Genomic DNA, 57,671 nt, shown 5'->3' with positions numbered 1-57,671 from the left:
TATCTGCAGAAATTATATGCGATTTATGCCGTAATTTGAATGAGATGGACTATTGTTAATCGATATGTTGATCAATGATTAACTGATTAATGTTTATCTAACCATGTTGGTTTTAGCAAGGCATTCACCAGCATGCTCTTTTGATTGGGTATAACTGACTAAGGAAAGATTATGTCCGAATCGTTAACGGCTCAAATTATCCAATTAGAACTGGATGATGCACTGCCTTTATGGCGCCACACTATTTTTATGCGTTTATTTAAGGTGCTAGCCGTATTGTGTATACCTTTGTATGTCACCAGCGTATATCTGTGCATTGACCAGGGAATTTGGTACATGGCAGTATTTGATACGCTCTGGTATGGCTTGTTGTTATTCATTGTCTTTTCTCACTCGTTAGCAGATAACACCCGATATATATGGGGCTGTTTGTTGGCTTTTTTTGTCGGTGCCGGGTTTTTGATAACAGTAGGGCCTTCAGGTGCGGGTATGTTTTGGTTGTTTACTTTTCCACCGTTAACCAGTGTGCTGCTTGGCGCAAAGCCTGCGGTAATCGCTCAGGTTGTCAATGCTGTTATGTTAATACTCACAGGAATTGCATTTCATTACGATTGGTTACCCTGGCCAGTGATGGAACATTTTTCGACGGTTATTTGGTTCGTGGTCGTTATTAATTTTCTAGTGACCTGCGCCATAGTGACTCAATCGATATCATTTTTGTTGGGGAAATTGACTCATTCATTGCAATCGACATTAGCATCAAGACAAGCGACCGTGATTGGTTTAGCAAAATTAGCAGAGTATCGAGACAATGATACCGGTGCTCACCTTATTAGAATGCAGCAATACGCTAATATGCTTGCAAAGCAAAGGCTCGATGATGAAAACGTGCCGGCAGAGTTAACAGAAGCTTTCATTAAAGAAATTAGCCTGTCATCGATTTTACATGATATCGGCAAGGTAGGTATTGCAGACCATATTTTACTGAAACCAGGTCGATTAACACCCGATGAGTTTGAACATATTAAATCACACCCTGTTATGGGAGCGAAAGTGATTGATAGCTTGTTGAAGTATGCGCCGAAATGTGAATTTTTGTTGATGGGGCGTGATATTGCGGGTGGCCATCATGAAAAATGGGATGGTAGTGGTTACCCTAAAGGGCTTCAAGGTGAATCAATCCCATTATCTGCAAGGATTGTGGCATTAGTTGATGTGTATGATGCGTTAACGTCACCGCGTTGCTACAAGCGTCCATTCACACATGAAGAAGCCAAAGAGATAATAACGGCAGGCAGAGGTCACCACTTTGACCCTGCATTAGTCGATAGCTTTATGGTAATTGAACAACGCTTTGCTGAGTTATCGCAGGCTTCTTTGGCGCACCATTCAGCAAGTTATGAACCATAGATAATCCACTTTTACTGTTGATGAAGTGTGCCGCAGGCAACGTTTTTAACAACATGCCCGCACTCATTTTATCTATGGCCATAAAAAATGCCAGTCTGTGAAGACTGGCATTTTTTGGGTATCAAGTTTATTTGCAAGTATGCTGATGCTTGCAAATAAATGAAACTGGCGTTACTTGGCCAGCAAGTTTATGCGTTCACGAGAAGCTTGTGCTAGTTCACGTAATAACTTTTCAGAATCTGCCCAATGCAAACACGCATCCGTAATACTTTGACCATACGTTAACGGTTCACCTTTAATCACTTTCTGATTGCCTTCAATCATAAAGCTCTCAGCCATAATGCCAGCAATTGCGGTACTACCATTGCGCATTTGCGCCATGATGCTATCTGCAACGTTTAATTGATTTTTGTGCTGCTTTTCGCTATTGCCGTGGCTAAAGTCGACCACCATACGTTGTGTTACACCCACTTGTTCAAGCTGCGCACGTGCCACTTCAATGTCTTCAGCGGCATAATTTGGGGTTTTTCCTCCGCGTAAAATAATGTGACCGAATGGATTACCGTGAGTACGATAAACCGCCATGGCACCATCTTTATCTGGCGAGTAAAAAATATGTGGCACTTGTGCAGCGCGAACAGCATCTACGGCAATATTAATATTACCATCAGTGCCATTTTTAAAACCGACAGGGCAAGACAGTGCAGAGGCCATTTCACGATGAATTTGGCTTTCTGTTGTACGAGCGCCAATAGCTCCCCAGGTGATTAGGTCTGCAATATACTGGCCGTTGACCATGTCTAAGAATTCGGTGGCGATTGGTAATTTAAGTTCAGTGATTTGTTGCAGTAACTGACGCGCCATGCGCAAGCCCTTATTTGGGCTGAAGCTACCGTCTAAATCGGGATCTGAAATAAGACCTTTCCATCCGACAATCGTCCGCGGCTTTTCAAAATACACTCGCATCAAGATACATAAGTCATCTTTAAGCTCGTGATGAAGTGCTGATAACTTCTGTGCATATTCTAAAGCTGCTTTGGTATCGTGTATGGAGCAAGGGCCAATAATCACAAGTAAACGTTGATCTTCGCCCGCAATAATGGCTTCTACTTCGCGACGTTGAGCAACCAGGTAATCCGCTGCATCTTGAGTTAAAGGATATTCTGAAGCCAACTGAGCAGGAGAAATAACTTTGCTTAATAAGGTTGTTCTGAGTTCATCTGTTTTAATAGTCATGCATATTACCGAGAAATCGTGAGATGCATCTGCATCATATTGCTCGGGATTATATACCCAAAGAAGTTAAAGATGCGAGGCTTAGCCTAGGATTGTAACGACTAAAAAACAGATTGCCTTAAAAGCCAAAGGCGAATTAACCTCGGTTAACATCGCCATTTGATGCTTTTGTCTGCGATTTAATGCCTAAATAGATTGTTTATTTATCAGAACATATGACGTTCAAGGCCGGTGATATCGAGAATTTTAGTGGCAATTTCTTCAACCGAGTGATTAGTCGTATTCACAAATGGGATGCGTTCTTTTTTGTACATCATTTCCACTTCTTTCACTTCAAGACGGCATTGTCTTAATGATGAATAACGGCTGTTTTCCATGCGGCTTTGTCTTATTTCGTGCAAGCGTTGTGGATCGATAGTTAAGCCAAATAATTTCGATTTATTGCGTTTTAGTGCTTCAGGTAACTTGAGGTTATCCATGTCATCTTCGGTAAATGGGTAGTTTGCCGCCTTGATACCAAACTGCATTGACAGATATAAGCTTGAGGGGGTTTTACCACAACGTGATACGCCTAATAGAATAATGTCAGCTTTATCCATATGTTTCATGGTTTGGCCGTCATCGTTTTCCATGGTGTAGTTAATAGCATCAATACGGGTGTCATAACTGTGATTACTTTTACCATGAGTACGATGCAAAATAGGCTTTGCTTGCACACCTAAGTGTTGTTCGAGTGGCGCAACAAAGGTATTCAAAAAGTCATAATCGACACATTCGCTCGAAAAAATCACATTACGAATTTCAGGATTAATGATTGAGTGGAACACAAGTGGTCTTTCGCCTGTTGTAATAAAACAATCATTTATTTGTTGCTTAACTTTTTGCGCGCGTTGGACTGTTTCAACAAACGGAATCGTAAGTGCTTCAAATTCTATAGGAAATTGCGAAAGTACAGCATGACCAAAAACCTCTGCTGTGATCGCGGTCCCATCTGAAATATAGAATACTTTTGGTGTCATTCTGACCTCTTGTAGTAATAAAATTACAAATAAAATTATAGATTTACGCGTGTTGTATGGGAGTGTAAGATGCTATTGCCCTCGTGTGAAGTGGCCACTGAAATAAAAAACTTGCGGAGATAAAACTGTGCAGCAATACGTACTCTGGTATCAAGAATTAGGCATGGGTGATGTAAACAAGGTTGGCGGAAAAAACGCATCCCTTGGTGAGATGATCAGCAATCTGGCTAATGCAGGGGTTCAAGTTCCTGGCGGTTTTGCAACGACCTCTCATGCGTTCAATGAGTTCCTTGAACAAAGTGGAGTTAACCAGAAGATTTTTGACATTCTGGCTACATTGGATGTGGATGATGTCAATGAACTGGCAAAAGTAGGTGCACAGATCAGACAATGGGTAATCGAAACCCCATTTCAACCTGCGCTTGAAGATGCGATTCGTGAAGCTTATGAGCAATTGTCGAGCGAAACCAAAGACGCCTCATTTGCGGTACGTTCATCAGCAACAGCTGAAGACATGCCCGACGCGTCATTTGCAGGCCAACAAGAAACATTCTTAAACGTTAAAGGTTTTGATGCTGTCATGCTGGCAATTAAGCATGTATACGCCTCACTCTTTAATGACCGTGCAATCTCTTATCGTGTTCACCAAGGTTACGAACATCAAGGTGTTGCTTTATCTGCTGGCGTACAGCGTATGGTGCGTTCAGACAAAGCGGCGTCTGGTGTGATGTTTACCATGGACACTGAATCAGGCAACAACGACGTTGTATTTATCACTTCATCATTTGGTTTAGGTGAAATGGTAGTACAGGGCGCGGTTAACCCTGATGAATTCTATGTGCACAAGCCAATTTTATCCCAAGGTCACGATGCGGTAGTGCGTCGTAACATTGGCAGTAAGTTGATTCAGATGGTTTACTCTGATGATGCTTCTCATGGCAAGCAAGTTAAAATTGAAGACGTTGCTGCTGAGCAGCGCCGTGTATTCTCTATCAATGATGCTGAAGTGATGGAGCTTGCTAAGCAGGCGATGATCATTGAGCAACACTATGGCCGTGCGATGGACATCGAATGGGCAAAAGACGGTAATGACGGCAAATTGTATATTGTACAAGCGCGTCCTGAAACTGTTCGCAGCCGTGAAGATGTGCAGCTAATTGAACGTTACCATTTAAAAACCAAAGGCGATGTGATCTGTGAAGGTCGTGCTATTGGTCATAAAATTGGAACTGGCGTGGCCAAAGTATTGGCGTCTATCGAAGACATGGACCAAATCCAACCTGGTGATGTATTAGTGACCGACATGACAGATCCTGATTGGGAACCTATCATGAAACGTGCCAGCGCCATCGTCACCAACCGTGGTGGGCGTACTTGTCATGCTGCAATTATTGCACGTGAATTAGGCGTGCCAGCGGTGGTAGGTTGTGGTGATGTGACCGACCGTATTAAGAGCGGTGACATTGTTACCGTATCATGTGCAGAAGGTGATACCGGCATGATTTACTCAGGCGAACAAAAGTTTGAGATTATCACTAACCGTGTAGATACGTTACCGTCATTGCCAATGAAAATCATGATGAACGTGGGTAACCCCGATCGCGCTTTTGACTTTGCTCGTTTACCAAACGAAGGTGTGGGTTTGGCGCGTTTAGAGTTCATTATTAACCGCATGATTGGCATTCATCCTAAAGCGTTACTTGAGTTCAACGACCAAACCGCAGAGTTACAATCAGAAATCAATGACATGATTGCTGGTTACGACTCGCCAGTTGAGTTTTATGTTGCACGCCTAGTTGAAGGTATTGCGACTATCGCTTCTGCGTTTTATCCGAAAAAAGTTATCGTACGTATGTCTGACTTTAAGTCTAACGAATACGCAAACTTAGTCGGCGGTGACCGTTATGAGCCTGAAGAAGAAAACCCAATGTTGGGCTTCCGTGGTGCTAGCCGTTATATTTCTGAATCATTCCGCGATTGTTTCGCACTTGAATGTGAAGCAATTAAACGCGTTCGTAATCAAATGGGCTTAACCAACGTTGAAGTGATGATCCCATTTGTGCGCACCGTAAGCGAAGCGTCTCAAGTTATAGAGCTACTAAAAGAGCAAGGGCTAGAACGTGGTAAAGATGGTTTACGCGTAATCATGATGTGTGAATTACCGTCTAACGCCTTATTAGCTGACCAATTCCTTGAGCATTTCGATGGTTTCTCTATCGGCTCAAACGATTTGACTCAGTTAACATTAGGACTAGATCGCGACTCAGGGATTATCAGTCACTTGTTCGATGAGCGTAATGATGCTGTTAAAGCACTATTGTCAATGGCTATTAAAGCAGCTAAAGCGAAAGGTGCTTACGTCGGTATTTGTGGTCAAGGCCCATCAGATCACTCTGACTTTGCAGCCTGGTTAGTAGAGCAAGGCATCGACACTGTGTCATTAAATCCAGACACCGTGATTGATACCTGGCTATATCTGGCCGAAGCTCATGGCTAATTTAGCCTAAATAGCGTTAAAAATTGCAGCTCAACCTGCAATTTTATCAAGTTGTCATAAAAGCCGCTTTTTAGCGGCTTTTTTTTGTTTATAATGAACTCAATATACCCATAATAAATAAGCCCTCTATGTTACCTTTGCTATCACATAAACAAACATTAGAACCTATATATCTAGAATATCTCGACGCGCTTGAACAAAGTGAGTTTGAAGGTGAAATAGACAAGCGTTACAGTGCGCGGCTTATTCAAGCAACCGATAACTCGGTATATCAATTTTTGCCTCAAGCCGTCATTTACCCATTGCATCAGCAAGATGTTGAGCTTGTGTTGGCATTAGCCTCACAACCTCAATACAAGCAAGTGACATTTAGTGCTCGCGGTGGCGGCACCGGCACCAATGGTCAATCACTGACCCACGGACTCATTTTAGATGTGTCTCGCCATCTAAACCAGGTACTCGAAATTAATGCCGAACAAGGTTGGGCGAGGGTACAAGCGGGCGTAGTAAAAGATGCATTAAATGATGCATTACGTCCACATGGGTTCTTTTTTAGTCCAGATTTATCAACGTCAAACCGAGCCACAATTGGCGGTATGGTCAATACAGATGCCTCTGGCGCAGGTTCCTTGGTTTACGGTAAAACATCCGATCATGTATTGGGTGTGACGAGCGTACTCATTGATGGCAGCGTTATGAGTACAACGCCTGTGAGCCGCCAACAACTTGAGCAACAACCCTATGGCGATAATCAATTTGCCAACACCATTGCTAAGCAAATTGCCGATATTTGCCATGAAAAGCGCGGCACTATTATTGAGCGTTTTCCAAAGCTAAATCGTTTTCTAACCGGTTATGATTTAAAGCATGTGTGGAATGATGATCTTACAGAGTTTGATCTGTCACGTATCCTAGCGGGCTCAGAAGGTACGCTCGCGGTGATAACCGAAACTAAACTTAACCTCACGCCGTTACCCAAAACACGCATGATGGTGAACATAAAATATGACTCATTTGAATCGGCACTGCGTCATGCTCCATCATTAGTTAAAGCCAAAGCGACCGTGGTTGAAACCGTCGACTCAAAAGTGCTCAACCTTGCCCGCGAAGACATTATTTGGCACTCTGTGGCAGACCAAATTAAAGCGGTGCCTAATAAGATCATTGAAGGTCTTAACATGGTTGAGTTTGCTGGTGAAGATGATGACGTGATCCAAAAAATTGCCCAGCTTGAACAAATGCTTTCAGAACAACTGAGTCATGAGCAATATGGTTTAGTGGGTTTTCAAATCATTAAAGACCGCAGTGATATAGACAATATTTACGCCATGCGCAAAAAAGCCGTAGGGCTACTTGGCGCCACAAAAGGCAGTCGTAAACCACTTGCGTTTGCTGAAGACACCGCGGTCCCCCCCGAAAACCTAGCCGACTATATTATGGAGTTTCGTGCGCTACTCGATAGCCATAATTTGCAATATGGCATGTTTGGTCATGTGGATGCAGGTGTGTTGCATGTGCGCCCCGCATTAGATATGTGCGATCAAGCCGATGAGAAACTATTAAAAGTCATCTCCGATCAAGTGGCTGCGTTAACCCTTAAATATGGCGGGTTAATGTGGGGTGAACACGGTAAAGGGGTACGCGGCGAATATGGCCCCGCGGTATTTGGCGATGAGCTTTATGCTGTGCTGGAGCAAATTAAAGGCTGGTTTGACCCAGACAATCGGTTAAATCCAGGTAAATTAGTCGCACCGCCACAATCTGGCCCGTTAATGTTTAATGTCGACAGCGCCAAACGTGGCAGTTTCGACAGACAAATCCCGGTGCAAACACGTAACGCATTCCCAGATGTCATGAACTGTAATGGTAATGGCTTATGTTTTAACTACAGCAGCTATTCGCCTATGTGTCCGTCATTTAAAGCCACCGGCGACAGAGTGCAGTCACCTAAAGGCCGTGCAGGTCTTATGCGTGAATGGCTACGTTTATTAGAGGCGGAAGGTGTCGATGTCGACGCATTAGCAAAGTCAAAACCATTAGGCTGGATGCAACGCACCCAAAATACTCTTAATAACCAACGTGATTACGATTACTCACACGAGGTGATGGAGTCACTTAAAGGTTGTCTGGCCTGTAAGGCCTGTTCGGGTCAATGTCCGGTAAAAGTAGATGTGCCTAAATTTAGGGCGCAATTCTTTAATATTTACTACAAACGTTATTTGCGCCCAGCCAAAGACTATTTAGTCGCTGGCATTGAAGATTCATTGCCACTGATGGCAGCAATGCCCAAATTAACTAACCTTGCTTCGCAAAATCCACTGAGCCAGTGGGTCATTAAAAAAGCCATTGGTTATGTCGATGCGCCTAAACTGTCGGTGCCGACATTAAAGCAACGCTTGGATGGTCATGCAAGCCGCGGCTATGATTTAGATGCTTTATGCGCCATACCAGAAGCTGAACGCAGCCAATATGTTTTAGTGGTACAAGATCCATTTAACAGTTTTTATGATGCAGGTTTAGTGTATCGATTCATTCAATTAATTGAAAAATTGGGATTAAAACCGGTATTACTGCCGTTTAAACCCAATGGTAAACCCACTCATATTAAAGGTTTTTTAGACAAGTTTGCCAAAACAGCGCAAAACAGTTCCGATTTTTTAAACCGTGTTCATGCGCTGGGCATGCCTATGGTCGGCCTCGATCCTGCTCTAGTGTTATGCTATCGAGACGAATACAAAGAGGCATTAGGCCAACGTCGTGGCCCGTTTGAAGTTAAGCTTGCTAATGAATGGTTAAGTACGGTCGTTGCAGCGCGTAACGAATCAGTACCGTTAACAACTGATGCACCAGAGTTTACCTGGTTTAGCCACTGCACAGAGTCTACTGCCAAGCCTAATACCGCTAACGAGTGGAAAGCCATATTCAGTCACTTTGGTGCTAAGCTCAACAGTGTCAATTTAGGCTGTTGTGGTATGGCGGGGACTTATGGCCATGAGTTAGAAAACCTTGAGCGCTCAGAGCAGTTGTTTGACATGTCATGGCAACCAACTCTTGCCAAAATAGCCACGCACAGCCAAGTGTTAGTGTCTGGGTATTCTTGCCGTAGCCAGGTTAAACGCTTTGCTGGCTTTAAACCTCAGCATCCGATAGAAGCATTGCTTAAATTAATCAACTAAATGCATTAACGGCATTAAACAAGGTAACAATATGGCAGATGAAACAACGGCATTAAACGCATTTACTCACCCTGAAGGGGCAGCGTTGTGCAGTGAAGATGTGTTGTTTCATATCCAAGCAAATGGAGATTGGTTGTATTTAAATAGTCCATTACCGCCTAAGTTTGCTGCACTTTTTAGCAGTATTTTGCATTGTATCGACAACGAATACTACCTTATTACCCCAGTGGAAAAGGTGAAGGTCAGTGTCGACAGTTACCCGTTGAGCTTGGTTGATTATGAGTCGAGTTCAACAATAGAACCGCCTTATGATACTCAATTATCCTTTACCAGCAGCATTGGCACCCAGCTGCAAGCGGTTAATTTTACTGATGTTATTGTTACCGATGATGGCATTTATGCTCCTTTGGTTAGAGGCTTAGTCGGCCAACTAAATCGTGCTTGTTATTATCGGTACATTAATGAGTATTTATCTTGTGACTAAAAATGCTTCTTATCACGTATAGAAATGGTAATCTGAAAGAGTTCAAGCGAGTTTAGTTGCTTAGCATAGTGATGCAAACTGAACATGCCAATGACGGTGTTGGAGGTATCATTTGAAACGATTTGAAAGTTTAAGTTACCTGATTTCCCATCTTAATATTGCTTTACAGCAAGAACTCGACACGCGCTTAAAGCGTTATGAGTTAGACAGTAAACTGTGGCCTGTGTTATTTGCTTTATGGCAAGAAGAGGGCTTAAGCCAAACCGAGCTATCAAAACGTTGTGATGTGGCCAATTACACTATGACTCGCCTGCTCGATAACCTGCAAGTGCAGGGATTTATCACCCGACATCAAGAAGCCGACAATCGTCGTGCTTTTCAAATATTTTTAACCGACAGCGGTAAAGCACTCGAACAAGACTTAGTGCACGAAGCTGAGTGGGTTAATGAACGCTTTTTAGCGGTGCTCACCGAAGCTGAGCAAGGTGAATTTATGCGCCTGTTGAATAAAGTGAATCAGTTTAGTCTGTAAAGGTTAAATTTCAGCGTTGCTTTTGTTTCTTCTTAGTCAGTGTGTGTGGCTATTTTTTGTTCGATTGTACTGGTTAAGTGTTATGACTTGGACACTTTTGAGTGTATTAAACAGGCAGATAAAATCATATCTTTCTTCCAGAAAATAATTAAAATCCCACTCATAATTGTTGATATATAAAGTTATTTCCTTTTGTACTTTATTCATTAATTGGTATAAATTATAAATCCATTAAATAGAAATAGTTAGTTATAAGTATCAAGGAAGAAAAATGTTAAAAGGACTGACACAGCCAATTACTAAGCTTGCAATAACTTTACTTACACTTTTGTGCAGCGCTTCAGTCGCTGCAAGCCCTGAAAGTTGCCACGTCAGAATTACTGGCACTGTACCTGGCGGAATCCCGTTAGATGGTTTATTTATATCTGCTTCCTATACACACCAATTCCCTATAACTACGAGAACTTTTTCTGTGTGCGCAAGCAAGCAAGATCTGAATATTAATGGCACTTTTATCCCTAATACTCGGCTTTCGCTAACCCGTAAAGTTGATGGTATGCCAAAAGGAATATTCGATGCGTCTTTATTTGTGCAAACAAAAGAAGTTGAACTAAGTGATATATCAGGCATGGCGCTTACTGCGTGCGACAACAGGTGTAATTATTACCAATACCAAAAAATGTTGTCATCAGAGTTGGTTGCTAACGCTGTCATAGAAAAAGCCTCTGCATTAGCTAAAGTTTCCGATGATGATATTCAAGCTAAAATCGCAATAAATTCGGCAATTCAATCAGGATTAAATAAAGCCTTCAAAGGTGAAAGACCTGTCCAATCGATTATCGTAAAAGAAGATCCTTCAGAGACTCCTGGTCCTTACAACGGTTCAAGTTATGGATTACTAAAACCTGACAATGTCAAAATGGGACAATTTGATGAGCTGTTTGCAGCTGGCGTTAAAGAGTCAAATTTTGATGAGCTTAAATTGAAAAATTTTGGTAAAGAGTATAAACGTGAGTTCACACCATTACGCCGCGGTGCTTTCAAAAGCTGGGATAAAAAAGTTAATGCTGTCGAACAGTTAGTTGGTACTCTCAATAAATCTAGATCTGAAATAGCGACAAAAATGGCATTGCTGTTAACGCAAGCTTTAACAGATGCAGAGCAGTATTATCAAGGATATGTTTCTAACAAAGGTGATACACCTTTTGAAAGCTTAACGCGCGCTAAGCAATCATTTGACCTATTACTCGCGAATTGGACCATTTCAGCTTATTTGAATTACAAGGATGAGCAAACATTCTCTGCGTTATTTACTGAACGTTTCAAACGTGAAGACGTGCCGAATATGAGTAGAGAGTCTGACAAGGCTTTAAGCCAATTAATTTTTATGCCAGGTTATTTCGCGATGATGGATATCGAGAAAGGTTATGAAAATATCCAGCGTAACTATTACGGCTTATTAAACGATTCAGCAACAGAATACCATTTTAAAGATGCACTACATTCAGTAAGCTTTATATATGAAGAGGGAGCATGGCGTCTTGATCGTGTATCGCAAATTCCAATCAACCATTATGAGATGCTTTAAATATTCCGCTAAACGTTTTAGTATTTATGCGTTGCGCGGTTTGCAAGGCATAAATCGCTTGTTGGACTTGGCCGATGCCACATCCAAATTAATCGGTATGTTTTATGCTATAGGAATTTGCTTTTTTGCGGTAGTGGTATTTTGTACAACCTTTCGGCTAATTGTTTGTTCTGATTACACCTTTTAAGGTAGGTTTTGTCATTCTTCATCTTTTATCATTGCTCTTTCATCGTCCTATTTTCTGATTTGTCCACTTGAGGGTGTGTTTGGCTTCCTCACCCAACTGAATGTTAGCTAAGTTTACTTTTATAACTGACAGCCCGACTGTCTCTGATTAACCTGACAACTTCAGCTTCGCCTCTCGCGCTAACATGGTTAGCAGTGGTACCAGCCCCATAAACATTAATCGTCCATTGGCACATTGTGGACAACTCCAGCATCCTAACGGCTCAGTGACCTTGATGCCTTTAAGGGCTTTGGTTGGCATTTGTTGTTGAATTAGGCTTAACTTTTTACGTCGACAACTGTTAGCCAAAAAACCAAAATGCCTTATCCGCATCACGCCTTTGGGCAGCACATGTAATAGGTAGCGCCGGATAAACTCATCGGGTGCCAGTTGCATGATTTTGCGTTGATTATCGTGGTAATCAACGTAGCTTATATCGATGGCATTAGCGGTAACCTGCTTTAACCGTGATTCGTGCATCATGCCTTTGCGGGTGTAACGCCCGAGATATTCCACCACCGTTTCTGCTTTATACAAACACGCTTTGCTATATACGCACCATGTTTTATTGATGAGGTTATTGGCATCGGTAATGATGAGTTCACGCTGGCGCAGAGCAGCCAACATCTTGGCTTTAAACACGGTTGAGACCGCCTTAACAGGAAATAAATAGTCTGATTTAACGCCACGCCATTGACCTTGCTCAGTGACCACCCCGCCTGGGATTAAACAGTGTAAGTGGATATGCTGGGTTAACGTTTGCCCCCATGTATGCAGTACAGCGGTGCACCCTAACTGACCTTGTAAGTGTTTACGGGTCATGCCAAAGCGGCTTAACGTTTGCCACACCGCTTCGAACAAGGCGCTGTACACTTGCTTTGCCTGTTCATCGGTATGTGTGAGCCCATTGAGCTCATGGGGCAAGGTAAACACCAAATGAAAGTAGCGACAGTGAAGCACTTGCTGTTGCTGTTTCTCTATCCATGCTTGGGTTTGCTTACCCTGGCAGCGTGGACAATGTCTGTCTCGGCATGAGCAGAACACGCTTTGCTGATAGTGACATTGATTACATTGCCATTGCTGTTGACCGAGCGCCGCTGTACGACAAGCTAAAATATGCTGACACACCAAGCGCTGTTGCTGACTCAATTTGTGATGTTGTTGGTAGTTACCGTAATGGGTTTGCAGTATGTCACTCAAGTGATAGTGCGCCATATCATCACCCTAATTCCGCCAGTAAATCGCCCCCTTTATGTCCAAGCTCTGGCGACCAATGCAGGTACCGCTCTGTGGTTTTGATACTTTGATGACCAAGCTGATGTTGCAACTGATTAAGTAGCATGCCTGCGGCTAGTTGATGGGTAGCATAAGCATGACGCAAGCTGTGCGGGCTGCAAGGTTTGGTAATGCCAGCGGCTAACGCCGCTTTTTTGAGGGCTTTACGCACGCTTGAGATATCTAACGGGTAGGTATTCCCATGAGAATACGCACCAAATAGCCACATATCTGGATGATACTTAAGCCAGTAATGGCGCAATAAGTTAAGCAGTGAGGGTGAGATAACAACGAAACGGTCTTTAGCACCTTTTCCCTGACACACTTTAAGTAACTGCCGCTGACCATCAATATCACTGACTTTAATATTGACCAGCTCACTGACGCGTAATCCACAGCCATAGCACAGCGCTATCATGGTGTAATATTTTTGATTAGGGCAGTGCTGCAATAACTGACTAATATCTTGCTTGCTGAGCACTTGCGGCAGTTTTTGGCTAGGACGAGGTAAACACACATCAATCCTAAATTGACGCTTTAAAATGTATTCGAAGTAAAAGTGAATACCATTCAGCTGAAGCTGAATAGACGCTCTTGAGAGTTGCCTTTCAAGGTTTAAATAGCGGAAATAATCACTTAATTGCGTATCGGTAATCGTTTCAACTGATTGATGATAATGCTCTACCAGTTTAGTAATGGCATACAGATAGGCTTTGCGGGTTCGCTCAGAGTAATGTCTAAGCGTAATTTCTTCATGGAATAATTGAGTTTGTACTAACATGACTTACCTCCTTGATAGTGGGAAATCCACTGAGGTAAGTGTGGTTCAAATCACGGGGCTTTGGGCTCCGCGCAGCGGCTTAGTTCAACAGTAATTTAATTGGTGAGTGGTAAACCTTGAGCCGATTTTGCATGACCAGTAAATATTTGAAGGTGAACTTGGGTATATTGTCAGGGCTACCGCATCTTGATCGTGTCAGCTTTACAGTCAAACCAAGGTAAAGTAATGACTTGTACACGTTGTATAAAAAGGATTGTTATGTCTAAATTTGTAACCGAAGTCTGGTTTTGGTATGGGTTAATCATTTGCCCCATTCTGATTATTTTAACGACGTTTGGTCTCGGTGTTCAGGTAGGTAGAACTGTTTATTCAGAGCAACCATTTAGCTTAGATGTGTGGCAGATTGTGCTGATGAGTGTTTTGTTGTTATCTATGAGCGAATTCCGCCGGGCTGTTATGGCTGCAAAAGTGAGATTTAAGTAATGTGCTAACAACCTCAACGGTAAGGTTAATAATCTTTATAAAGGCCTTACATGCTAAATCAACACGCTTGTATAAGAGAATGTATTTGCTAACGTTCAGTGTAATAAAACTCAATTTAATCAATGTATTCCATGCTGCTAAGTTAAAGCTTAACATGGCTGCATATTAGAATGATCATCTAGGTGATAATGTGGTTATCACTCAATTTATAAGGATGTAAAATGGAAGTCGATGTATTTAACAGAACCCATACCAATGACAAAATTATCAGCGGGTCTACTTACAATTTTATCATTGGCTTAACGCTGTTATGGGGTTTTGCCATCAATTGGCTTATGGTGCTGAACATTTCGGTTGAATCAATCAGCAGCATTAATCCTATTATTTTCTTTATTGGTTATTTTGCTTCGTGTTTCTTTGGTATTTACCTTTTTAGCAAATCAGATAAGCCTATTGTGAGCTTTATTGGCTATAACTTTGTGGTGGTACCGTTTGGACTGATTATTAATCTTGTGGTGAGCCAATATAATCCCGATATTGTGCAAGAGGCCATTAGGGTTACCGGTATGGTAACGTTTGTGATGATGCTGTTAGGCTCAATGTATCCAGCCTTTTTTAATAAGATAGCGGGTGGGTTAACCATTGCGTTGATCTGTGTGATTGTAGTGGAACTCATTGAAATATTTATTTTTAATACCCATCACGGCATTTTAGATTGGATTGTCGCGCTGATTTTTTGTGGTTATATTGGTTATGATTGGGCTCGTGCTAATGCAATCCCTAAAACATTTGATAACGCCGTTGATAGCGCTGCGGCCTTGTATATGGACATCATCAATTTGTTTTTACGAGTGCTCAGAATTCTAGGGCGAAAATAGTCTTTAAAGAACGATTCTAATCAGCTTTTTAATAAACCAGGTTAGCCCCTAGAACAGTCGTCAATTCGTATTGGTACCATTGCAGTTAGGTTCTGTTTACACCATCTGCAGTGGTATTTCCTGGCGTTAACTTGTTTCTGTAAGATTGTGCAGTTCAACTTCAGTCCCGCTTTTAGCCACTGAATTTTAGGTACCAACATCATGGCCTTTAACGATTTATTTAGACTCAGTTCCCATGCCGTAATCACTAATGACGATGATCAAGTGCTGTTATTAAAAGCCAATTATGGTGACAAGCATTGGGGCTTACCCGGTGGCGGGCTTGACCCTAATGAAACCATTCATCAGGCATTGCTCCGAGAATGCCAGGAAGAATTAGGTTGTGAGGTAACAATTAATTATCTATCTGGGGTATATTTTCACAGTGCGTATCAATCGCAAGCGTTTATCTTTCGCTGTGAATTACCTGAGTCAGCTCAAATAATGTTAAGTGATGAACACAGTGAGTATGCATTCTTCGCTGTTGCTGACTTATCTTTAGTGCAGCAACAACGGATAAACGATTGCCTAGCGTTTAACGGTCAGGTTTTCAGCGCTGCTTTTTAAAGCCGCTTGATGCCAAGTGGTTAACATGCTCATGATATCGTGTGAGTCTTGCAGTTGTGCTAATGGTCTTGGCACTGTGTATTGCTTACTGTCTAGCGCCGCTAATACCGCTTCTACCTGGTAGTAAAAACCATTGCCTTTGGCTTCAACATTAACAATGTCAGCATCTTGCTCATATAACCTTACCGAAAAATGATTACCATGTGCTTCTGGTAACCAGGGATTTGAGGTGAACTCAATACTTCCTAAGCTGCCTAAAATGGTAAATCCGGCATGTAAGCCATAATCTTCAGCTGTGTGTAAATGACATTGCACGCCGTTTGCATAAGTCACAATAGCCGTAGATTCACAAATATTGCCATCTTGCCCGCGTCGGCCTGTTGCTTGCAGTTGATATTGTTGGCTGACGCTATTACCAAATTGTTGCTGCATGACTAATTGCATTAATGATGCAGGGTAACAACCAAGGTTAAACAACGCGCCAAGACTGGCCGGATTAACAAATTGGCTGATAGCCGCGCAATATTGGCCACGAATACTTTTTACGTCACCAATGACGCCAGATGCTAGCGTTTGACTTAACTGCTGTATAAAAGGATGCGCAAGATACATTAGCCCTTCTAAAAAGAACACCTGGTTTTGCTTAACCGCATCAAGGCTGGTAATGGTTGATGGCATATCGACCGACAGGGACTTCTCACATAAAATAGCTTTACCCGCATTGGCCGCTTTAATCACATACTCGTGGTGCAAATGATTCGGCAGGGCAATATAAATCACATCCACCAATGGATCGTTAATTAATGCATCGAAATCAGTAAATTGATGTGCGATGTTATATTGCGTTGCAAACTCGGCTAACGTTGTGGTGTTACGGCCTGCAACAGCATATATCTGGCTTTGACCTTGGGCTTTTATCGCATCTGCCATCACACCAGAAATAAAGCTGGTGCCTAAAATTCCCCAGTTAATCATTTTACTCATTGGTTACTCCTCGGTGGCTAGGCGTTGATAGTCAAAGGCTTGTTTGAGTTCGGTGAGCCCAGCTTTAATAAAGGCTTGAGTGTGAGGCGCAGCAAAGTGGGCATCAAAGGCAGCTTGATCATCATAACGTTCCCAAAATACAAATTGCTTAGGGTGAGTTTTATGTTGAGTTGCCATAGCAAGTGAGCAGCCGGGTTCGCTATTCATGTCGGCGCAAAATTGACGGATTGCAGCAAGGCCCTGGGCTAACGGTACGTCATCTTTAATGTGAATTTCAGCGGTAATAAATATGCCTGCTTGATCTAATTTGTAATCCATAACAACTCCTCAATAGTGATGGTGCATCGTAAACCAGTTTTCATGACAGCAACATCGCTCGCTGGTGTTTACAGAAAACACTATAGGTTTATAATCTTTGGTATTAATTTATAATCATTGGCATAAATGATTGAAGGGCACTTTGGATAAATTAACCGCAATGCAAGTGTTTAGCTGCGTAGCTGAGCAGGGGAATTATGCTGCGGCGGCGCATCAGTTTAATATTAGCCGCACTATGGTAGGCAAGCACATCAATCAGTTAGAAGGCTATTTAGGCGTTAAGCTAATCAACCGCACCACACGTCAGCAAGCATTAAGTGAGTCTGGTCAATTATATTATCAAGAATGCAAAACCATTTTGGCAGCCATTACTGCCGCTGAAAATACCTTACAAAGCATGACGGGCACGATAAGCGGCAGCATTAAGATTAATGCTCCGGTGAGTTTTGGTAATACGTTATTGGCACCGATTGTGAATCGTTTTTTATTAGCGTATCCGCTAGCCGATGTTGATTTACGTTTAGATAATAATCTTGTCGACCCAATGTTAGACAGTGTCGATATATTGGTGCGCATTGGTGAGCTTGGCGACTCAGCGTTAATTGGTCGGCATATTATGGATTATCACATGCAGTTTTGTGCATCTCCGCAATATTTAGCACAGAACCCTGAGATCATATCGAACGCAGATCTGAGTGACCATCATTGTCTTGGGTTTAGTTACTCAAGCAATGGCTCGTTGTCAGTTGCGCATCAACAAGTTTTTGGCAAACGTCAGTATAGGCTGTCGTCAAACAGTGGCGTGGTGCTGACTCAAGCCGCCATAGATGGGTTAGGCGTCGTGTTACAACCCAGTATTGTCGTTAAAGAGGCCATAGACACAGGTCTCTTGGTTAATATCGCGAGTTTAACCCCACCAGAAGCCATGCCGATTCATTTATTGTATAAAGACAAAAATTTACCACTCAAGACTCGAACACTTATTGATTTTATTGTAGCTGAATTAACCTAGTCCAAGATTATAGTTTTCTATCATTTATGTCATTTATTATGCATTTAGTGAGAAATAAGCACCCTGAGGAGTGCTTGTTTAATTTGAACATCATTTCATGACGTCATCAGTTGTATTTGCGCGTTCAGAATGGTTAGACAAAAATAAAATCAGGGACTAATCTAGTATTAAACAAATTGCTAGAGAATTCGCTATCAGACTTTTATTGGTTTTGCTATTTTTTTGCAGTTTTTACGTTACCAGTAAACCTATTGAATTAACCGATGCTGTTGATGAGTTATTCATTAATAAGCAATTGGCTATTTTACAGGTTACAAGTGACGATGTGTCGTTTGAAGATGCACTCAATCGTTATCGACAAGGTGAATTTTCCCCTAACCATGAGGGCAAAGTGAGTTTTGGTTTTACTCGTGATGTCATCTGGACTTCTGTGCTCATTAACAATGCATCTAGCATAGCCATAAAGAAAGTTTTTTACCTTGATTCCGCTTGGCTAGATAGTGCTGACTTTTACTTTGTTCATCAACATCAATTAGTTGCTAACCTCTTCACTGGCGACACACTTCCTTTTAGCTTGCGTCGCTCACAAACCCGTATGATTTCAGAAGAATATGAGTTTGAGCCTGGCCTAACTCAAGTGCTGATTCGGTTTGAATCAAAAGATCCCTTATTAATTCCACTGTATTTAACAACGGCGCAAACTATTCAACAAAATGCAGAGCTAAATCACTATTTTTATGGCTTTTTATACGGTGCGTTTTTCATTTTGTTGGTGTACAACATTGTGCTTGCCGTGAGTTTAAAAGATAGTCGGTATATTTATTATTCATTGTATTTACTGTCTTTTTTGAGCTTAAATGTGGCTTATACAGGCCATGGTTTTAAAGTTCTCTGGCCAGAGAACTTGTTTGTTCAACGTTGGGCCATGATCTTTTTTCTTTACAGTTACATTATTTTTGGCATTGCTTTTTGCTTTGAATTTCTAAAGCTAAAAACCTATTTGCCTCGCGTATATCGTTTTAGTCAGCTCATTTATGCTGCGCTAGTACTACTTATGCTGGCAGTGTTTATTAATGCCGATCAACTGTTAGCAGTGAATATTGGCGTGGGATTAACTTCGTGTTTAGTGGTGATTTTTATCAGCCTTGGGTTGCTGGCATTAAAAAATGGTCATGCAATGGTTAAATTTTTTATTCCAGCGGTGTTTATTGGAGCTGGCGGCGCGGCTTTTTCGGCCGCCACAACCTGGGGCATAATTCCATACAATACATTCTTATTCCATGGTATCGAGATTGGTATGTTGATTGAAATGTCGATTTTAGCCTTAGCGTTAGCGTTCAATTTAAAAGAGGTTGATAAGGCGCGAATAACCGCAGAAGTGATTGCTCAGTACGATCACTTAACAGGCTTGTATAATCGACGAGCTTTTACTATTAATGCTGCGCCATTGTGGGAGTTGGGTGTAAGAGAGCAAACGCCATTGAGTATGATCCTGCTAGATATAGATTGGTTTAAAACTATTAATGATAAATACGGCCATGCAGTGGGAGATTCGGCCCTAAAAGCGATAGCCAAAACATTACAACAACATATAAGAAAAAGTGATGTACTTGCCCGATGGGGCGGAGAAGAATTTATTATATTTTTACCTAATACTTCGCAACAAGCAGCGATTCAATTGGCCAATACTATTCGTGAAAAGATAGCGTCCGTGGCGGTATTTCACGACGGGGAGGGGTTATCTGTTACAGCCAGTTTTGGGGTGGCAGAGTATCACAGCCAGATGAATAAATTAGAAGAACTGATTAAGCTGGCAGACAAGGCGTTATATCAGGCCAAAAATAGTGGCCGTAATGTGGTGTGTGATTTTCCATCTCCGATTACGCACCCATCACAACCCCAAGAAATAGCTCAGCAGGATGCTGTTTAGCCACACTCGCTTAACCTTGTGTAAAGATTTAATACGGGCATTAGTTCAAATTAAAGCCCGTATTATTGTCTTCAAGTCGCTAGCAAATATTACAATGTCATCATAAAGAGGGCGTGTTAATCATTCCCTTCAAAACAATGTCATCATAAGTGACAAAGCCCAAAATACTGCCGGACTCGACTACGGGTGCTTTATTAATATTAAAGCGTTCAAATAACCTTGCGGTATAGCGTACATCCATATCGGCTGGTACAGAAAATACCGGCTTTATCATAATCTCATAAATATTGGTGCGCTCTGGCGACTTGTCTTTTGCCAGCACTTTACGGGCGATATCACTCATTAATACCATGCCGTATTCGTCATGTTCGTTGCGTTTATCGACCACCAAAATACTGACATTTTTGGTCACGGCAACTTGAATAGCCTCCGCAACTGTATGCATACCGTCCACCATGGCGTAACGGTTATTCATCACATCGCGATTACGGGTAGGGGCTGACTTTGTCATATTTGGTCCTCAATGTCTTTACTCAACTTTTCAACCTGATGAGCCACACCTACGGCATCTTCAACATCAATTTGAATCGCAATCCCTTTACCTGAGTTGGTATCAAATTCACCCACTTTGGCAATGGTTTCTAAAATACAGCGACACATATGTTCTTCAACCAACCATAAAATGACATCGCGCTGGACATCTAATGTAAGGCCCATAAAGGTTTTCTTTTTTTCTAAGCCTTCACCTCGTGCATGGTTTATTACCGTAGCGCCAGTGGCCCCAGCAAGACGCGCGGCATCGAGTACTTCGTCGGTACAGTCTTCGTCAACAAAGGCGACGATTAATTTAAAGCGCATAGGTTACTCCTTAATCGCTTTACGTTTGGATAAATAGTCAACGATTTGGGCATAACCCATTACGGTGATCATCGGAAATAAACTGGCAAAGGCGATTAAACCAAAGCCGTCAATGAGTGGGTTTCGGCCTTCAACGTTGGTGGCAAGCCCAAGGCCTAGTGCCGCAACCAAAGGCACGGTTACAGTGGATGTGGTCACGCCGCCTGAGTCATATGCCAGAGGTACAATCATTTTAGGGGCATAAAAGGTTTGGATAACCACAATGACGTAACCGGCCATAATGTAGTAATGGATGGGATCGCCAACCACAATACGAAAGCAGCCTAAGGTAATCCCAATAGCGACACCCAATGCGACCGAAATGCGTAAACCTTGAATACCAATGGTGCCAGCAGATACTTGATTCGCTTTAATTGCCACGGCAATCAGCGACGGCTCGGCAATGGTAGTACTAAAACCAATTGCAGCTGCAAACACATACACCCAAAAATAATCTTGCCAAATAAACGGTGCTTTGCTGCCATCGGGGTGTAAAAACTCGCTGGTGGTTAATTGGTTTGCCATGCTTTCGCCAATGGGAAACAGTGCGAGTTGCAAACCGACTAAGAAAAAGGTTAACCCTATAATCACGTAGACAAAACCCAGTAACACTTTGCGCCATTGGGTGACAGGGCGTTTGAGTACGCCAAGTTGAAAGCCAAACAAAATCACTGCAATAGGGATGACATCACGGGCAGTGAGCAAAAATGTGCTAATCAGCTCAGTAAACAAATTGGCTCCTTATCGCACGCATCAGTTTAGAAACACCATGCCGTAAATCAATACAAAAATCATTGGGCTAAGGCTGGCAAAAGCAATGAGGCCAAAGCCGTCTAACATTGGGTTTCGGCCTTTAATCACACTGGCAAGGCCGACTCCTAATGCTGTTACCAAAGGCACGGTAATGGTGGATGTGGTGACGCCACCTGAATCGTAGGCAATACCAATAATATTGGCAGGGGCAAAGCTGGTGAGGATCATCACAAGTACATAACCACCAATGATGATGTAATGAATAGGCCAACCCTTAAGAATACGGATCACGCCAAGTAAAATGGCTAAACCTACCGAAATTGCAACCGTGATACGCAGTCCCATAGCATAGGAACTCATGGCCTGCTTATTGGCCTCAATCGCACCCGCATTAGCGGCGACTTGAGCCGCTTCATTGGCTACGGCTGTTAGCGCAGGTTCAGCTAATGTGGTGCCAAATCCTAATGAGAACGAGAAAATCACTAACCAAAATACACTGCCTTTTCGTGCTAATGCTTCAGCTAATGATTCACCAATGGGGAATAAGCCCATTTCTAAACCAAATACAAAAAATGTTAAACCCAAAACAATAAAGACTAGGCCAATAAGAATAGACCCAAGCTCAGCAGGCGCTTGATGTAGGACAAATATTTCAAAAAAACTGACCACTAATATGATGGGGACAAGGTCTTTAAAGCTACTGAACATGGCTTGGAGCAATTTAGCGATGGCAGACATCTATACTCCTGAAAGTAAAGTGACGGACTGTGATACTGCCTGACAGTATCTCTGGTTGTTCAATTCTGGTTGTTCAATAGCAAACGTTTTATTCAGTGTGACTCTTGATAGTATTTTCGCAACATATTGTTTACAATGATTTTCATTAAATTGACTCAGATCATAAAAGTCAGGCAAACTGTGCCGTACATCTTTGATTACTGATTTATACCCTGTGTAATAAAGGATCTTAGGTAAAAACTAAAAAGGACTTTAACCATGAAAAAAACACTTTTACGCTTATCCATTATCGCCGCGTGTGCAAGCCACATGGCCTTCGCTCAACCTACTGATATGGTCACTGGGGCGGTTGATTTTTCAACAGCATATCAACATTACAACCAGGCTGTTGAAGCTAATAACCAAGCCGATATCATCACCTATGCCCAACAAGCTTACGAACTTGGCGAAGTTAAATTTGGCGCAGACAGCATTGACAGTGCCAAATTAGCGATGAATTGGGCTAATGCTATTGTTGCGCAGTCAAAGCAGAATAATAACGGCCGGGTGATTCAAGATGAACAGGTGATAAAAGCGCAACAATTATTTGAGTCAGCTTTAGCCGTGTACCGTCTAAAATTACCTGAAAATGATATTGCCTTTATCGATCCACTTGTGGGCTTAGCTGAAACCACCGCTGATGATGCCTATGCCAAAAAAGTGTTGTTTGAGGCGATTGATATTGCTCAAGAGGCGGATAATGAACTCACTGTAGCTGAAGTGAAAACCTTAGCTTTTTATCGCCTAACGGGCACGGCGTTTTATAATAGAGCGGTGAGAAGTTTCGCTTTTGACGCCTATGATATCTATGTCAGTAAGCTTCCAGAAAACGCGATAAAACGTGTTAATGCGACTTATCTTTATGGGGCATTAAATGAAGCAATGGGTAAACACACTAAAGCTGTGGATGCTTTAGTTGAAGTGATAAAACAATATCAAGCATTGCCTTATAGCCACCCACATGAGCTGCGTGCTCATGCCTTGCTGGTTGATATTTATCAAAAACGAGGCCAAAGTGATCAAGCCACTGAGCATTGTATTGCCATTGGTAAAATGACGCCGTGGAATGAGCAACAAGAGCAAACGCCTTTATTTAGAACACCACCAGATTACCCTATGTCTTATGCAAAACGGGGTAAAAGTGGTTGGGTAAAATTACAATTTACTGTTAATGAGCAAGGTTTTGTACAATCACCACAAGTGCTTGACTCTAAAGGTGGTAGTCAGTTTGAAAAAGAATCAATTGAGGCGCTAAGTCAGTGGCGTTACGCGCCTAAATTTGTTGATGGTAAGCCGGCACAGGGTACTTCAACAGTGCGCTTAGACTTTACCCTAGGTTAATGAGTCTATTGAGTTGTGAGTTAGCTTAATAAATACATACTCAACATGCCCACACACACAATCACAAAGCCAGATTCAATCATGAACTGGCTTTTTTTTAGCTGTTTTTTACCTTGCTTTAAAATGGTCACCAGTTGGTTTTGTTTGTAGATTCGGCACGATATTAATGAGGTTTGTGGATCGGCTATGAGTTGAAAACGACACTTTTTACCGTTATCGAGCAACACATCATGCATGCTTTGTAAGCCAAAGTTAAATTTGCGCGACACGACCTTACCATTAATAAATACGCGCTCTAAACCACACCAATTGCTTGCTTGTAACTCAATGTTGTCTTGATTGAGAAGGTAAGAAAATTTAATCATAATGCTCATCCTTTCATATGATAACTGCACAATTTACCGATACAAACTCTGTTAGCTTAAGGTCATTTCAGTTGGTTTTTATTTCCTTATTAACATTAATAAAGCAGAGCTATGTGACAATTTCCAGCACAGAAATATGAACAATTTGCGAAATAAAGCTATGTTGTTGGTGGCTATCAGAATATTTATTTTTATATTTTGTATTGCAAAACGCCAGCGCTTAAGCATTGAGTAAGACGCGGGCAAAGATAGGGGGCTAGTATCAATGTGACAGTGAATCAAGATGGTCAAATAGGCATTAGCCCATTTTCATTTTGACCTTATTGGTTTTAAAGCTCGCAATGGTTAACTTAACTGCTGTAGTCGGTTGTGGGCTTTGTTAAGCAGTGAAATAGGCTTTTAATAAGTCTTTCCAGGTAATAATGCCGACAACATTGTTGTTCTCTAACACCGGAAGGCAACCAATGTCATGGTCTAAAATTAATTTACTGGCGAGGTTGATATCACAGTGCGGCGCGATAGTGATGGGGTTATGGCTCATTACTTGATGGACCCGTTTTTGTAATGTTTCTGTGTCACGTATTAATTCAGCTGCAGTACCGATGTTGGGGCTAAGGGCTCTTAAAAAGTCTCGGTGGGAGAGAATACCCGCTAAATGATTATTTTCATCGAGTACCAGTAAATGGTGAAAGCTAACATTGTCGAATATTTCTTTGGCCAGCGAGAGTCTGTCATCCATGTCGATAGTCACCACACGGGTTATCATAATATCCGCCACGCTTATGAAGCGTTTTGCTGTTGTTTCAACGATATCGTTAGCAGTTTCGTTCGGTGCTGTCATAGATGATTCCCCACTCATTTATTCTTTTATATCAGATAAATATTAGCGTAACAATCAAATAACAACCAACAACCGCAGCAAAAGTATTCAGGGTTATGATGCGGTTTGTCTTTACACAGAGTTGCATGACTTCGAAAGAGAACAACTATTCATTCAGTCATCCGCCTTGTTTAAGCCCTTTTAAATTCTCGCTGAGAGATCATTTACTAACGCGCAATGGTATAAATGGCCTGCAAGGTACTTTTGGTATTTAATCGGTTTGAGTTGATGTATATCCACCAAAACTAAACCATCTATGCAATCGCCAAATTCTGGGTCAATGCCAAAGTCTAAAAACTTCACGCCTTGATTGTCGCAAAGTTCACCATATTGCTTAAATAATGTGGGTACCGATACCGCCATATTCGCTAATGTCCTTTTAAGTATTTTAAAGTTTTCCGCGTAGTCGCAGCCGTTAAACAAGAGCTGTAATTGGGCTGTTCTGTCTGGGGTAAATTGATAGGGATTAAATGAGCGTGCTAGCGTTTCGCTGGTCGCAAACTGTTGTTGATAAAAGAACACCAACATTTCTTTTGCTTGCAATGGCAGGCTGTCACTTAATGATACTGGGCCAAATAAATAACGATATTGAGGGTGCTTAACTAAAAACGCACCAATGCCTTGCCATAGGTATTCTAAACTGCGTCGGCCCCAGTATTTAGGTTGTACAAAGCTGCGGCCAAGTTCTAATCCTTGTTCGAAATAAGGTTGAAATGCGTCTTTATAATCAAATAGAGATTGGCTGTAGAGCGAGTCATGACCGATTTGTTCATGTAACGCCTTAGCGCTGGCAAAACGATATGCACCGACAATTTCTAAATCATCTTTGTCCCACAATACCAAGTGTAAATAGTGATTATCGTATTTGTCGGTGTCGCGGCGTTTGCCTGTACCTTCACCTACAGCGCGAAAAGCGATTTCCCGTAAGCGGCCAATTTCACGCATGATAGCGCTACTGTGTTGATGCTTATAAAGATAGATTTGTTTGTTGTCTTGAGTTTGTCCGAGTAATTCGCATTGAGATAACGCACTTTGCAGTTCGCTGCGCTTTTCGGGATGAGCGATGGCATTTTGGGTGGTAAATAATGGGCTACGATTTTTACCAATGCGGTATAAATGATTTTTAAGTAATTTCACTTTAGTTTTTAGCGGGAAATCTTGGTTGTTAACCACTTCTTTAGCAATCAATTGCCCAATACGTACCGGCATGACTTGGTCGACTTGCTTAAACATCTCTTTGACTAGCAGTAAGGTGGCTAGCGGTTTGTAAATCATTGAAGCGCCGTAAAAAGTGGCTGAGTTTTTTGCGTCAACAAACACGGGTAATAACGGCGCATTACAGGCGCGTGCCATTTTTAAAAAACCACTGTGCCAATGTAAATCGGTGACACCGGTCGGGCGCAGACGTGACACTTCACCCGATGGGAATATTAGTACCGCACCTTCATTTTTAAGGTGGTGGTGTATTTCATCGAGATGTTGCTTGGGCGTGCCGCCTGTCATGTTACGTACGGGTAATAAAATCGAATGCAGCGGTTTAATGGCCATTAACAATTCATTAGCGACCACTTTAATGTCAGGGCGAACCTGGCTGATAAGCTTAATAAGGGCTAGAGCATCGAGTGAGCCAATGGGGTGATTGGCGTATATCACCACGCGCCCTTCGTGTGGGATATTTTCAACTTCGTTATTAGGTACACTGTAAGAGAAGTTTAAACAGGCTAGAATTTGCTCGACAAAGTCTACGCCAGATAAATGTGCGTGTTCGTTGGCAATGTCGTTACATTGTTTCTCGTGAAGCAAATAACGCAACATGGCTTTGGTGGGCGCTGCTAACCACGGCTTGTTGTGCACATTTGGCAGGTTTTTCTCTACTACATTATCGACCGTAAAAATCATAACCTTATCCTTTTTATGCTACGTGCTGTTTTTTAGGTGTGATTGGGTTGTCATGCATATGGCGTAGCACAATATTGGCGACAGTTTCAGCTTGTAGGGTTTGCTCGTTCCATTTAAGCAGCTGCACATCGCCTTCAAGGGTTTCTGCAATCAGGGTGCAGTTTTCAACCCAATCCCCATCGTTGGCGTAAATCAGTAGTTGTTGATTAATGCTGTGTTCTGACAGTTCTGGCTGGTGGATATGGCCGCACACCACCATGTCGACCTGTTTTTTAGCGGCGTAACGCAATACGGCATCACGATATTGATTAATGGCTTGCTGGGCCTTATTAACCCTAAGTTTGATATAACTGGCTAACGACCAATAGGGATAACCCATGGTGCTTCTCACCGCATGCAGTTGTCGGTTTAGCCAAAGCAAAACATCGTATAAATGATCGCCTAATTTGGCATAAGCGCGGTTGACGCACACTTGCGAGTCAAATTGATCGCCATGAAGCATTAAAAAGCGCTTGCCCGTGATGGACTCATGAATGTGTTGTTTTGCTAAGGTGATACCTCTGAAGTGACTGTCAGCATAGGCTTTAAATGCTTCATCATGGTTACCTGGAATAAACACAACCTGAGTGCCGTTACTGGCAAGTTCAAGGATTTTTTTGATGACGTTGTCGTGGCTGTCAGGCCAATACACTCTTTTTTTAAGCGCCCACACATCGACAATGTCCCCAACTAAATACAGGTAATCACTTTGGCTGTGGTTTAAAAAGTGCAGTAAAAATTCGGCTTTACAGTCAATACTGCCAAGGTGAACGTCTGATATCCACAATGCATGAAACGTTTGCATTTGCAGTGGGTGTGTAAGGTGCGAAACAGGTTGTCTTGCTAACCGTGGTGTTGTTTTATGTGGGTGAGTTGTCATCGTCTGCCAGTTTCCCAATACACAGGTTGCGTCAGTGTTGATTTAGGGTAGGGCAGTTATTTGACGCCAAGGTGAACGATTTATTGCAACTTGATTAAAGTGTTAGCCAATAAAAAAGGAAATGCATAGGCATTTCCTTATTTAGCAATGTATCGATGGGGCAAGTCTGGCACTCAGCCGTGGCGATTATTGTGCCGCATCAATAATGGCTTTAGCCATTTCATCGGCAACCGAACCAGTGGTGCGGTTTTCGGCGTCAGCACGGCTAAAAATAGTTAATAGCGTATGATAGATTTGCTCCACTTTGGCTTTAGATGCCGCGGCGTCATAGTTTTTCTCAAATGACACATTAATAATACCGCCAGCGTTAATCACATAATCTGGTGCGTACAAAATGCCCATTTGTTTGAGTTTTTCACCGTGGCGCACTTCAGCTAGTTGATTGTTAGCACAGCCTGCAACGATGGTCGCTTTGAGTAGTGGTAATGTGCTGTCGTTCAATGTCGCACCTAATGCACAGGGCGCGTAAACATCAACATCTTGCGTATAGATATCTTGCGGGGCAACAACCGTTGCACCAAACTCAGTCGCGACAAGGTCAAGCGACGCTTGATGAATGTCAGTGACAATCAACTCAGCCCCTTCTTCGTGTAAATGTTTACATAGGTAGTAACCTACGTGCCCGACACCTTGCACAGACACTTTAATGCCTTTAAGGCTGTCGATGCCACGCTGATGTTTAATGGCGGCTTTAATCCCCAAATAAGTCCCTAATGCGGTTAACGGAGATGGGTCGCCTGATTTTCCTTCCATACCAGCTACAAACTCTGTTTCACGGCTGGCAATCATGATGTCAGATGTTGATACACCGACATCTTCTGCTGAATAATATTTACCGCCTAGGCTATTAACAAAGCGGCCAAAGGCTAAAAATAGTGCTTCGCGGTCGGTCGTTTTAGGATCGGCAATGATCACCGCTTTACCGCCACCCATTGTTAAACCAGCAAGCGCATTCTTATATGTCATGCCGCGGGATAAACGTAAAACGTCAGTTAGGGCTTCATCATCTGATTGATAATTCCACATACGACAACCACCAACAGCTGGACCTAGGTTAGTGTTGTGGACCGCGATAATGGCTTTGAGGCCACTTTGCTTGTCATGACAAAATACCACTTGTTCGTGTTCATCGAACGAAACATGATTAAATACTGCCACGTGTAATCTCCGCTTGCTGTTTGTAAAAGTAAAGTGATTGTACCAAGTGTTATTGAGTACTTAGAGGTACAAACGATTGCTTGTTATATTTATTGCAGCACGATAGCATTTAGCGATACTCTCAACAAAGCATGATTTGGTTATTTTTGTGATTGATGTGGCAATTTAGCTTGCCACTTTACGTAAACGTAAAGTAACTTATGTTGCGTCGATGTTTTTGAGATTGAATTTTAGGTTAATTAATGTTCTAACCTGAAAAATAACAATAAGATAGGAAGTATTATGACTGAAGAAGTTGCAGAGCAGGTTACCGAGCCAGCAGTAGATCAAGAAGCACTAAGACAAGAGTGGGTACGTACTCAATTTCAAAAAGCCAATCGCTTCTTAGCTGAAAAAGGCGTGATCCCAAATAATGTACTCGCCAGTGAAAGTCGTTATCTTGCACCTTATTTAGCTATTTGGAAGATGGAATCCAAACAACCTAAAAAACAAACTTTTTGGGTAATGTCGGGCGATTTGCCGTCTGACTATGTCGATGTCAAAGTAGCAGCTACGGCACGTGATGCCATTCGTCATTTTTCAATGATGTGGCAATTAAAAGCCGAAAACCTGCACAAATCGGGCATAACCAAAGATCCGACGCAGATGAAGTTTGCTCAGCTACTCGTGTCTCGTGCCGAAAGCTTATATAAAATGCATCAAGACGAGAAACTTTGGGGTTAATACCTCAACAGCGCAAATAAACAAAAAAGGCACCTAGGTGCCTTTTTTGTTTATTTTAACTAGAGCTCTCGGAGTCTCATTTACTAACGCGCAATGGTATTAGTATTCATCTTCAGCGAGATAATATAAGCCTTGGTTGATCAATTGCGTTAATGCCTCAAGCAACACCGGCTCTTCAGCGAGTTCACAGGCTTGTTCTGGCGCAATACTGACCTGATTGGCGAGTAATTGTAATACGGGTTCGCTCACTTCAGGCAGCGGAAATTCTTCACCATTAATAAATAAGCGCTGTTGTGTGTCTTGCTCTAGTCGCAAGACCTTTAAACCACCGATGCGCTGAATAATCGCGCCTTGCTCAATGGCATCAATGACGTCATCGCTGCTTAATGGCTCTTCGCCTTCACAAATATCAAGCTCGAAACGGTTTTGGCTCAACAGTTTACCTAGCATGGTTTGGTATGCTTGAGGGTCTTGAGCAAGTTGCACTAATAAATCCATAATACCTTGCTGATGCGTTTGGCTAATGATGCCGGGTGCCTCTGGCTCATCCACTGAGGTAAAGCGTTTATTGCCTAAATTGTTGTCGATAAGGCTGTCGGCTAATTCGGTTAATAATTCTTGTTGGCTCGGCGCTCTAAACCCTATGGAGTATGACATGGCCAAAGTGACTGTTTCGCCGCAATGCGGATAACCTGGCGGAATGTATAACACGTCGCCTTTTTGCAATACCACATCAATAATTGGCTCAAAATCGTCAACTAAAGGTGAGTTTTCATTGCCACCACGACGTTTATGCTGGCCTTTGTCACCGACTTTCCAACGACGTTCGCCATCACCTTGAATAATAAATACATCATAGTTATCGATATGAGGTCCTACGCCGCCGCCCGGTGTAGCAAAAGAGACCATTAGGTCGTCAAAGCGCCAGTCGGGTAAAAAGCGAAATGCTTCGACTAATGGCTGCGATGCTGGATACCAATGGTTAACGGCCTGAACTAATAACTGCCAGTTGTCTTCGCCAAATTGGTCGTAGTCTTCAAATGGACCTTGAACCACGTCCCAATCCTCACCTTTGGTGACCACCACGCGAGATGAAATCTCTTCTTCACAGGCGAGGCCTGCCAGTTCGTCTGCAGCAATAGGGTCTTCAAAATCAACAAATGCTTGCTTGATTACAAGGGGTTTCTGCTGCCAATGCTGTTTAATAAAGGCTTGGGTATCAATATTTAATGTGTACATCATTGACCTCAGATGGAGAGTGGTAAATCCAATAAAAAAGCGGTCACAGATGCGACCGCCAAGATTAGCTAATGTCGATTAAATGACTATTTTAGCTCATCAACAAAGGCTTCTGCACGGCCGATGTAGTTTGCTGGAGTCATTTTTTTCAGTTCAACTTTAACGTGGGCTGGCAATTCAAGGCCATCGATAAATGTCGCAAGTTGCGCGGCATCAATACGCTTACCACGTGTCAGTTCTTTGAGTTTTTCATATGGCTTTTCGATGCCGTAACGACGCATCACTGTTTGTACTGGCTCTGCCAATACTTCCCAGTTTTTATCAAGCTCGGCAAGCAGCTGCGCTTCGTTCACTTCTAATTTGCTAATGCCTTTAAGCGTGGCTTGGTAAGCAATGAGCGAGTGCGCCATACCGACACCAAGGTTACGTAGCACCGTTGAGTCAGTTAAGTCACGCTGCCATCTTGAAACCGGTAATTTAGCCGCTAAATGCTGCATCAATGCGTTGGCGATGCCTAGGTTACCTTCAGAGTTTTCAAAGTCGATTGGGTTGACTTTATGCGGCATGGTTGATGAACCAATTTCACCTGCAATGGTGCGCTGCTTAAAGTGACCTAATGCAATGTAACCCCAAATATCACGGTCAAAATCAATTAAAATCGTGTTGAAACGCGCAATTGCATCAAATAATTCAGCAATGTAGTCATGCGGCTCAATTTGCGTGGTGTAAGCGTTCCAGTTAATGCCAAGGCTGGTCACAAAACGTTGTGACAGCTCATGCCAGTTAACTTCTGGATAGGCAGAGATGTGAGCGTTGTAGTTACCGACAGCACCGTTAATTTTACCCATAATCTCAACAGCATTGATTTGGTTTAATTGGCGCTCAAGACGCACAGCAACGTTAGCCATTTCTTTGCCTAAGGTTGACGGTGATGCTGGCTGACCATGGGTGCGTGACATTAACGGCACGCTTTTATTGTCATGGGCGAGCTTTTTAATGGCATCAATAATTTGCTGACATTGCGGTACTAATACTAACTCACGCGCTTCTTTTAACATTAAGCCGTGCGATAAGTTGTTGATGTCTTCAGAGGTACAGGCAAAGTGTACAAATTCGTCAATCGCAACAAGCTCAGCGTTATCGGCAATTTGTTCTTTAATAAAGTATTCAACTGCTTTTACATCGTGGTTGGTGGTGCTTTCAATCGTTTTAACACGCAATGCATCTTGCTCACTAAAGTTGTCTTTAATGCTGTCTAACAAGGCAAGGGCGGTTTCACTAAATGGGGGAACTTCTTCAATCTCTGGGCAGCTAGATAATAACTTTAACCAGTTAATTTCAACTTGAACACGGTACTTAGTAAGACCGAACTCGCTGAAAATCCCTCTTAATGAGGCGGTTTTACTACCATAACGACCGTCTACCGGAGAGATAGCAGTTAGTGCGGAAAGATCCATTTGAAGCTCCTTGATGAACTTTGTTGTAGGGTGAATCGATTAATTGTTATTTTGGCTTTTTTTAGCGGTATCAAATATCGCTTTTCGGGCAAACACTAAATGGCGACGTTTGCCGCCTAATTGGCGCCATAATACCGCACTGCGCATGGCGGCAAGTAATAAGGCACGAATTTTATGTTGTACGATGGGTTGCTTTAAACAATCAGGATTTCCCGATATTTGCAGTTTTGGACCTAATTCGCTGATGATGTCGCTGTATATGCTGGCAAAGTTAGACACGACTTGCTCATCGGTAATGTCAAAGTGGCTTAATTGGCGGTGTATTTGATTAATGCGTTCAGCAAGCATGCCTAAGCCGTTTGCCGAACGAGCCAGTTTGCGCTCTAGCGCTAATACACCGACTAAGTAACGGGTGGTTTCGACATCTTTATTGCTGCCATCGCCCAGTTGGTTTTGAATCAACTGGTAGCCTTTATTTAATATGCTTTTGTCTTGGTACACATCGGCAGTGGCTTCGGGCTCGGTGACTAAGATGGTATTTAATGTTGCTGCCAGCGCTTCTTTATCGCTTTCACCGTGGCGCGCTAAATACTGCACCTGACCAATCGCCTGTAAAATACCGGCAAAGGCCATTGTACGTTCGAACAGCAGACTCTCTGGAGTTTGACTCACGTTTTATCCTCGAACTAGGGTATCGATAATGCCGCCACCTAAACAAATGTCGCCATCATAAAATACAGCAGATTGTCCTGGTGTGACAGCGGCAACAGGTGTATCGAACATGACGGTAATATTGTCTGGGTCGTTATAGGCTAATGTACAGGCCACATCGCGTTGACGGTACCGTGTTTTTACGGTGATGTGACTGTTATTAGCTGGGCCTTTTCGGTCAACCCAATGCAGTTGATTAACGGTCATACCTTGTGACATTAGGCGTGGATGATCTGCACCTTGTGCCACCACGAGTACATTACGCAGTAAATCTTTTTCAACTACGTACCACGGGTCTTCGCTGCTGTTCTTTAAGCCGCCAATACCTAGGCCTTTACGTTGACCAAGGGTGTGATACATCAATCCTTGATGAGTACCAATAACTTCACCCTCAGCGGTTTCAATGTCACCTGGTTGTGCCGGTAAATAGGTAGCTAAGAAATCAGTAAACTTGCGCTCGCCAATAAAACAAATGCCGGTGCTGTCTTTTTTGTCGTGAGTGATTAAGCCCATTTTTTTGGCAATCTCACGTACTTCATGTTTTTCAAGCTCACCGACAGGAAACAAACTGCGTGCCACTTGCTCATGGCTGAGTGTATATAGGAAATAGCTTTGGTCTTTATTGCCATCAACACCGCGGAGCATTTCAACACTGCCATCGTTGTTGTCACGACGACGAACATAATGGCCCATGGCAATATAGTCGGCGTCTAATATCTCGTCGGCAAATTCTAGGAATGCTTTGAATTTGATTTCTTTGTTGCACATGATGTCTGGATTAGGCGTACGGCCGGCTTTGTATTCAGCTAAGAAATATTCGAACACGTTGTCCCAGTATTCGGCTGCAAAGTTGACGGTGTGCATTTTAATACCAAGCTTGTCACATACCGCTTGCGCATCTTTTAAATCATCTGCTGCAGCGCAATATTCGTCGGTGTCGTCTTCTTCCCAGTTCTTCATAAACAGACCTTCAACCTCATAGCCTTGCTGGATAAGCAAATAGGCCGAAACAGAAGAGTCCACACCGCCGGACATGCCGACAATGACTTTTTTACCTTGAGAAGTTGGGTTGATTGATGTCATAAATCCTAAAACCGTTGAATATAGAGAGTATGTATATGGTGGCGTTATGCTGTGGTTTCAAGCCAACTGTATTTATTGACTTAACCTGATTAGCCGTTAAACACAGTCATAAATGAATATCGATAAGCTTTATTGCTTATCTTACTGTTTAAACATGACAGCGCTGTATACATGACATTTGTGCGGCGCATATTCTACCATGCATTCGAGCGCTGGGCTATCTTGAACGGCGGCCATTTAGGCTTAACTTACAGGCTGATTGGTGTGTAAATAATCGGCATTAATAAGCGCTAATGGAAAATGATGGCTAATACGTTTGGCTGTTACTTGCGGCTGACAGTCTCGCGTTGCTGGAGGTGACTCATCTAATAAACCGGCTTGTGCAATAAAATCATCAATACTTTTGAGTACCAGTGGGCTGCGTAGTTTATCGCCTAACAGACTAATTTGTTCGCGAGAAAACCAATGGGTTCGGCTAATAGCGCTATCAAGTGGTATAGCCTCAATAGGCTGGTCGAGAGTAATGCAGAAGGTATAACGTACAAACGCGAGTTCATCACTGGCACTAAATTGATAAATCCCCACAATGGCTTGTGGCATTAATGTCAGTCCAGTTTCTTCTACCACTTCACGAGCACAAGCCTCAATGAGTGATTCGTTTGCTTCTAAATGTCCGGCAGGTTGATTAAATTTAACCAGGCCATTAATCATTTCTTCAACCAGCAAAAACTTACCCTGGCTGTAAACAACACAGGCGACAGTGGTATTGGGTTTATAACGTTGAGTCATCTTTTTAATCCCTTATGCGTGTATCGCCAGTGTTATTTGATTAACGGTTAGCGTTGGCTGATTTGTTTGTATTGTCCATTTTGCAAATCATCTAGACACCATTGACCTATTTTATAACGGATTAATCTTAAGGTTGGGTGACCTACATGGGCTGTCATGCGTCTGACTTGACGATTTCGACCTTCACAAATTTGCACTTCAAGCCAGGTAGTTGGTATTGATTTTCGCTCTCGTACGGGTGGCACTCGTGGCCAAATAGCGGGTGAATCCATTACTTTAACCTTTGCCGGTAAAGTCATGCCATCTTTAAGTTCTACTCCATCGCTCAATGCTTTTATTGCAGCATCTGTTGGTTCACCTTCAACTTGTACCCAGTAGGTTTTAAAGGTTTTTTTATTCGGCTGGGTTAGTTGAGCTTGAAGCTTGCCATCGTTGGTGAGCAGTAATAAGCCTTCACTGTCGCGATCTAAACGTCCTGCTGCATACACATCTGGGATTGGGATAAAGTCTTTAAGTGTTTGCCTGCCAGCTTCATCGGTAAATTGGCACAATACATCAAAGGGTTTATTAAATAATACAATTACTGGATCCGCTGCTGCAGGTTTGTTGTTTGTTTTTCGCGAGATATTGCGATTGTTCGTGTGGCGAGCAGCTGCAGAACCATTGGTTTTAGCAGCTTTTTGTTTGAATGAGCTGAATTTAGCGACATTTGACATATAGGTTTTGAAAATATCCTTTGCCCAATACAAGTGGGCAATTTTTGGGTGATTATTGAGCGGCTTTGAAATATTTTAGCCTAGTTTACTGTGTATTCGCCATTAGTGGAATTTGAAAATTGCCAATAATGATCTATGATGTCCGCCTAAAAATTGTGATCTGTACCTAATTTATCATTCGCGGCGGTTGTTTTATGTCAAGCAAGCACGGCGAAGGCGACAAAAATATAATAAAAAATGGGATAGGGGATTTCACATACTTAACTCACACAGGGTGTGTGTCGAAGTTGCAAATCAAGGTTCACTCCCGTGAGTGTTATCCACCAAAGCCCGTCAAATGCTTACACAATTTATTCTAATAAATTATTAATTTACAATAATGTAGGAAACAAAATGAAAGATAACACTCCAACGATCATATACACAGAAACCGATGAAGCTCCAGCACTTGCTACTCTGTCTTTATTACCTATTATCCGTACCTTTACTGACGCAGCAGGCGTAAAAGTAGAAACGCGTGATATTTCTTTGTCAGGTCGTGTTATTGCTAACTTCCCTGAAAATTTAACCGCTGAGCAAAAAATTGCTGATGCGTTAACAGAATTAGGTGAATTGGCTAACAAGCCAGAAGCCAACATCATTAAGTTACCAAATATCAGTGCGTCAATTCCACAGCTAAAAGCGTGTATTGCTGAACTGCAAGCCAAAGGCTACGACATCCCTAACTATCCGGATGAGCCAAAGACAGATGCTGAAGTAGAAGCTAAATCGCGTTACGACAAAATTAAAGGTAGTGCGGTAAACCCAGTATTGCGTGAAGGTAACTCTGATCGTCGAGCACCAACTTCTGTTAAAAACTATGCCAAGAAAAACCCACATTCAATGGGTAAATGGGCAAGCGATTCGCAATCTCACGTTGCACACATGAATGAAGGTGATTTTTACGGTAGCGAGCAATCTGTTACGTTACCAACAGCCGATAAAGTCAATATCGTGTTAACTCAAGCTGATGGCAAAGAAGTGATGCTTAAGAGTGGCCTAGCGCTACTTGCTGATGAAGTTATTGACTCTGCGGTGATGAGCAAAAAAGCCTTAGTTGACTTTTATGCTCGTGAAATCGAAGCGGCTAAATCAGAAGATGTATTATTATCGCTTCATTTAAAAGCCACCATGATGAAAGTGTCTGATCCTATTTTCTTTGGTCACGCAGTTAAAGTGTTCTTTAAAGATGTATTTGACAAGCATGGCGAGCTATTTGCTGAGCTCGGTGTTGACGTAAACAACGGCTTTGGTGATGTGTATGCCAAAATTAAGTCACTTCCTGATGCTAAACGTAATGAAATTGAAGCCGACATTGCTGCTGTTTATGCAGCACGTCCAGCATTAGCAATGGTTGATTCAGACAAAGGTATCACTAACCTACACGTACCAAGTGACATCATTATTGATGCATCTATGCCAGCAGCGATCCGCTCATCAGGTCAAATGTGGGGCCCAGACGGTCAATTGAAAGACACTAAGGCTATGATCCCAGATCGTTGTTACGCCGGTGTGTATCAAGAAACCATCGCATTTTGTAAAAAACACGGTGCATTTGACCCAACCACAATGGGCAGCGTACCAAACGTGGGTCTTATGGCTCAAAAAGCTGAAGAATACGGTAGCCACGACAAAACATTTGAAATTGGTGTTGCCGGTACTGTGAATGTGATTAACCAGGCTGGCGATGTATTAATGAGCCACAAGGTTGAAGCGGGTGATATTTACCGTATGTGTCAGGTAAAAGATGCACCAATCCTTGACTGGGTTAAGCTTGCGGTTAGACGTTCACGTTTAAGCAATACTCCTGCTATTTTCTGGTTAGACAGCGCACGTGCACACGATGCAGAACTAATCAAAAAAGTAACTAAATACTTAGCGCAAGAAGATACTTCAGGCCTAGATATTCAAATCATGTCTCCTGTTGATGCAACGCGCGTTACTTTAGAGCGCATCATTAAAGGCGAAGATACCATTTCTGTTACCGGTAACGTATTGCGTGACTATCTAACCGATTTGTTCCCAATTCTTGAATTAGGCACAAGTGCTAAAATGTTATCAATTGTTCCGCTAATGAATGGCGGCGGATTATTTGAAACAGGCGCGGGTGGTAGTGCACCTAAGCACGTACAACAGGTAGAAAAAGAAGGCCACTTACGTTGGGATTCTTTAGGTGAGTTTTTAGCACTTGCAGCATCTTTAGAGCACTTAAGCCAAACGGCGAACAACCCTAAAGCACAAGTATTGGCTGATACGTTAGATGTGGCGATTGGTGAGTTCCTAGACAGCAACAAGTCGCCATCTCGTCGTGTAGGTGAGCTAGACAACCGTGGTAGCCACTTCTACCTTGGTCTTTACTGGGCAAATGCCTTAGTTAACCAAACTGCAGATACGCAATTAGCTGAACACTTTGCGCCTCTAGCGCAATCGTTAGCAGCAAACGAAGCGGTTATTTTAGCTGAGCTAAATGGTTCACAAGGCCCTGCGGTTGATTTAGGCGGTTACTACCGTTTAGATGCTGTTAAAGCAGAAAAAGCCATGCGTCCAAGTGCAACATTAAATCAATTTATTGGTTAATGTGTAGTGAGTCATTGCACACGCAGTGGCTCATTAAATAACCTTATAAAGAATGTTTATCAGGTTATTTGAGACAATAAAAAAGACAGGGATTAAAATCCCTGTCTTTTTGTTTTATAGTCTCTACCTACTATTTTGTAGGAGAGATGGCTGAAGCATGCATTCCTTTAGGACCTTCTTCAACTTCGAAGCACACAGGTTGACCTGCTTTTAAGGTACGATAACCTTCCATTTCGATAGTTGAATAGTGCGCAAATACATCCTCGCCACCCTGATCTGGGCAAATAAACCCGAATCCTTTGGCGTTGTTGAACCACTTTACAGTTCCGTTTGCCATACTTCCACTTCCTTCTGTTGTCTACTTACCAGTAAGATAGTAAAACTTATTATCCAGCGGTCTAGTATTCGCCGCCTACCGAACAGAATGAAATTTGTACGAAAAGATGTCAAGTGGAAATTAACAAAAACACAACATTTAATTAATTTAATAATATCAAGTGGTCGGGAACCAAACGAGAGGCTAGTATTAAACAATGGCTAAATTAGGCAGTGTAGAACATACCGAAGAAAAGGTTGAATCTGAGCTACAACCACCCCATATGTATAAAGTGGTGCTAAACAATGACGATTACACCCCGATGGATTTTGTGGTTGAAGTATTACAACGCTTCTTTGAGAAAAATGAGCAGCAAGCTGTTGATATCATGTTAGCGATACATCACCAGGGCAAAGGATTGTGTGGGGTTTTCCCATTTGGGATTGCCGAAACTAAAGTTTTTCAAGTAAATCAGTTTGCAAGAGAAAACCAACATCCGTTACTGTGTACATTAGAGAAAGCATAAAAATCGTTTTCTTACAGTCTGTGGTTAAATTTAGGGGGTGCTTATGCTGAACAAAGATCTGGAAGTCACCTTGAACCTAGCGTTTCAGCAAGCTAGAGATTCACGTCATGAATACATGACGGTAGAACATTTATTATTAGCACTTATTGACAATCCAGCTGCGTATGAGGCGTTAATTGCCTGCGGTGCGGATGTTAATCGTCTGCGTGACGAAGTGGCTAATTTCATTCAACAAACCACTCCTATCATTGCCGAGTCAACTGAAGAGCGTGAAACCCAGCCAACATTAGGGTTTCAGCGAGTACTTCAACGGGCAGTGTTTCATGTGCAATCTTCTGGTCGCAATGAAGTGACTGGTGCAAACGTGCTGGTGGCTATTTTTAGTGAGCAAGAGTCGCAAGCGGTATATTTATTACGTCGTAGTGAAATTACTCGCTTAGATGTGGTTAATTTTATCTCCCACGGCATGAGCAAAGACGAAGAATCTGGCGAATCGTCGGATCAAGAGCGCATTGAAGATCAATCTGACAATAGCGAAGAACGCAGTATGCTAGCGCAATTTGCTTCTAATCTTAATCAGCTTGCTAAAGACGGTAGCATCGATCCATTAATTGGTCGTGATGCTGAAATTGAACGCGCTATTCAAACATTGTGTCGTCGCCGTAAAAATAATCCTTTATTGGTCGGTGAAGCGGGCGTGGGTAAAACCGCGATTGCCGAAGGCTTAGCGTATCGTATCGTCACAGAGCAAGTACCAGAAGTAATGGCCAATGCTACCGTGTACTCATTGGACTTAGGGTCATTATTGGCCGGAACAAAATACCGTGGCGACTTTGAAAAGCGCTTTAAAAGCTTATTAAAAGAATTGTCAGCAGACGAGCATGCCATTTTATTTATTGATGAAATCCACACCATCATTGGTGCAGGTGCTGCGTCTGGTGGTGTTATGGACGCCTCTAACTTATTAAAGCCCTTATTATCGAGTGGCAAGTTACGTTGCATGGGCTCAACGACGTTCCAGGAGTATCAAAGCATTTTTGAGAAAGACCGTGCGTTAGCGCGTCGATTCCAAAAAATTGATATTAATGAGCCGTCAGTGGCTGAAACCACCAAAATTTTGATGGGACTTAAGTCAAAATACGAAGAATATCACGGGGTGCGTTATACCCAGGCTGCCATCAGTAGCGCTGCTAGTTTGTCGGCGAAGCACATTAATGACCGTCACTTACCTGACAAAGCCATTGACGTGATCGATGAGGCGGGTGCTCGCATGGTGATGATGCCGCAAAGTAAACGCAAAAAGACCATCGGTCAGGCTGAAATTGAAGCGATTATTGCTAAATTGGCGCGCATTCCTGAGAAGTCGGTATCGTCGACTGACAAGGATATGTTACGTAACCTTGAACGTAACCTTAAGATGGTGGTGTTTGGTCAGGATAAAGCGATTGAGAGCCTTAGCGCTGCCATCCGTTTATCTCGCAGTGGTTTAGGCTCCGAGAAAAAACCTGTGGGTAGCTTTATGTTTGCCGGACCGACTGGTGTGGGTAAAACAGAAGTCACCAGCCAGCTTGCATCGTGTTTGAATTTGAAGCTTATTCGTTTTGACATGTCTGAGTATATGGAACGTCACACTGTGTCACGCCTCATTGGCGCGCCTCCAGGGTATGTGGGTTATGACCAAGGCGGCTTGTTAACCGATGCGGTGATTAAAAATCCACACTGTGTGGTTCTACTTGATGAAATCGAGAAGGCGCATCCAGATGTGTTCAACTTACTTTTACAAGTGATGGATCACGGTACATTAACCGACAATAATGGCCGCAAAGCTGACTTTAGAAACGTCACTTTGGTGATGACCACCAATGCCGGTGTGCAGGAGACGATTCGAAAGTCGATTGGTTTCCAGCAGCAAGACCATACTCAAGATGCGTTAGCAGAAATCAATAAAGTGTTTTCACCGGAGTTCCGTAACCGTTTAGATTCAATTGTCTGGTTTAATCACCTAGACATGACGGTCATCGCTAAAGTGGTTGATAAGTTCTTAGTAGAGCTTCAAGCGCAGTTAGATGATAAACGAGTCACCTTAGAGGTGAGTGACGAAGCACGTACCTTGTTAGCCGAGAAAGGCTACGACAAGTCAATGGGTGCACGTCCTATGTCGCGGGTGGTCACTGAATTAATTAAGCGTCCATTAGCGGACGAAATCTTATTCGGTGTTCTTGAGCGTGGCGGTATTGCGCACATTGATGTCAAAGATGGTGAGATTAATATTGACTGTGAGGCCACTGAGAAAGTGTCTTAAACAGCCGGATTACTCGGTAAAATGACAATAAAAAGATGACCAAGTGGTCATCTTTTTTTATCTGCGAGCTTTTTGTTCGCGAGATGTATCGACGTTAATGACACCCATCACATTCATTATGTAATCCGTATAGAGCGTAAACTGTTTACGTGGCATGAGATCCGGTTGAATCTTTGCTGCCTGACCAGATAATGAATACGATTGGTAGCATATCATTAGACTCAACAACAAAAAAACCGACTTACAGTCGGCTTTTACAATGTTGAGGCTAGCGATTAACGTGCGCGGAAGACGATACGACCTTTTGATAAGTCATAAGGAGTCAGCTGAACCGTGACTTTGTCACCCGTTAAAATACGGATGTAGTTTTTGCGCATTTTGCCAGAGATGTGGGCTATCACCACATGTCCATTTTCCAGCTCTACGCGGAACATTGTGTTTGGCAAGGTCTCAAGGATAGTGCCCTGCATTTCAATGTTGTCTTCTTTCGCCATTAATAAGTTATCCCATTAGCCTTCAAATATGAAAAATCGGGCGTATCATGCCCCAAAATCGCCTAACTGTAAAGGGCGTTAATAAGAAAGAGGGTCAAGTTGTTCGCCAATTTGCCAACCTTGCGGTGTTAAGATTTGATAAGGTCGATATTGACGCTTGTAACGCATTTTCCGATTTTGATCAATTTGATAGCCCAAATACAAAAAGCGTTTACCCATAGCCTTTGCTAATTGACATTGAATTAAGATCATTAAAGAACCTAATGATCTATCGGCATAGTCAGGATCAAAGTAGCTGTATATGGCAGAGAAACTGTGCGTCAAATTATCGGTGACAGCAACTCCAATCAGTTGGTCTTTATCAAACACTTCAATAAACATTGGCGGTAACCAATCAGACAATAAAAAATCATCATACTGGCTTTGAGAGGCCGGATACATTGGTCCATCGTTATGACGTTCGTTAATATAGCGTTGATAAAGCTCAAAATGTTCAGGACGTGTTTGGTAATTGACTTTCCAGTGCAAATCCTGATTATTTTTTAAGGTTCTTTTCTGGCGTTTTGACAGTACAAAGTCGTGTACGTTTAAACGTATCGATTGGCAAGCATTACAACTCGGACAGCGGGGCTTATAGATTGAATTACCGTTGCGACGAAAGCCCATACCCAGCAATTGTTCAAACAATGCGCCGTCAATATGGGGTTCTTGTATAACCAGTAATTGTTCTTTATTGCCTTCAATATAATTACAATCAAAGGGATGACTGATGCCGACACTGACAGATTTAGAATTCAATTAACACCTCTTGTGGGGCCCAAATCGACGTTGATATTGATTGATCTCGATATTGGCGTAATAAGGTCAAAAAGTCGCATCGAGGCAACGCTTTTGCACCCAGGCTCAGTAAATGTGGGTTCATCACTTGAGCGTCAATTAGGCGAAAACCATGTTTAACAACATGTTGATTGAGTATAGCAAAAGCAGCTTTTGATGCATTAGTTTGCCGATGGAACATTGATTCACCGCAAAAAACACCGCCAACCGGAATGCCATACAAACCGCCCACAAGATGTTCGCCGTCCCATACTTCAATGGAATGTGCTTTACCTTGCAGGTGTAATTCATAATAGGCCATTTGGATTTCGGCTGATATCCAGGTGCCATCTTGCGCATTTCTCGGTGCCGCGCAGCCGGCTAACACATCTAAAAAAGCATGATTGATTGTGTAGCGCCAACTCGATTTTTTCAGGAACTTAAGCAGACTTTTACTGCCAAAAGGATGAGTCGGTATAAATACGGCGCGGGGATCAGGAGACCACCATAGAATTGGGTCTTGCGCGTTAAACCATGGAAAAATACCTTGGTAATAAGCTTGCTGTAAACGCTCCGGTTGCAAGTCACCGCCTATGGCCAATAAACCATTAGGATCGTTGAGTGCGTGCTCTGGCGGTGGAAAGCCGATAGAGTGATTTAAATAAGACAGTGAGTTCACAATTGAGTATATTAATTGGCATACCTTATCGTTAACTTAGCGGAAAATAGCGATGTTTAAAATCATAACCGTCACAGGAAAGAGCATTTTTGCAGTTTTGCTGACATTTTGCTTATTTAATAGCCTGGCACAAGCCGCCTACGAGCGTAATCAAGCCGTGCCTGTTGAAAAAGTCCTTTATGGCACGATTGAAAGTGTTAGGCATGTGAGTGAAAAACAATTGGTAGAAGACAGCCACAGTGGTTGGAAAACCTTTGGCGGTGCCTTAATCGGTGGTGTGATTGGTCATCAATTTGGTGGCGGTTCTGGCCAGGATGTTGCGACAGTTCTGGGTGCATTAATTGGTGGCGGTTTAGGCAGTCAACATGGACAATCGGCCTATTATCTTGAAAATAAACTGGTAGAATTAATGATCACCCAAGAAGATGGCAGCCAGGTAATGGTGATTCAAGATCTCGACCCTGGCATGAGCTTTAATGCCGGTGATGAGGTGAGGGTAGTTTATTTAACCGGCTATGTTCGTGTGGATTTAGCGATGTAGTAAAAATATAGACCGTAAACACTTGATAGCCTAGGTTTTTATCTAAATAACACAAAAGGAGCCACGGCTCCTTTTGTGTTAATTGTTATTTATCGGCAACGTTGACCTCATAAACAATTAGAATCCACGCGGTAATGTTTGATGACCTGCCGTGTTTTCAAGCTTTAAGCGCCACAACTGCTTTGGAGTTAATCCACCTGAGCTAGTTTTTGCTTTTTTACTCGGTTGTTTTTTCACAGGGGCTTTCGTTGGTGCCATGGTTTTAGCTTCAGCCACAACCTGTGTTGGACAGTATTGTGTATGCATGCTTTCAAGCTCGCTAAAACGAACCGATTTGCCGCCGTCAATTTTATACCAGCTACCAGCTTGCTCAATCGATACTGCTTTGCCTGATTGTTTTTCAAGGGCGAGTTGCAGTTGGCTGATGACCTCTTCTTTAGTCAATGTTGTCATAGTTAATAACCTATTTGTTATCATGTTAAATGAAGGTTGTGACTAATTTTAAAGTGTTAACACGACAAAAGTCCAATATATGGCTTTAGTTGTCGGTTTAATGCTCAAAAAGTAGGAAATGTCAGCATTTATCACTGTAATCATGGAAATGTTGCAGCATGAGTTACACTAAAACTTATTGAGCATTACACTACAGCGATGCATTTTTGTGAAAATTAAAGGTGTTGTGCGTTAGCCGCTTTTAATCGACTCCGTCTCACTTAATAAGGAATATTATGTCTCCACATCAACAAGGTCATTCAGCGATCACCCGCCAAGATTTAGCCGCCTATTTAGACCGTTTTTTAAATGTTTCTGCGTTTAAAGATTACGCTCCCAATGGTTTACAAGTGCAAGGTAAGTCAACTATTCGCACTATAGTGACTGGTGTTACGGCTTGTCAGGCATTGATAGATCAAGCCGTGGCCGTCAATGCTGATGCTATTTTGGTGCATCATGGTTTCTTTTGGAAAAATGAGCCAGAAGTGATCACCGGCATGAAATATCGCCGAATTAAAGCCTTAATGGATCATGACATCAACTTGTTTGGTTATCATTTACCCTTAGATGCACATCATGGCATTGGTAATAATGCTCAGCTCGCTTATCAATTGGGGATTTTAAGTCCTCGAGTCTATGAACCCGTAGCGCAAGATTTATTGTGGCACGGTCACCTAGATCATCCTGTTATGGCAAGTGAGTTTTGCCAATTACTCACTAACGTGCTTAAACGTGAACCTTTGCATATTGGTGATAGCAGTAAACCGATAACAACGGTTGCGTGGTGTACTGGCGGGGCGCAAGATTATATTGATCAAGCGGCGCAAATGGGTGTGGATGCATTTATTAGCGGAGAAGTATCAGAGCGAACTTACCATGCAGCAATGGAGCAAGGGATACATTATTTTGCAGCAGGGCATCACGCCACTGAACAATTTGGCATTAAGGCTCTTGGGCAACACCTTGCCAGTAAATTTGATATAACTCATCACTTTATTGATATCGTTAATCCGGTGTAATTGGGTTTTATCCAGTAATCTCGGTGAGTGAATGCGGTGAGTTTATAAGGAACGTTGATGACAGAATACTTTTTACAGGCTTTTATTTATCTTACCGCAGCGGTGATTGCCGTACCGTTAGCGAATAAATTGGGCCTGGGGTCAATATTAGGCTACTTGATTGCCGGTGTAGTCATTGGGCCTATTGTGGGGCTTGTGGGCAGCGAAACCAATACTATTCAACATTTTGCAGAGTTTGGTGTAGTAATGATGTTGTTTTTGGTCGGCTTAGAGCTTGAGCCGAAAATGCTCTGGGCGATGCGTAATCGCTTGCTAGGCCTCGGTGGCTTGCAAGTCGCAGGCTCAGTGGTTGCGGTTATGGCCTGTGCGATCTATGCCGGATACCAAACCAGTATTGCACTGACAATAGGTTTAATTTTCTCGTTATCGTCGACGGCGATTGTATTACAAACCCTGTCAGAAAAGCGCCTTAATAAAACCCATGCGGGTAAAAATGCTTTTTCGGTATTATTGTTTCAAGATATCGCGGTTATACCCATGCTGGCGTTTATTCCGTTATTGGCTCTGCCTGAATTAGTCGAAAAAGCCCAGGCAGCAGTGAGTAACTTGAGTGAGCAGCATGAACAGCTTAGTTTGGTGGCATCATTACCGGGTTGGGCCTATGCCATAGTGCTGTTACTGGCAATTGCTGTGGTGGTGCTGGGCGGACATTACCTGAGCCGACCACTGTTTAAAATGGTCGCTGAATCTGGCGCGCGCGAAATTTCAACCGCAGCAGCATTAATGCTGGTGATTGGTATTGCGGCGTTAATGAGTTTAGTAGGGATTTCTCCGGCTTTAGGGACATTTTTAGCGGGCGTTGTGTTAGCAAACAGTGAGTTTAAGCACGAGTTAGAAGCCAATATTGGCCCTTTTAAAGGCTTACTGTTGGGATTGTTCTTTATTACCGTCGGCGCCGGGATTGATTTTGCGGTGCTGTTTGCTGATTTTGGCGAAATAATATTAATCACGTTAGGTGTGATGCTTATAAAAGCACTCGTGCTGTTTGTATTAGCCTTAATATTTAGAATTAAAGGCAGTGACCGATGGTTGTTTGCATTAAGCCTTGCGCAAGCTGGAGAGTTTGGTTTTGTATTATTAAGCTTCAGTGTGCAGCAACATGTTATCCCAACTGACTTAGCACAAACCTTATCAATAGTCGTCGCCTTGTCGATGTTTTTAACCCCGGGCTTATTTATCTTATTTGATAAAGTGATTTACCCGCGTTTTCAGGTGAAAACCAACCTACGCGAACAAGATAGTATTGACGATGAAGGGACGGTGATTATCGCCGGCATTGGCCGATTTGGCCAGGTGGTTAATCGTTTTTTAATTTCGAATAACATTAAAACCGTGGTGCTGGATTATCAGGTATCACAAGTGGATACCATCAGGCGGATCAATACGAAAGCCTATTACGGCGATGCAACGCGGCCAGATTTGCTGAAAACGGCGGGCATTGAAGAAGCATCACTATTTGTGGTGGCGATTGACAACCGAGAGAGCAGTGTAGAGTTAGTGAAATATTTGCATCACAGTTATCCTAAACTCAAAATTGTCGCCAGAGCGTTCGACAGAGGGCATGGACACTTGCTTAAAGAGGCTGGGGCAGATGTGGTTGAGTCTGAAACGCACCATTCTGCACTCGAACTGAGTGTATCGTCTTTGCAGTTACTTGGGCACAGCGAAGAATATGCCATGAGGCGCAAAGCTACTTATAAACGCGTAGAAAAAGAAGCATCAAAGCGTCTTTATGATTTTTGGTTAAAAGAATCAGCAGGGGAGCGTTTTAGTAATGACTTTATTAAGTTATTTATGTTGTATGAAGAACGCTTAAAACAAGCCATGGATGAAGATAATGCTGCTCATCGAGATGATGTTGATATCGCAAATCTACACAATGATGATACCGCTGAAGTGATAGCCGATGTTGAAACTAAAAACGATACTCAAGCAACCACTTAAGTCAGAGTCTGATCTGTCACATCTGTCTACAATTGCTGATAGGTGTATATATCGGGTTAACCAATCTCATAAGCTAATCACTTTATCCAATTAACAAAAAGACCGCCGGAGCGGTCTTTTTAATTTATCGGTTTAGTCCTCGAATATATCTATCATAAGGACTAAACAGCAAACATACTTTTATGGTCACAATGATACTATTTAACGCGCATACCCGGTTGTGCACCTTCGTGAGGCTCTAAAATAAACAAGTCTTTACCGCCAGGTCCGGCTGCTAATACCATGCCTTCTGAGTCACCAAACTTCATGGTGCGCGGTGCAAGGTTAGCCACCATCACAGTTAACTTGCCGACTAAATCTTCAGGCGCGTAGGCTGATTTAATCCCTGCAAACACTTGTTTAGTCTCGCCGCCTAAATCAAGCTCAAGGCGCAATAACTTATTGGCCTTTTCGATGTGCTCAGCTTTGCTGATGCGGGCAATACGCAAATCAATTTTTGCAAAGTCATCGAAGGTGATTTCAGGACTAATAGGGTCTTGCGCTAATTGATCAACCACTTGTGTCGGCGCTGGCGCTTGAGTCACTTGCAGGTTTTCTTTAGACGCTTCAATAATGGCTTCAACACTCTTCATGTCAATGCGTTGCATTAAGGCTTTAAACGGCGCAATTTCATGGCCAGATAAATCTTGCGCTAGGTTGTCCCACGTTAGAGTCAGTTGTAAGAAACCTTCAACATCTTGCGCCAGCTTTGGTAACACAGGTTTAAGGTAGGTCACCAATATACGGAACAAGTTTAATGCATTACTGCAAACCTGATGTGCTTCTTCTCGCTTGTCTTCTTGCTTAACTAACTGCCAAGGTGCGGCGTCTGCGACATAACCGTTTGCAATGTCAGCTAATGCCATAATTTCGCGCATGGCTTTACCAAACTCACGAGTTTCGTAAAACTCGGCAATCGTTTCACTCTTAGCAAGAAACGCTTCAGTTAAACGGGTGTCAGCCACGTGAGCAAGCTTGCCATCAAAACGTTTACTGATAAAGCCAGCGGTACGTGAGGCAAGATTAACCAGTTTACCGACTAAATCTGAGTTAACGCGTTGGGCAAAATCTTCTAGATTTAAATCTAAATCATCAATACGGCTATTTAATTTAGCGGCATAGTAATAACGTAAATATTCAGGATCTAAATTATCAAGATAAGTACGTGCTTTAATGAACGTGCCTTTTGATTTTGACATCTTTGAACCGTTTACCGTCACATAACCGTGCGCATATACGCTGGTTGGTTTGCGAATACCTGCGCCTTCTAACATGGCTGGCCAGAACAAGCTGTGGAAGTAAACAATGTCTTTACCGATGAAGTGATACACTTCAGCCGTAGAATCTAGGCTCCAAAAGTCATCGAAGTTTAGGTCGTCACGTTTATCACATAAGTTTTTAAATGAGCCCATGTAACCGATAGGTGCGTCTAACCAAACATAAAAGAACTTACCAGGTGCATCGGGTATTTCAAATCCGAAGTAGGGTGCATCACGTGAGATATCCCACTGTTGCAAGCCTTGTTCAAACCATTCGCCCAATTTGTTGGCCATTTCTTGCTGTAATGAACCCGACTGGATCCATTGTTTCAACATCCCCTCAAAGGCTGGTAGGTCAAAAAAGAAATGCTCAGTGTCTTTCATTATCGGTGTTGCGCCAGAAACTGCTGATTTGGGGTTAATCAAATCAGTTGTGCTGTAGGTTGCACCGCAATTATCGCAGTTGTCGCCGTATTGGTCTTCAGACTTACATTTTGGGCAAGTGCCTTTAACGAAACGGTCTGGTAAGAACATGTTTTTTTCAGGGTCGTACAATTGCGAAATCGTTTTGGTTTTGATGTATCCGCCATCACGTAACTTGACATAGATGTCGTTTGCTAAGGCGCGGTTTTCGTCGCTGTGAGTGCTATGAAAGTTATCAAATTGAATATTGAAATCAGCGAAATCTTGTTCATGCTCTTTTTGCACTTGCGCGATCATTTCTTCTGGTGTGATACCCATCTGCTGAGCTTTAAGCATGATTGGCGTACCATGGGCATCATCGGCACAGATGTAATAACATTCATGCCCACGTAACTTTTGGAAGCGCGACCAGATATCCGTTTGGATATATTCAAGCATGTGACCTAAATGAATTGGGCCATTTGCATACGGTAAGGCACTTGTGACCAGTATTTTTCGCTGTGATGTCGTCATTTTGTCTCTATATCAATTTACACCAAAAATATGCGTCAATCGTAACTGATTGACTGAGATTTTTCATCAAAACATGACTTAAAAAGTGTATTAATCACTATTTTTTTACTAAGTTCTGATACACTTGTAAAAATTTCATGTTCGGAGCCGTGGTTTTGATTAAATCGCATACAAACTATCAATTAAGTGATGACTTATTGGCGCCTGTGTTAGATATTTTAGAGGCCTTTGTTGATCCTTATTTGAAAAAAGGCTTAGTGTCGGCACAGTGTGTTACTGCGCTATCAATATCAGGGAAACGTTTACAGCTCAGCTTAGTTTATCCTTATCCTTGTATGACCCAATATCGCGATACCGTGATGGCAATAACCAACCGTTTAGCGGTGTTAGATGCCATCGATGAAGTGGAATGTGAAATTGATTTTCAGCCTCGAGTTTACTCCGCTTTACCCTCTATAGCCCCTATTCCAAATGTAAAACAAGTGATTGCGATTGCATCTGGCAAAGGTGGTGTAGGTAAATCAACTACAGCAGTCAATTTAGCGTTAGCACTAAAGGCAGAAGGCGCAGAAGTGGGCATTCTTGATGCCGATATTTACGGTCCTTCAATTCCGTTGATGCTAGGCATACCTAATTTCAGACCACAGTCTCCAGATGGTAAGCACATGACCGCGGCATTAGCCCACGGCATTTCAGCCCAATCGATTGGATTTATGCTCAGTGGTGATGAAGCCGCGGTATGGCGCGGTCCTATGGCTGCTGGTGCGTTAGCGCAGTTGTTAAATGAAACGCAATGGCCAGAACTTGATTATTTAATCATCGACATGCCACCAGGAACCGGTGACATTCAATTAACGTTATCGCAAAAGGTCCCGGTGAGTGGTGCAGTGATTGTTACTACGCCACAAGATATTGCCTTAGCGGACGCTAAAAAAGGCATTACCATGTTCAATAAAGTCAATATCCCGGTACTGGGTATTATTGAGAACATGAGCTTTCACCTTTGTCCTGAATGTGGTCATAAAGAGCACCCATTTGGCACTCATGGTGGCAGCCAAATCGCCCAAAAGTATAATGTGCCTTTATTAGGTTCATTGCCACTGCATATCAATATTCGTGAATCTATGGACAACGGCGCACCAAGCGTGATCAGTGAGCCAGAAAGTGAAGTGTCAGGGATATATCGCGAAATCGCCCGTAAATTAGGGGCGGAGTTAGCACTTCAACAAGTTACATCAACCGTAAAAATTAGCATATCAGACGACGAGTAAGGTTTAAGAGATGAATTCTCAGCAGTGTGTCATTATTGGGATTGCCGGTGCGTCGGCTTCGGGCAAAAGTTTAATTGCCAAAACTATTTTTGAAGAGTTGTGCAGCGATTTAGGGACCAATCAAATTGGTGTGATTAATGAAGATGCCTACTATCGCGATCAAAGTCATATGACCATGGATGAACGGGTTAAAACAAACTATGACCATCCCAAAGCGTTAGATCATCAGTTATTAGCGACTCATTTAACGCAACTCAAGCAAGGTGAAGCTGTTCATATTCCTTGTTATAGCTACACCGAACATACCCGCACTAGCGAAACACTTGCCATGCAACCTAAAAAGGTCATTATTTTAGAAGGGATTTTATTATTAACAGATCCTAAATTACGTGATTTAATGGATGCGACTGTGTTTATGGATACGCCACTGGACATTTGTTTTTTACGTCGATTAACCCGTGATGTTGCTGAGCGTGGCAGAACAATGGAATCGGTAATTTCTCAATATAAACGCACAGTTCGACCTATGTTTTTGCAATTTATTGAGCCATCAAAACAATATGCCGACATTATCGTGCCTCGTGGCGGAAAAAATCGTATTGCGACTGATATTTTAAAAGCTAGAATTCAGCATTTATTAGCCAAGTAACCGTTCCAAGCAGAGGGTGTTGCATGCGTTTAACTGATATTGAAATTGAACAGTGTTTAGATAATGGCACCATTATTATCGATCCGCGCCCTAGCATTGAAGCCATCTCAGGTGTCAGTGTTGATGTGCGTTTAGGCAGTCAATTTCGCGTATTTAAAGACCATACAGCACCTTACATCGATTTAAGTGGCCCCAGTGCAGAAATGCAATTGGCTTTAGATCGTGTGATGAGTGACAAAATTGAAATTGCTGAAAATGCAGCTTTTTTCCTCCACCCAGGTGAACTCGCGCTGGCGGTGACGTTAGAAAACGTCACACTGCCAGCAGATATTGTCGGTTGGTTAGATGGCCGCTCATCTTTAGCGCGTTTAGGCTTAATGGTGCATGTGACCGCACACCGTATTGACCCAGGTTGGCAAGGTAAGATTGTTTTAGAATGCTATAACAGTGGTAAGTTACCCTTAGCTTTGCGTCCTGGAATGACCATTGGCGCCCTCAATTTTGAACGCTTAAGCTCTGCCGTTGCACGTCCTTATAACACTCGTAAGAGTGCTAAATATAAAGATCAGCAAGAAGCGGTCGCTAGCCGGATCAGCCAGGACAAATAATGGCGCTGGTTTGGGTTAACCAAGTAAAACAAGGCACCATAAGTCCTTTTGACCGAGGACTTGCCTATGGCGATGGTGTCTTTGCTACCATGCGCACGGCTTCAGCCCATCAGGCTGCGGCGGTGTTGTTTTTGGACGCTCACTTGCAGCGCTTGCAACAAAGTTGCCAGCGAATTGGAATTCACTGGCAGGCGAGTCAATCACTTGTAGAGCAACTCGGCTTACTCGCAAGCTCATATCCAGATCATTGTATCAAGTTGTTACTCACTCGTGGTGAAGGTGGGCGAGGGTATCAGGCTCCTGATCTTGCCAACGTTACCGAAGTGGTTTCTGTGCACCCCATTCCGAGTCATTATCAGCATTGGCAACAACACGGTATCGCGTTGGCGTCCTCACCTATTACCCTTGCTCGTCAACCTTTGCTAGCAGGGATTAAGCACCTTAATAGGCTCGAGCAAGTATTGATTAAATCGCAGCCATTGATTGCGAACACCCAAGATTGGTTAGTATGCGATACCCAGGGGTGGGTGATTGAATCTTCAATGGCGAATATTTTTGCCATAAAGCAGGGGAAAGTGTGCACACCTGCAATAACCCATGCAGGTGTTAGCGGTGTTATGCGCGAACAAATGATTGACCTTCTGTTACAAGAGGGTGTTTCGGTCAACGCACAGGCGATGCGATATGACGATATTTGCAGCGCTGATCATATTTTTATTACAAACAGTTTATTTGGTGTTGTAGATGTTAACACCATTGACCAATTTCAATTTAGCCGTTGGACGCACACTTCGCGATTCAGGCACGTTCTGAGTGTAAATTTATCATCATGAAAAAAACAATAACAACACGATTATTAGCAAGCTTAATTCCGTTATTTGCCCTGTTTTGTCTCAGTGGCTATTGGTTTGCAATGGATTTATTATCATTTCAAAAGCAGCCATTACTCATCACAGAGTTACAACCTTTGGATGTCGCTGCGGGTACGTCGGTGATTAAACTTGCGCAGCAGCTTGAACAACAAGGGTTGATTGTTGACAGTTGGAAAGTGAAATATCTGGTGAAACTAGAACCAAAGCTAGCCAGTATCAAAACAGGGTATTACCAATTAATCCCCGGGGATACCTTAGAAAGTGTGTTTAAACGATTGCGTTTAGGCCAAGAAGCGGTATTTACCGTGACGCTTATTGAAGGTAAATCCATCAAAGAATGGCAGCAAGCGTTAGCCAAAAGTGAACATTTAGTTGTTGGCACTGATGACTTCAATCAAGTCTTAATCGCCAATGGTGATACCTCGGGTTTACCTGAAGGTAAGTTTTATCCTGAAACGTTTCATTATCACGCCGACGATAACGTGCAAACCGTTTTACAGCGCAGTTTTGATATGATGAAAATGAGTCTTAAACAGGCGTGGGAAGGTCGTGATGCAGATTTAGCATTATCATCACCTTATGAGCTATTAATTATTGCATCTATTATCGAAAAAGAAACCGGCAAGCCTGAAGAGCGAGACTGGGTTTCGGCTGTGTTTAATAATCGCTTAAAAAAAGGCATGCGTTTACAAACTGATCCAACGGTGATTTATGGAATGGGTGAGCGCTACAAGGGCAATATTACCCGTAAAGATTTACGAGAAGCAACGGCATTTAATACCTATAAAATTGATGGGTTACCCCCAACGCCTATCGCGGCGCCAAGTCGTGCTTCATTATTTGCAGCGGCCAATCCTGCTAAAGTCGATTATTTATATTTTGTGTCGCGTAATGATGGTAGCCATGTCTTTTCTGCCACTCTTAAAGCCCATAACCGTGCAGTAAACGAATTTCAGAGAAAAAGAAAATGATGAGCCAAACAGGAAAATTTATCGTTATAGAAGGGCTTGAAGGCGCAGGTAAGTCGAGTGCTATCACCTTAGTTAACGATTTAATCCAACAACATACCGGACAAGCACCTGTGTGCACTCGTGAGCCAGGTGGAACGCCATTAGCTGAAAAAATGCGCGATCTGGTAAAAATTGCCGATGACACCGATCCGCTGTGCGATGAAGCAGAGTGTTTACTGATTTATGCTGCTCGCTCGCAGCTTATTGCTAATGTGATTAAGCCTGCACTGGCTAAAGGACAGTGGGTGTTGGGAGATCGCCATAATCTATCATCGCTGGCTTATCAAGGCGGCGGCCGTGGCTTGATGCCATTAGTAAAAGCGGTGAGTGAGGCTTGTTTAGCAGGCTTTACCCCTGACTTGACCTTGTATCTAGACATCGAGCCAAGATTGGGCTTAACACGTGCGGCCAATCGTGGCGATCTAGACAGAATTGAGCAGCAAGCTATTGATTTTTTTCAGCGTGCAAGGCAAACCTATTTGCAACTCGCATCTCAAGACGACAGTATCGTGGTGATTGATGCTAGCCAAACCATGGAGAAAGTCCATCAAGATATTCGCCGTCAATTGCAACAACGTTTACCTTTATTGTGCAATAGAGGCTAGCGGACATTGATAAGGACTAAGCAGAAATGAGCGATTATCAACTGGCACAATTGCCGTGGTTAGCTGATGCCCATCAAGGTTTTGTTGATGTGCATTATCGCGGTAAAAGCAGCCATGCTCATTTACTCAATGTAGACCATGCTCTAGGCGGTGCGGTGCTTGCTCATGCATGTGCACAAACAGTATTATGCCAACAATTAACTCCAGTAGGTGCATGTGGAAAGTGTAAGAGTTGTTTATTACTGAATTCGGGTACGCACCCGGATTTACACATTATAGAGCCAGATGGTAATCAAATTAAAGTAGACCAAATCCGTCAACTTTGTCAGTCGCTGACACAAACTGCACAACAAGGCGGGGCAAGAGTGGCTGTGATCACTCATGCTGAGCGGCTAAACATTGCAGCCGCTAACGCGCTACTAAAAACCTTAGAAGAACCTGGTGAAGGCGTGGTGCTGATTTTACAAACCAACCGTAAATCACAGTTATTACCCACGATCACTAGCCGTTGCCAAACGCTGGCCTTTATCGCTCCACAGAAAGCTGATATACAACAATGGTTAGCAGCACAAAATTTATTACCTGCACCAAATAATCAAGGTAAAATTCATGATGTCACCTGGTGTATTAATGTAGTGGGTGGTCCTTTATCTTTAGCGAGCAGTTTACGCAGTAAACATTATCAACAATTACTGGCTTACCGCCAAGATTGGGCAGAAAGTCTAAAAACCGGACATTTATGTCACAGTCTCTTGAGCTTGTCGGAACAACAAATTGTTGATGCCCTTAATGTTTTGTATTTGTACTTACGCCAATATGTGTTAAAAAGTAATAGTAAGGCTCAATTACAAACACAAACGAGCAACGCGCAGCAATTGAATCCGTTAGTGCAAGCTAGGTTATTAGAACTTGCTGGACAAGTTATGCAAATGTGCCAAAAGCTTGAAACCATGCCAAGCGTGAATACTCAAGCCTTATGTCAACAATATGTCTTAGCTTTCAAAAAATTAACACATTGATTAGCTAGGTTTTATATCAACATTTTACGGAAAGAATGCATTCATTTATGGTTGATCTTGTAGTTAACTACGATACATTACACAAGCTTTATCGTGCTTACATGCCGTTTATTAAACCGGCTGGCTTATTTATTGCGACCACAGAAAGCCATTTTTTAGGCCAAGAGCTCACCATTTCATACCGTTTACCCAATGCCACACAAGCCAATGAATTTAAAGGTACCGTGGTGTGGATTAATCCGTTAGGTGCATCAGGTGGGCGCCCTGCGGGTATTGGTGTGAAAATAAAAACAGATGTTGAGAGCCATAAACACCACATTGAAAAACTGTTATCAAGCGAACTGTCTTCGAGTGATTTGACCTGCACCATGTAGCTAGGTATTCTTGCGCATCTGATTTAGTTACTGACATCGTTGTGAAAGAATACTCATGCTAATTGATTCCCATTGTCATCTTGACCGTTTAAAAGCGGCCCCCGATACTGCAAGCCTTCACGCCATTATGGATAACGCCAAAGCACAAGGCGTTGACTATTTATTATGTGTCAACGTTCGTCAGCAAGGCTTTGAGGCCATGCGCGATAAAGTGGCTGCGTTTAATAATGTGTTTTTATCCTCTGGTGTACACCCACTAGATGTTCAAGAAGGCTTGAACATTGAAGACATTAAGCGTTTTGCAACCGATCCGCGTGTGGTGGCTATTGGTGAAACTGGCTTAGATTATTTTTATTCTAATGACACCAAATCGCTACAACAACAATGTTTTGAACAACAAATTGCACTTGCCGTTGAAGTGAATAAACCTCTGATTGTCCATACTCGTGATGCCAGAGAAGACACCATTAATATGCTTAAAGCAGGCAATGCAGATAAAGTCGGTGGTGTATTACATTGTTTTACTGAAAATTGGGAAATGGCCAAAGCGGCTATTGATTTAGGTTTTTATATTTCGGTTTCTGGCATTGTGACGTTTAAAAATGCCGGTGAGCTTCGAAGTGTGATCCGCCAGGTGCCTAAAGACAGATTACTGGTTGAAACTGACTCTCCTTATTTAGCACCTGTGCCACATCGAGGCCAAGAAAACCAACCTGCATACGTGCGTGATGTCGCTGAGTTTGTGGCTGAGCTTCGCGGGGAAAAATTTGACGAATTAGCACAATACACTACCGATAATTTTTTCAATTTATTTAAAGATGCGGCTAAATTAATTGGGCGATAGTCAGTGTAATACAGGTAAAAAAAGACCCAAAACTATCCAATTGTTTTGGGCCTAGGGAAAGGGCTCAATTAAGAGCCTTGCGCTACTGTTGAGGCATTTCTTTGTCTGAGTGTGTTAAGCGATTGGCCGCTTGCTCAAGTGTACATTGAAATGCCAAATTCGAAATGGACTATAAAAT

At 42.6% G+C, this 57,671-nt stretch carries 55 protein-coding genes; 28 read left to right on the top strand and 27 right to left on the bottom strand.

All coding sequences use genetic code 11. The features are described from left to right. The first annotated feature begins 171 nt into the window (after positions 1 to 171). Positions 172 to 1,410 (top strand): HD-GYP domain-containing protein, encoded by a 1,239-nt coding sequence (locus tag GQA99_RS05745; protein WP_160052932.1) that lies wholly within the window; start codon positions 172 to 174, stop codon positions 1,408 to 1,410. Between the two features lie 171 nt (positions 1,411 to 1,581). Here GQA99_RS05745 and GQA99_RS05740 read toward each other — a convergent pair whose 3' ends face one another. Both GQA99_RS05740 and ppsR read right to left on the bottom strand, forming a co-directional pair. Beyond that, positions 1,582 to 2,646, bottom strand: coding sequence for a 3-deoxy-7-phosphoheptulonate synthase (locus GQA99_RS05740; protein WP_160052931.1), 1,065 nt, complete (start codon positions 2,644 to 2,646; stop codon positions 1,582 to 1,584). A gap of 206 nt (positions 2,647 to 2,852) precedes the next feature. Next, a complete protein-coding gene (ppsR, locus tag GQA99_RS05735) occupies positions 2,853 to 3,665 on the bottom strand; it encodes a posphoenolpyruvate synthetase regulatory kinase/phosphorylase PpsR (protein WP_160052930.1) in 813 nt (270 codons plus the stop codon). Positions 3,666 to 3,792: 127 nt separating this feature from the next. Between ppsR and ppsA the strand changes: the two genes are divergently transcribed. From ppsA to GQA99_RS05710, 5 genes are all read left to right on the top strand, one after another. After that, positions 3,793 to 6,162, top strand: a complete 2,370-nt coding sequence (gene ppsA / locus GQA99_RS05730; protein WP_160052929.1) for a phosphoenolpyruvate synthase — start codon at positions 3,793 to 3,795, stop codon at positions 6,160 to 6,162. A 128-nt stretch (positions 6,163 to 6,290) separates the two neighbouring features. Then, a complete protein-coding gene (ydiJ, locus tag GQA99_RS05725; RefSeq protein WP_160052928.1) occupies positions 6,291 to 9,338 on the top strand; it encodes a D-2-hydroxyglutarate dehydrogenase YdiJ in 3,048 nt (1,015 codons plus the stop codon). A 31-nt stretch (positions 9,339 to 9,369) separates the two neighbouring features. Further along, positions 9,370 to 9,822 (top strand): DUF1285 domain-containing protein, encoded by a 453-nt coding sequence (locus GQA99_RS05720; protein WP_160052927.1) that lies wholly within the window; start codon positions 9,370 to 9,372, stop codon positions 9,820 to 9,822. A 112-nt stretch (positions 9,823 to 9,934) separates the two neighbouring features. Beyond that, entirely contained in the window at positions 9,935 to 10,354 is a 420-nt protein-coding gene (locus tag GQA99_RS05715) for a MarR family winged helix-turn-helix transcriptional regulator (protein ID WP_160052926.1), read from the top strand. Between the two features lie 271 nt (positions 10,355 to 10,625). Then, positions 10,626 to 11,942, top strand: coding sequence for a hypothetical protein (locus GQA99_RS05710; protein ID WP_160052925.1), 1,317 nt, complete (start codon positions 10,626 to 10,628; stop codon positions 11,940 to 11,942). A 334-nt stretch (positions 11,943 to 12,276) separates the two neighbouring features. Here the strand turns inward: GQA99_RS05710 and GQA99_RS05705 are convergent, their stop codons facing one another. Together GQA99_RS05705 and GQA99_RS05700 are read right to left on the bottom strand one after the other, a co-directional pair. Then, a complete protein-coding gene (locus tag GQA99_RS05705; RefSeq protein ID WP_160052924.1) occupies positions 12,277 to 13,383 on the bottom strand; it encodes an IS91 family transposase in 1,107 nt (368 codons plus the stop codon). Positions 13,384 to 13,387: 4 nt separating this feature from the next. Continuing rightward, positions 13,388 to 14,224: a tyrosine-type recombinase/integrase gene (locus tag GQA99_RS05700; RefSeq protein WP_160052923.1), complete on the bottom strand. Its 837-nt coding sequence runs from the start codon at positions 14,222 to 14,224 to the stop codon at positions 13,388 to 13,390. A gap of 258 nt (positions 14,225 to 14,482) precedes the next feature. Between GQA99_RS05700 and GQA99_RS05695 the strand changes: the two genes are divergently transcribed. From GQA99_RS05695 to GQA99_RS05685, 3 genes are all read left to right on the top strand, one after another. Then, on the top strand, positions 14,483 to 14,707 hold the full coding sequence (locus tag GQA99_RS05695; RefSeq protein WP_160052922.1) for a hypothetical protein: 225 nt from the start codon (positions 14,483 to 14,485) through the stop codon (positions 14,705 to 14,707). 221 nt (positions 14,708 to 14,928) lie between these two features. After that, positions 14,929 to 15,585, top strand: coding sequence for a Bax inhibitor-1 family protein (locus GQA99_RS05690; protein ID WP_160052921.1), 657 nt, complete (start codon positions 14,929 to 14,931; stop codon positions 15,583 to 15,585). A gap of 201 nt (positions 15,586 to 15,786) precedes the next feature. Beyond that, positions 15,787 to 16,191, top strand: a complete 405-nt coding sequence (locus GQA99_RS05685) for an NUDIX hydrolase (protein ID WP_160052920.1) — start codon at positions 15,787 to 15,789, stop codon at positions 16,189 to 16,191. Here the strand turns inward: GQA99_RS05685 and GQA99_RS05680 are convergent. Together GQA99_RS05680 and GQA99_RS05675 are read right to left on the bottom strand one after the other, a co-directional pair. Next, entirely contained in the window at positions 16,153 to 17,175 is a 1,023-nt protein-coding gene (locus tag GQA99_RS05680) for a Gfo/Idh/MocA family protein (protein WP_206194568.1), read from the bottom strand. The two genes, GQA99_RS05685 and GQA99_RS05680, sit on opposite strands and share 39 nt — an antisense overlap. Positions 17,176 to 17,178: 3 nt before the next feature. Then, the gene (locus GQA99_RS05675; protein ID WP_160052919.1) at positions 17,179 to 17,493 is read right to left on the bottom strand and encodes a putative quinol monooxygenase; all 315 of its coding nucleotides are present in this window, start codon (positions 17,491 to 17,493) and stop codon (positions 17,179 to 17,181) included. A gap of 142 nt (positions 17,494 to 17,635) precedes the next feature. Here GQA99_RS05675 and GQA99_RS05670 point away from each other — a divergent pair, with 142 nt between their 5' ends. Beyond that, on the top strand, positions 17,636 to 18,505 hold the full coding sequence (locus GQA99_RS05670) for a LysR family transcriptional regulator (protein WP_160052918.1): 870 nt from the start codon (positions 17,636 to 17,638) through the stop codon (positions 18,503 to 18,505). Positions 18,506 to 18,710: 205 nt separating this feature from the next. After that, a complete protein-coding gene (locus GQA99_RS05665; protein WP_160052917.1) occupies positions 18,711 to 20,435 on the top strand; it encodes a diguanylate cyclase in 1,725 nt (574 codons plus the stop codon). A 100-nt stretch (positions 20,436 to 20,535) separates the two neighbouring features. On the opposite strand, the gene GQA99_RS05660 is transcribed toward GQA99_RS05665, so the two are convergent. The 4 genes from GQA99_RS05660 to GQA99_RS05645 are packed head-to-tail and all read right to left on the bottom strand — an operon-like array spanning position 20,536 to position 22,823. Next, complete coding sequence (locus tag GQA99_RS05660) at positions 20,536 to 20,946, bottom strand: CBS domain-containing protein (RefSeq protein WP_160052916.1); 411 nt, start codon at positions 20,944 to 20,946, stop codon at positions 20,536 to 20,538. Continuing rightward, positions 20,943 to 21,293 (bottom strand): P-II family nitrogen regulator, encoded by a 351-nt coding sequence (locus GQA99_RS05655; protein WP_160052915.1) that lies wholly within the window; start codon positions 21,291 to 21,293, stop codon positions 20,943 to 20,945. The genes GQA99_RS05660 and GQA99_RS05655 overlap by 4 nt, the downstream gene beginning before the upstream one ends. A 3-nt stretch (positions 21,294 to 21,296) precedes the next feature. Then, a complete protein-coding gene (locus GQA99_RS05650; RefSeq protein WP_160052914.1) occupies positions 21,297 to 22,064 on the bottom strand; it encodes a DUF1538 domain-containing protein in 768 nt (255 codons plus the stop codon). A 21-nt stretch (positions 22,065 to 22,085) separates the two neighbouring features. After that, positions 22,086 to 22,823 (bottom strand): DUF1538 domain-containing protein, encoded by a 738-nt coding sequence (locus GQA99_RS05645; protein WP_160052913.1) that lies wholly within the window; start codon positions 22,821 to 22,823, stop codon positions 22,086 to 22,088. Positions 22,824 to 23,081: 258 nt separating this feature from the next. Between GQA99_RS05645 and GQA99_RS05640 the strand changes: the two genes are divergently transcribed. After that, positions 23,082 to 24,203 (top strand): energy transducer TonB, encoded by a 1,122-nt coding sequence (locus tag GQA99_RS05640; RefSeq protein ID WP_160052912.1) that lies wholly within the window; start codon positions 23,082 to 23,084, stop codon positions 24,201 to 24,203. Positions 24,204 to 24,223: 20 nt separating this feature from the next. On the opposite strand, the gene GQA99_RS05635 is transcribed toward GQA99_RS05640, so the two are convergent. From GQA99_RS05635 to GQA99_RS05615, 5 genes are all read right to left on the bottom strand, one after another. Beyond that, positions 24,224 to 24,568: a hypothetical protein gene (locus GQA99_RS05635; RefSeq protein ID WP_160052911.1), complete on the bottom strand. Its 345-nt coding sequence runs from the start codon at positions 24,566 to 24,568 to the stop codon at positions 24,224 to 24,226. A gap of 379 nt (positions 24,569 to 24,947) precedes the next feature. Then, on the bottom strand, positions 24,948 to 25,409 hold the full coding sequence (locus GQA99_RS05630; RefSeq protein ID WP_160052910.1) for a CBS domain-containing protein: 462 nt from the start codon (positions 25,407 to 25,409) through the stop codon (positions 24,948 to 24,950). 180 nt (positions 25,410 to 25,589) lie between these two features. Continuing rightward, entirely contained in the window at positions 25,590 to 27,347 is a 1,758-nt protein-coding gene (olsF, locus tag GQA99_RS05625; protein ID WP_160052909.1) for a bifunctional ornithine lipid synthase OlsF, read from the bottom strand. Positions 27,348 to 27,360: 13 nt separating this feature from the next. Beyond that, positions 27,361 to 28,266, bottom strand: coding sequence for a UDP-2,3-diacylglucosamine diphosphatase (locus tag GQA99_RS05620; RefSeq protein WP_160052908.1), 906 nt, complete (start codon positions 28,264 to 28,266; stop codon positions 27,361 to 27,363). A 186-nt stretch (positions 28,267 to 28,452) separates the two neighbouring features. Continuing rightward, positions 28,453 to 29,484, bottom strand: a complete 1,032-nt coding sequence (locus GQA99_RS05615) for a Glu/Leu/Phe/Val dehydrogenase dimerization domain-containing protein (RefSeq protein ID WP_160052907.1) — start codon at positions 29,482 to 29,484, stop codon at positions 28,453 to 28,455. 282 nt (positions 29,485 to 29,766) lie between these two features. On the opposite strand from GQA99_RS05615, the gene GQA99_RS05610 reads away from it, so the two are divergent. Beyond that, entirely contained in the window at positions 29,767 to 30,207 is a 441-nt protein-coding gene (locus GQA99_RS05610) for a DUF4826 family protein (protein WP_160052906.1), read from the top strand. A gap of 99 nt (positions 30,208 to 30,306) precedes the next feature. Here GQA99_RS05610 and GQA99_RS05605 read toward each other — a convergent pair whose 3' ends face one another. The 6 genes from GQA99_RS05605 to GQA99_RS05580 form a co-directional block, all read right to left on the bottom strand. Next, positions 30,307 to 31,446, bottom strand: a complete 1,140-nt coding sequence (locus tag GQA99_RS05605) for a ribosomal protein uL16 3-hydroxylase (protein ID WP_160052972.1) — start codon at positions 31,444 to 31,446, stop codon at positions 30,307 to 30,309. A gap of 86 nt (positions 31,447 to 31,532) precedes the next feature. After that, positions 31,533 to 32,903: an adenylosuccinate lyase gene (purB, locus tag GQA99_RS05600; RefSeq protein ID WP_160052905.1), complete on the bottom strand. Its 1,371-nt coding sequence runs from the start codon at positions 32,901 to 32,903 to the stop codon at positions 31,533 to 31,535. A gap of 39 nt (positions 32,904 to 32,942) precedes the next feature. Beyond that, positions 32,943 to 33,575, bottom strand: a complete 633-nt coding sequence (hflD, locus tag GQA99_RS05595; protein WP_268244220.1) for a high frequency lysogenization protein HflD — start codon at positions 33,573 to 33,575, stop codon at positions 32,943 to 32,945. A 3-nt stretch (positions 33,576 to 33,578) separates the two neighbouring features. Then, on the bottom strand, positions 33,579 to 34,697 hold the full coding sequence (gene mnmA, locus GQA99_RS05590) for a tRNA 2-thiouridine(34) synthase MnmA (RefSeq protein ID WP_160052904.1): 1,119 nt from the start codon (positions 34,695 to 34,697) through the stop codon (positions 33,579 to 33,581). 243 nt (positions 34,698 to 34,940) lie between these two features. Then, positions 34,941 to 35,486: an NUDIX hydrolase gene (locus GQA99_RS05585; RefSeq protein ID WP_160052903.1), complete on the bottom strand. Its 546-nt coding sequence runs from the start codon at positions 35,484 to 35,486 to the stop codon at positions 34,941 to 34,943. Positions 35,487 to 35,533: 47 nt separating this feature from the next. Then, complete coding sequence (locus tag GQA99_RS05580) at positions 35,534 to 36,235, bottom strand: rRNA large subunit pseudouridine synthase E (protein ID WP_229785841.1); 702 nt, start codon at positions 36,233 to 36,235, stop codon at positions 35,534 to 35,536. Between the two features lie 360 nt (positions 36,236 to 36,595). On the opposite strand from GQA99_RS05580, the gene GQA99_RS05575 reads away from it, so the two are divergent. Further along, positions 36,596 to 38,818, top strand: a complete 2,223-nt coding sequence (locus GQA99_RS05575) for an NADP-dependent isocitrate dehydrogenase (RefSeq protein ID WP_160052901.1) — start codon at positions 36,596 to 36,598, stop codon at positions 38,816 to 38,818. Between the two features lie 130 nt (positions 38,819 to 38,948). Here GQA99_RS05575 and cspD read toward each other — a convergent pair whose 3' ends face one another. Next, complete coding sequence (gene cspD / locus GQA99_RS05570) at positions 38,949 to 39,155, bottom strand: cold shock domain-containing protein CspD (RefSeq protein WP_160052900.1); 207 nt, start codon at positions 39,153 to 39,155, stop codon at positions 38,949 to 38,951. A 196-nt stretch (positions 39,156 to 39,351) separates the two neighbouring features. Here cspD and clpS point away from each other — a divergent pair, with 196 nt between their 5' ends. Together clpS and clpA are read left to right on the top strand one after the other, a co-directional pair. Beyond that, positions 39,352 to 39,660 carry an ATP-dependent Clp protease adapter ClpS gene (gene clpS, locus GQA99_RS05565; RefSeq protein WP_160052899.1) on the top strand — a complete coding sequence of 103 codons (309 nt, stop codon included), beginning with the start codon at positions 39,352 to 39,354 and terminating at the stop codon, positions 39,658 to 39,660. A 43-nt stretch (positions 39,661 to 39,703) separates the two neighbouring features. Next, entirely contained in the window at positions 39,704 to 41,962 is a 2,259-nt protein-coding gene (gene clpA, locus GQA99_RS05560; protein ID WP_160052898.1) for an ATP-dependent Clp protease ATP-binding subunit ClpA, read from the top strand. 275 nt (positions 41,963 to 42,237) lie between these two features. Here clpA and infA read toward each other — a convergent pair whose 3' ends face one another. The 3 genes from infA to aat form a co-directional block, all read right to left on the bottom strand. Next, positions 42,238 to 42,456 (bottom strand): translation initiation factor IF-1, encoded by a 219-nt coding sequence (gene infA / locus GQA99_RS05555; protein WP_011496276.1) that lies wholly within the window; start codon positions 42,454 to 42,456, stop codon positions 42,238 to 42,240. A gap of 78 nt (positions 42,457 to 42,534) precedes the next feature. After that, complete coding sequence (locus GQA99_RS05550; RefSeq protein WP_160052897.1) at positions 42,535 to 43,254, bottom strand: arginyltransferase; 720 nt, start codon at positions 43,252 to 43,254, stop codon at positions 42,535 to 42,537. Then, on the bottom strand, positions 43,244 to 43,951 hold the full coding sequence (aat, locus tag GQA99_RS05545; protein ID WP_160052896.1) for a leucyl/phenylalanyl-tRNA--protein transferase: 708 nt from the start codon (positions 43,949 to 43,951) through the stop codon (positions 43,244 to 43,246). Before aat ends, GQA99_RS05550 begins: the two co-directional genes overlap by 11 nt. A gap of 52 nt (positions 43,952 to 44,003) precedes the next feature. Between aat and GQA99_RS05540 the strand changes: the two genes are divergently transcribed. After that, positions 44,004 to 44,492 (top strand): outer membrane lipoprotein, encoded by a 489-nt coding sequence (locus GQA99_RS05540; RefSeq protein ID WP_160052895.1) that lies wholly within the window; start codon positions 44,004 to 44,006, stop codon positions 44,490 to 44,492. 117 nt (positions 44,493 to 44,609) lie between these two features. Here the strand turns inward: GQA99_RS05540 and GQA99_RS05535 are convergent, their stop codons facing one another. Then, positions 44,610 to 44,945 (bottom strand): hypothetical protein, encoded by a 336-nt coding sequence (locus GQA99_RS05535; protein WP_160052894.1) that lies wholly within the window; start codon positions 44,943 to 44,945, stop codon positions 44,610 to 44,612. Between the two features lie 305 nt (positions 44,946 to 45,250). Between GQA99_RS05535 and GQA99_RS05530 the strand changes: the two genes are divergently transcribed. Next, positions 45,251 to 46,003 (top strand): Nif3-like dinuclear metal center hexameric protein, encoded by a 753-nt coding sequence (locus GQA99_RS05530; protein ID WP_160052970.1) that lies wholly within the window; start codon positions 45,251 to 45,253, stop codon positions 46,001 to 46,003. A 57-nt stretch (positions 46,004 to 46,060) separates the two neighbouring features. Continuing rightward, positions 46,061 to 48,007 carry a monovalent cation:proton antiporter-2 (CPA2) family protein gene (locus GQA99_RS05525; protein WP_229785842.1) on the top strand — a complete coding sequence of 649 codons (1,947 nt, stop codon included), beginning with the start codon at positions 46,061 to 46,063 and terminating at the stop codon, positions 48,005 to 48,007. A gap of 197 nt (positions 48,008 to 48,204) precedes the next feature. Here GQA99_RS05525 and metG read toward each other — a convergent pair whose 3' ends face one another. Beyond that, the gene (gene metG / locus GQA99_RS05520; RefSeq protein WP_160052893.1) at positions 48,205 to 50,241 is read right to left on the bottom strand and encodes a methionine--tRNA ligase; all 2,037 of its coding nucleotides are present in this window, start codon (positions 50,239 to 50,241) and stop codon (positions 48,205 to 48,207) included. A 155-nt stretch (positions 50,242 to 50,396) separates the two neighbouring features. Between metG and apbC the strand changes: the two genes are divergently transcribed. The 9 genes from apbC to GQA99_RS05475 are packed head-to-tail and all read left to right on the top strand — an operon-like array spanning position 50,397 to position 57,493. Beyond that, complete coding sequence (apbC, locus tag GQA99_RS05515; protein WP_160052892.1) at positions 50,397 to 51,512, top strand: iron-sulfur cluster carrier protein ApbC; 1,116 nt, start codon at positions 50,397 to 50,399, stop codon at positions 51,510 to 51,512. A 10-nt stretch (positions 51,513 to 51,522) separates the two neighbouring features. Then, positions 51,523 to 52,161, top strand: coding sequence for a uridine kinase (udk, locus tag GQA99_RS05510; RefSeq protein WP_160052891.1), 639 nt, complete (start codon positions 51,523 to 51,525; stop codon positions 52,159 to 52,161). Between the two features lie 23 nt (positions 52,162 to 52,184). Further along, a complete protein-coding gene (gene dcd / locus GQA99_RS05505) occupies positions 52,185 to 52,769 on the top strand; it encodes a dCTP deaminase (protein WP_160052890.1) in 585 nt (194 codons plus the stop codon). A 5-nt stretch (positions 52,770 to 52,774) separates the two neighbouring features. After that, a complete protein-coding gene (gene pabC, locus GQA99_RS05500) occupies positions 52,775 to 53,602 on the top strand; it encodes an aminodeoxychorismate lyase (RefSeq protein ID WP_160052969.1) in 828 nt (275 codons plus the stop codon). Beyond that, positions 53,599 to 54,612 (top strand): endolytic transglycosylase MltG, encoded by a 1,014-nt coding sequence (gene mltG, locus GQA99_RS05495; protein WP_160052889.1) that lies wholly within the window; start codon positions 53,599 to 53,601, stop codon positions 54,610 to 54,612. Before pabC ends, mltG begins: the two co-directional genes overlap by 4 nt. Then, positions 54,612 to 55,256: a dTMP kinase gene (tmk, locus tag GQA99_RS05490; RefSeq protein ID WP_160052968.1), complete on the top strand. Its 645-nt coding sequence runs from the start codon at positions 54,612 to 54,614 to the stop codon at positions 55,254 to 55,256. Before mltG ends, tmk begins: the two co-directional genes overlap by 1 nt. 26 nt (positions 55,257 to 55,282) lie before the next feature. Continuing rightward, positions 55,283 to 56,275, top strand: coding sequence for a DNA polymerase III subunit delta' (holB, locus tag GQA99_RS05485; protein WP_160052888.1), 993 nt, complete (start codon positions 55,283 to 55,285; stop codon positions 56,273 to 56,275). Between the two features lie 47 nt (positions 56,276 to 56,322). Beyond that, the gene (locus tag GQA99_RS05480; RefSeq protein WP_160052887.1) at positions 56,323 to 56,649 is read left to right on the top strand and encodes a PilZ domain-containing protein; all 327 of its coding nucleotides are present in this window, start codon (positions 56,323 to 56,325) and stop codon (positions 56,647 to 56,649) included. A 55-nt stretch (positions 56,650 to 56,704) separates the two neighbouring features. Next, positions 56,705 to 57,493: a TatD family hydrolase gene (locus GQA99_RS05475; protein ID WP_160052886.1), complete on the top strand. Its 789-nt coding sequence runs from the start codon at positions 56,705 to 56,707 to the stop codon at positions 57,491 to 57,493. Positions 57,494 to 57,671: the final 178 nt, after the last annotated feature.

The sequence above is a fragment of the Shewanella litoralis genome, from assembly GCF_009828585.1.
Classification (GTDB): domain Bacteria; phylum Pseudomonadota; class Gammaproteobacteria; order Enterobacterales; family Shewanellaceae; genus Shewanella; species Shewanella litoralis.
This window is presented reverse-complemented; position numbering and strand designations above follow the sequence as displayed.

What these genes read in the sequence shown, in the direction of transcription:
- GQA99_RS05745 (WP_160052932.1), top strand. Translation starts at nt 172, where the DNA reads ATGTCCGAATCGTTAACGGCTCAAATTATCCAATTAGAACTGGATGAT.
- GQA99_RS05740 (WP_160052931.1), bottom strand. Translation starts at nt 2,646, where the DNA reads ATGACTATTAAAACAGATGAACTCAGAACAACCTTATTAAGCAAAGTT.
- ppsR (WP_160052930.1), bottom strand. Translation starts at nt 3,665, where the DNA reads ATGACACCAAAAGTATTCTATATTTCAGATGGGACCGCGATCACAGCA.
- ydiJ (WP_160052928.1), top strand. Translation starts at nt 6,291, where the DNA reads ATGTTACCTTTGCTATCACATAAACAAACATTAGAACCTATATATCTA.
- GQA99_RS05720 (WP_160052927.1), top strand. Translation starts at nt 9,370, where the DNA reads ATGGCAGATGAAACAACGGCATTAAACGCATTTACTCACCCTGAAGGG.
- GQA99_RS05710 (WP_160052925.1), top strand. Translation starts at nt 10,626, where the DNA reads ATGTTAAAAGGACTGACACAGCCAATTACTAAGCTTGCAATAACTTTA.
- GQA99_RS05705 (WP_160052924.1), bottom strand. Translation starts at nt 13,383, where the DNA reads ATGGCGCACTATCACTTGAGTGACATACTGCAAACCCATTACGGTAAC.
- GQA99_RS05700 (WP_160052923.1), bottom strand. Translation starts at nt 14,224, where the DNA reads ATGTTAGTACAAACTCAATTATTCCATGAAGAAATTACGCTTAGACAT.
- GQA99_RS05695 (WP_160052922.1), top strand. Translation starts at nt 14,483, where the DNA reads ATGTCTAAATTTGTAACCGAAGTCTGGTTTTGGTATGGGTTAATCATT.
- GQA99_RS05690 (WP_160052921.1), top strand. Translation starts at nt 14,929, where the DNA reads ATGGAAGTCGATGTATTTAACAGAACCCATACCAATGACAAAATTATC.
- GQA99_RS05685 (WP_160052920.1), top strand. Translation starts at nt 15,787, where the DNA reads ATGGCCTTTAACGATTTATTTAGACTCAGTTCCCATGCCGTAATCACT.
- GQA99_RS05680 (WP_206194568.1), bottom strand. Translation starts at nt 17,175, where the DNA reads ATGAGTAAAATGATTAACTGGGGAATTTTAGGCACCAGCTTTATTTCT.
- GQA99_RS05675 (WP_160052919.1), bottom strand. Translation starts at nt 17,493, where the DNA reads ATGGATTACAAATTAGATCAAGCAGGCATATTTATTACCGCTGAAATT.
- GQA99_RS05660 (WP_160052916.1), bottom strand. Translation starts at nt 20,946, where the DNA reads ATGACAAAGTCAGCCCCTACCCGTAATCGCGATGTGATGAATAACCGT.
- GQA99_RS05655 (WP_160052915.1), bottom strand. Translation starts at nt 21,293, where the DNA reads ATGCGCTTTAAATTAATCGTCGCCTTTGTTGACGAAGACTGTACCGAC.
- GQA99_RS05645 (WP_160052913.1), bottom strand. Translation starts at nt 22,823, where the DNA reads ATGTCTGCCATCGCTAAATTGCTCCAAGCCATGTTCAGTAGCTTTAAA.
- GQA99_RS05640 (WP_160052912.1), top strand. Translation starts at nt 23,082, where the DNA reads ATGAAAAAAACACTTTTACGCTTATCCATTATCGCCGCGTGTGCAAGC.
- GQA99_RS05635 (WP_160052911.1), bottom strand. Translation starts at nt 24,568, where the DNA reads ATGATTAAATTTTCTTACCTTCTCAATCAAGACAACATTGAGTTACAA.
- GQA99_RS05630 (WP_160052910.1), bottom strand. Translation starts at nt 25,409, where the DNA reads ATGACAGCACCGAACGAAACTGCTAACGATATCGTTGAAACAACAGCA.
- olsF (WP_160052909.1), bottom strand. Translation starts at nt 27,347, where the DNA reads ATGATTTTTACGGTCGATAATGTAGTAGAGAAAAACCTGCCAAATGTG.
- GQA99_RS05620 (WP_160052908.1), bottom strand. Translation starts at nt 28,266, where the DNA reads ATGACAACTCACCCACATAAAACAACACCACGGTTAGCAAGACAACCT.
- GQA99_RS05610 (WP_160052906.1), top strand. Translation starts at nt 29,767, where the DNA reads ATGACTGAAGAAGTTGCAGAGCAGGTTACCGAGCCAGCAGTAGATCAA.
- GQA99_RS05605 (WP_160052972.1), bottom strand. Translation starts at nt 31,446, where the DNA reads ATGTACACATTAAATATTGATACCCAAGCCTTTATTAAACAGCATTGG.
- purB (WP_160052905.1), bottom strand. Translation starts at nt 32,903, where the DNA reads ATGGATCTTTCCGCACTAACTGCTATCTCTCCGGTAGACGGTCGTTAT.
- mnmA (WP_160052904.1), bottom strand. Translation starts at nt 34,697, where the DNA reads ATGACATCAATCAACCCAACTTCTCAAGGTAAAAAAGTCATTGTCGGC.
- GQA99_RS05585 (WP_160052903.1), bottom strand. Translation starts at nt 35,486, where the DNA reads ATGACTCAACGTTATAAACCCAATACCACTGTCGCCTGTGTTGTTTAC.
- GQA99_RS05575 (WP_160052901.1), top strand. Translation starts at nt 36,596, where the DNA reads ATGAAAGATAACACTCCAACGATCATATACACAGAAACCGATGAAGCT.
- cspD (WP_160052900.1), bottom strand. Translation starts at nt 39,155, where the DNA reads ATGGCAAACGGAACTGTAAAGTGGTTCAACAACGCCAAAGGATTCGGG.
- clpS (WP_160052899.1), top strand. Translation starts at nt 39,352, where the DNA reads ATGGCTAAATTAGGCAGTGTAGAACATACCGAAGAAAAGGTTGAATCT.
- clpA (WP_160052898.1), top strand. Translation starts at nt 39,704, where the DNA reads ATGCTGAACAAAGATCTGGAAGTCACCTTGAACCTAGCGTTTCAGCAA.
- infA (WP_011496276.1), bottom strand. Translation starts at nt 42,456, where the DNA reads ATGGCGAAAGAAGACAACATTGAAATGCAGGGCACTATCCTTGAGACC.
- GQA99_RS05540 (WP_160052895.1), top strand. Translation starts at nt 44,004, where the DNA reads ATGTTTAAAATCATAACCGTCACAGGAAAGAGCATTTTTGCAGTTTTG.
- GQA99_RS05535 (WP_160052894.1), bottom strand. Translation starts at nt 44,945, where the DNA reads ATGACAACATTGACTAAAGAAGAGGTCATCAGCCAACTGCAACTCGCC.
- GQA99_RS05525 (WP_229785842.1), top strand. Translation starts at nt 46,061, where the DNA reads ATGACAGAATACTTTTTACAGGCTTTTATTTATCTTACCGCAGCGGTG.
- metG (WP_160052893.1), bottom strand. Translation starts at nt 50,241, where the DNA reads ATGACGACATCACAGCGAAAAATACTGGTCACAAGTGCCTTACCGTAT.
- udk (WP_160052891.1), top strand. Translation starts at nt 51,523, where the DNA reads ATGAATTCTCAGCAGTGTGTCATTATTGGGATTGCCGGTGCGTCGGCT.
- dcd (WP_160052890.1), top strand. Translation starts at nt 52,185, where the DNA reads ATGCGTTTAACTGATATTGAAATTGAACAGTGTTTAGATAATGGCACC.
- mltG (WP_160052889.1), top strand. Translation starts at nt 53,599, where the DNA reads ATGAAAAAAACAATAACAACACGATTATTAGCAAGCTTAATTCCGTTA.
- tmk (WP_160052968.1), top strand. Translation starts at nt 54,612, where the DNA reads ATGAGCCAAACAGGAAAATTTATCGTTATAGAAGGGCTTGAAGGCGCA.
- holB (WP_160052888.1), top strand. Translation starts at nt 55,283, where the DNA reads ATGAGCGATTATCAACTGGCACAATTGCCGTGGTTAGCTGATGCCCAT.
- GQA99_RS05480 (WP_160052887.1), top strand. Translation starts at nt 56,323, where the DNA reads ATGGTTGATCTTGTAGTTAACTACGATACATTACACAAGCTTTATCGT.
- GQA99_RS05475 (WP_160052886.1), top strand. Translation starts at nt 56,705, where the DNA reads ATGCTAATTGATTCCCATTGTCATCTTGACCGTTTAAAAGCGGCCCCC.